This is a genomic window from Gelidibacter maritimus (genome assembly GCF_014062315.1).
Taxonomy (GTDB): domain Bacteria; phylum Bacteroidota; class Bacteroidia; order Flavobacteriales; family Flavobacteriaceae; genus Gelidibacter; species Gelidibacter maritimus.
Genome location: NZ_JACGLT010000023.1, coordinates 1 through 49,740, shown reverse-complemented (window position 1 = coordinate 49,740; position 49,740 = coordinate 1). Strand labels below are relative to the sequence as shown.

Below are 49,740 nucleotides of genomic sequence, written 5' to 3'. Positions count from 1 at the left end.
TAGTGTGCCAAGAATCAACCACGGCAATAAAAGGTTGAATGCTGTAAATAAGATGATGGTAGGTCCATCAGAGTCGTTGTATAGGCGATGGCTCTAAACCACCTAAAGGTGCTGCAATTAACAGTTGTGGTGCTGAGCGTTTAGGAGAATCTAGTCCAAAGAGATTAGCAGGTACGAATAAAGGAGTTGAACGAAAGTGAACCATCGAAGAGGTGTCGAGAAGTTGCTATCCCCAGTCAAAAGCTACGAAGTATGATACGGAGTGAAAAGTAATGTTAGCAATAACATTAATTACAGAGGAAACCTATTTATTTTCTGTAAGGCTGGCGTCATTCAGATGGCAAGAACTTTATTCAGGCTTATTTACGGAACTTGGGAAACTGCATACAAATGGCAAGGGAAATGCACAATAAGAACAACTTAGAGGCAGAATACCGAAGTTGTATGCAGAGACAGATTAACCCGTAGTAGTGATGAAGTTTCTGTAATGGAAATGGAGCAAAGGGGTTAAGTTGTACAGTTGCATTTTACAAATCAACTTACAAAAGTGAGGATGAATTTATGGAATGAAACAAAATCAATACCGATAAGCCGCCAAATGGTTTGGGAGGCCTATCAAAAAGTGCGTTCCAACAAAGGGAGTGCTGGAGTGGATGCGATAGATATGCAAGAATTTGATGCCGATCGCAGAAGACACCTTTACAAACTTTGGAATCGTATGGCATCAGGGAGTTATTTTCCACCACCTGTCAAAGAAGTAGAGATATCCAAGAAAGACGGTTCTATCCGTAAATTAGGCATACCTACCATTAGCGACAGAGTTGGCCAAATGGTGGTCAAAATGTTTGTTGAACCAAGATTAGAGGCAGTATTCAGTCCCAATTCTTTCGGCTATCGACCAAAGAGAAATGCCCATCAGGCATTATCAAAGGTAAGAGAAAACTGTTGGAAACAAAACTGGGTCATTGACTTGGACATCAAAGGTTTCTTCGATAATATTGACCATAACAAACTGATGCTTGCCGTAGAGAAACACGTGCCCGAAAACTGGGTAAAACTCTATATCAAACGATGGCTGGAAGCACCCGTTATTACAATATCTGGAAAACGAATCCAAAAGCAAGGAAAAGGAACGCCACAGGGCGGAGTGATCAGCCCTTTACTGGCAAACCTCTTTCTACATTATGCTTTTGACAAATGGTTGGAACGGACAGATAAAAATGTAGTCTTCACACGTTATGCCGATGACGTGATACTACACTGTAATACAAAAGCCCACGCAGAAAAAGTACTTAATCTAGTGCATCAAAGAATGGCTTCGGTAGGATTGGAATTACATCCACAAAAGACAAAAATTGTCTATTGCCGAGACTACAGAAGAAAAGAAAAATACCCAACAATCAAATTTGATTTCCTGGGATATTCTTTTCAGCCCAGGACTGCCTTCTCTAAGAAAAAGAGGAAGCTGTTTTTAGGGTATGATTGTGCCATAAGTATTGGTTCAAGAAAACGAATCGCTGACAAGCTAGAAGAGCTCGGCGTAAACAAACTTACTTTTAAAAGCATCGTAGGAGTAGCCCAATATCTTAATCCAATAATCAGGGGATGGGTGCGGTACTATGGTAAATTTAAGATGTATGAACTTACAAAAGTCTTTCGGTTACTCAGTAAAAGATTGGTTTGGTGGGCAAGGAAAAGGTATAAGCGATATAAAACCAGTATTTCGAAAGGGTACCAATGGTTAGCAGAGGTTAGGAAACAATATCCAACACTGTTTTATCATTGGAACTTCAATCAAATAAATTGTATTGCTTAGATTTGTACAACAAGAGCCGTGTGAGGGGAGACTTTCAAGCACGGTTCTGTGAGAGGCTTAGGGTGAAACTCCCTTTGCCTACTCGATGCCGAGACCGTTAGCGGCAGTTGAAGTAAAGAATGGCAAAATATGTTTAACCGAAAAATGAAATAGCGTGACAGATTCAGGAATAGATATAATTGTTATGATTTTCCTTTGTATCGTTGGCTTGTTCATTTACTTTCTTCCAACTATCATAGCATCAGGCAGAAACTCAACAGCTACTTTTTTGATTTTCTTGGTAAATCTATTTGGTGGCTGGACAGTAGCTCTATGGATTTTCGTTTTTATATGGGCGTTTTGTGCTAAAAAGAAATAATGAACTGAATATGGAACCGATATCAATTGCTTTGTGGCTACTTATTATTGTTGGTATCTTATTTATATTTAGCAATATACGAGATAGAAGATTACTAAATTCTGTCACAAAACGAAATAGAGGAACAAAGTCAGAAAGAGACTTAGTGTTAAAACTTTTGAAATACGGAATACCAAAACAAACCATTTTTCACGATTTATATGTGAAAAAGAGCAATGGTAATTTTACTCAAATTGACTTAGTTGTTGCAACGAAAGTCGGAATTATTGTCTTTGAAATTAAAGATTATAGTGGTTGGATTTTTGGAACAGGATACAAACCACGATGGACTAAAGTATTAGCATACGGCAAACAAAAATATCGATTCTATAACCCTATAATACAGAACGAAAAACATATCAATGATTTAAGCAAACAACTCAAAGAAAACGTACCGTTTTATTCAATTATAGTATTCTATGGAGATTGCGAATTGAAGGACATCAGTTTTGTACCTAATGGAACGTTCATTGTAAAATCGAAAAGAGTTTTGGAGGTAATGAGAATCATTATGAAGAAAAACGAACCTGCTGAATACACGGACAAACACAAAGTAGTTAGGATATTAAAAGAATCGGTAGAAAATGGAGAAAGTAAATTGAATCAAAATCAACACATTGAAAATATTAAAGATATGATGGGTAAGGATAGGATATTTGATTAATGGAACAGAATGAGTTAAAAACCAGCCGCTAACAGCGTATATAACTTATGGCGAGGGAAGTGGTAAATTCAAGTTTAGTGCATTTAAGTAAGTTTGTTGCAAGCCGACAAGAAAGTGCTTTGAAAACCGCCACAAGTCATATGTGTGCCGAGAGTAACGACCGGCTGAAAGTCGTTACGTAACTGTTTATAAGATGGTGGAACCGACCCACCGGTGTTGTCCTACAGGGGAGAGCATCAAACCACCATAAGGTGCTTTGGTAAAGAGCCAAGGTATTGAGCGTTATGGAAAAGGCTACGCCAAGAGCTGGTCAGGTATGAATAATGGAGATGAATGCAAATGAACCTCTGATGAAGTGTCGAGAAAGTGCAACCCTCTGTCAAAAGTGTTTGAAGTATGACAAACATTATAAGTCCAGCGGTCACCTGTTTATTGGCTGGGCGGTCCCGCCCGTGCGGGATCATTTAGGAGGCATGACCATTATTTGGGCTTATTTACGGAACTCGGGAACCTGAGCCAAAATGCAAAGTGAAATGTACAATAGCGCAAACTAGAGGCAGAATAGCGATGTTTGGAACAGGGGCGGACTCATCCGTAGTAGTGATGAAGTTTCTGTAATGGAAATGGAGCAAAGGGATGAGCTAATTTGATATACAGCCTGCCAACTTGAAAAAGGATGAGCTATTTTTGTATACCACTTTAGAAGAGCCGTATGATGGGAGACTATCACGTACGGTTCTGTGAGAGGCTTGGGGTGAAACTCCCCTGGTCTACTCGACGTGTGCTGTGAGTGGAGCATAGGCTTCACGTAACTATTTATAAGATGGTGGATCCGACCCACCGGAATCTGCTTATAGGAGCCGGTTCCAAACCACTTTTCTGATGCATCCAAAGTAATTTGTTTGTGTGAAGCGAGAGAAGAAAAGGCAGACTTGATCTGTCAGGTATTGATAAAAGAGATGAGCGAAAGCGAACCTACCGATGATGCGTCGAGAAGACAATACATGTTGCCAAAACCGAGAAAAGTCGAGTTCTCAGGGACAAGGATAGCGGAAACCTATTTACTGGCTATTCGGCAACCGTCGTATAGGGGGCATGACTTTTATCTGGGCTTATGGATGGAACGCAGGAAGCCTTACATTAATGCAAAAGGGAAAAATCAAGTAGAGCAACTGCAAGATGATTACCAATGTAGTGTAAGGTGGCGGACTAACCCGTAGTAGTGATGAAGCTCCTGTAATGGGAGTGGAGCAAAGGGGTTAGCTAATTTAAAATACGATTTGCCAACTTGAAAGAGGATGAGCTTATATTTGTAGATTAAATTAGAAGAGCCGTATGATGGGAGACTATCACGTACGGTTCTGTGAGAGGGGAAGGGTGAAACTCCCTTTTCCTACTCGACACGCAGCCGTTGTGCCGCATACTAGAAAAAAACTGCAATGATGTAAATAAATGAAAAAAACTCCTGATAGAAAATATAGGCTTCAATCTGCAAAGGATTGGATAAAAACATATTCAGGGAATAATATTGTTAAGGGATATTCAAAAAAGTACTCCGTTGACAAAATTTGTGCAGTTAAAGAATTAAGATTGCTAGGATTTAAAATTTCGGATGAATATGAAAGACAGTTGCGTCAATCTATGGAATCACTTAAACAGCAAAGACTTGCATTTAAGAAAAAGCGAGAGAATGAATTAAATGCCTTTTGTGAAATTGAAAGTGATGAGCATTTTGCAATGATTATTGGGTATACAAGCGGAGGATATCCTTATGGAGTAACCCACGAAGAAATGGAACAAAAAGATATTGAAAAGGAATTTGACTAATTATGCCAGCAGGACAAGCACATACTACTTGGTTTCCAGAATTAAAGGATATTCTTAAGAATAAGTGGAATTCAAATTATTCCATTGAACAGCATTTTAGTTTAGTTACCGATTTGAATGAGAAATTACGCCAGATTCGGAAAGAATTGAACATTCAACCCCCTATGATGTGGTGTCCGAATTGCCAAAAACGACATCGCTCAAGATTTAATGATGTTTCAATAACAGGAATGTATTATGCCCTTAAAAGATTTGAATATTGTGATACTGATGAATTTAATAAGTTGTTAAGAGATTGGAAACAATATTCAAAATCAGAAAATGTTGATATATATGGCAATAAAAAGACTGATAAAAGGGAATTGTAAAATGGAGTTTTAAAAGGTCTACTTTATGACTGGAATAATAGTGATAGCGGAGAACAATATGACAAAACGGATTATGAACTTGACTTAAAGACATTGATCTTAAAAAGAGGAAAGGAATTAGAACAAAAACCAATTGAAATAAAAAAAGCTGTAGTCGAAAAACCGAAATGGTGGCGAATATGGTAAGCGAAATAAAGCCAGTTGCACTACAGAATGGGGGAGCTTTTTAATTTAGTGGGGTTTAAAGCGTCACGTGCAGATAAGAGGACATAATATGGTTATATGACTTCGGTGTAATTTGACTTTTTAGGCTATTATTTTAAATATTAATTATAGGAGAATACATCGAAAAGGAATATGTTTGGCGAATCCAAAAAGAGAACCAGCTCAATATTATGAATAAAACTTCCGCAATTTCACTTTTAATTATTTTGTCAGCTATATCGTCCTTCGGACAGAGTTACACTCGAATCAACCAAGTAGCAGTCCAACAAAATTACACCTACATTAATCAAAATAATAACGCAGGGCTTAATAATATAGCTTATTCTATTAGTTCATTCAGAAATGCATTGGCTGACGAAAAAATAAAATTGAGAGAAATAGAAAAAGCCAAATCACAATTACGGATTATAAAAAATCTATACAGCGAGCGAACAACCTTCCCTGAAACCATTATTGATGGTTGGTATTTAGTAAAAGTTACTGACAATTTTAATTACTGCTCAGATGCAAAGGTGCTTGTCAACGAGAATGAAATCAAACAAATAGTAATTGAAAATTATGCAGAATTGTCCTTAGCATTCACCCCTATAACAGGTATAAAAAACGCAAAAAGCACAGTAAATATAAATCTCAAAAACGGAACCACCGATACGGTAGAAATTTATTTTCTTTATGATTTAGATCAACCGAATACAACTTCTGAACCATTGCAAGCTGGTTATGTCACTTTTTGGTCGGATCTAAAGAATGCAAAAACTATTGAAATCTGGTTTAAGAAACAGAAACAAGGAAAAATAGAAAAACAACTTGAGGAGGCAGAGTGTTTTACAGAAGGAGGATTAACTTTGAAGCTTAAGCCTGGTAGTTATGACTTCAAAGCAGAATCTCGGGGTGCAAAAAGTTGGAGTGGAACAATTGAAATTAGAGAAAATGAGTGTTATACATATTCCTTAAATAAAAAAAATAAGGATTAAAATGTTGTACAAAACAAAGTGCTGATTAAAGTCAAAAACACCTAAATTACCAACTCCTCATGCTTTACAGGCTCACTAATTCCAGGCACATTCCCCAAGTAATCCTTGCCTCTTAGTTTGCCCACGGGATAAGCATCCAATTCCTCTTCCGGATATTCTTGGATGAGGTCCTTAATAAATTTTTGGTCTTTATCTACTTCCAATTTGACCAACCAGTCATCTGCTAATTCTTCATGTAAGATTAGAGGCATCCGCGTCTCTTTGAGTTTTGGGTTGTTATGAATTTTTGCCAAAAGTTTATTTCCCGTGGTGGTCACAATGGAGAAGGTGACCAGTTTCCCATTTGTTTCAGGATTGTGCCATTCATTAAAAAGTCCGGCTAAAATAATTGGTGATTGGTCTTTCTTGAAGATATAAAAAGGATACGTCTTTTTCTCAAAATGATGGTGTTCATAAAAACCATCAATATAAATAAGGCAGCGACTTTCATTGGCCGCTTTTCTAAAGGAATTCAATTTAAATATCGTTTCTCCTCTCGCATTTAAAGTGTTGTTCCATTGCTTCTTCATAGCCGCTTCATCCTTCACCCAATCGGGCACTAGCCCCCAAGTGGCCACTTCGGGATAATCAGGAGAACGATCGGTATAAATGAGTAGTTCAGGGTGCGCAAATCCAGAGCTGTGATAAAGAGGTAAATCGGTCAGAGGAATTAGTGTTTCCATAATTTCATCAACGGCTTGTGCATCACCCTTTGTTTTGGCACGTTTCAGTTGGGTTTCTACGGTCGCTTTGATATCGTAACACATGATTTTTTATTTTAAAGTTAATAGTATTGCGAATTGCCTGCAACTATTTTAACCTACCTTAACAACATGATAATCCAAATTTAAAACACCTATTTATTCCTAGGATCCCCCAGTATCCCCATCTTCCGACTCCAAACTACATTCATGCTATAAAAATCAAACCGATCCGTTATTCTTCCATAACACGCATAAACGCCCAAACCATTAATGGGAAATTTCTCCACCACATCCGTAAAATGCACCGCATCAAAATAGTCACCATTCTGGTCTATAAAAGTGCTTAATCGCATGAGCTTTCCAGCTGAGGTTTTGTTGAATCGTGTGGTCACCAAACTGCCATAGATCAAAACCTCCCGGCCCACATAATCTTTCATCCGGCTCGCCAAAACCCCGTTGGCCATGTCCTCAGCGACAAGATTAAAATAATTACATAACGGGAAGCCCAACAGCTCCATTTCATCGTAGGCATTCTCAATCCAATTGCTATTGAGCTTGGGCAACTCAAAAGTCTTATGCTGGATCTTAAACAGTTTCGCCTGCTGGCTTTTGGCGCCATCGGCATTCAGTTTAAAAATAGCCTGCCAAAGCAATTCGGTTTTGGTCTGCTTCGTAAAGCGGAAGGCGTCTATCCGAATTAAAATGGTCAGCTGTTCAATGCTAATCGTCACCCGATCTATAAAATCATCCAAGGAACTGAATGCGCCATGCCATTGACGTTCCGTTAAAAGCCGTTGCACGGTATAACTCTCTAAGTTCTTCAGATACCCAAATCCCAAATAAATGGACGTGCCAATCAATCTATTTGGATGTTCACTATTATTGATGCACGGCGCACAAATTGTTGCGCCTTGTTTCTGTGCTTCGTGTAAATAATGTTCCACACTATAAAAACCACCACCGTTGTTAAGCACGGCAGTCATAAATTCCAATGGATAATAGCATTTCAGATATAGACTCTGATAGCTCTCCACGGCATAGGAAGCAGAATGTCCTTTAGCAAAAGCATAACCCGCAAAACTCTTAATCTGATTCCAGACTTCAAAAATCAATGCATCTGCAAATCCTTTCCTCCTGCAGTTCAATATAAACTTTTCCTCTACCGCAGCAAATTCCTTGCGCGATCGAAATTTACCGCTCATCCCACGCCTCAAAACATCCGCCTCGCCAAGTGACAAATCGGCAAACTGATTGGCCACTTTTAAAACATCTTCCTGATACACCATCACGCCATAAGTCTCAGGCATAATTTGCAACAGAATAGGATGGGCATTTTTTCGCTGTTCAGGATACCGGTGCCGCTTGATAAATTCCTCTTTCATCCCAGATCCTGAAACGCCTGGTCTAATTATGGAACTTGCAGCCACCAGTTCAATATAATCTTGGGTCTGTAACTGCTGCATCAAACCGCGCATGGCCGGCGATTCTACATAATACGCACCAATGGCGCCTCCCGATTTTAAAAGATCATTGATATTCTTATCGTTTTTAAAGCCTCAACCTTGGTGATGTCAATAGGAGGGACCTCCGGACGGTTCTCTTTAATTATATCCAAAGCATCTTTAATCTTGGCCAATCCCCGCTGACCTAAAATATCAAACTTAAAAACCCCAACATCCTCTGCAATGATCATATCAAATTGAACCGTAGGGAATCCTTTGGGCGGCATATCGGTGGCCGAATAATAATGCACGGGCCGATCCAAAATAAGCACACCCGCTGAGTGAACGCTCACATAATTTGGAAACCCTTCAATTAATTTCCCGTATTTCAAAACCAACTGCGAAATCTCATCCAATTGCGAAAGTGCATAATTCCCTTTACTCAATTTATCAATCTCCTCTTTTGGCAGTCCAAAGACCTTACCCAGTTCTCTAACCACGGCTCTATATTTAAAGGTATTATAAGTGGCCATTAACGCGGTATGCGGAAATCGTCTAAATATATAAGCCGTTACATCATCTCTGTCTTTCCAGGAGAAATCAATATCAAAATCAGGAGGGGAAGCCCTAAACGGATTGATAAAACGTTCAAAATACAAATCTAACTCAATAGGATCCACATCGGTGATGCCAATGATATAGGCCACAATACTATTGGCACCACTGCCACGCCCCACGTGAAAATATCCTTGGCTGTTGGCATAGGAGATAATGTCATAGTTGATCAGAAAAAAAGCTACAAAATCCAATGATTTGATAGTGTCCAATTCCGTTCTTAGTCGCTTTAAAACCTTTTCATCTGGATTGGAATAGCGCTTATGCAAATTCTCCTGGCATAGTTTTTCCAATAGACGATAATCGTTTTCAGCCGAATCAGTATAAAGCCGTAAATTTTGTGAAACACGGTCTTCGCCAAAACCAAAATCAATCTGACAGCTCTCTAAAATCCTGTTTGTATTCGCAATAATATTAGGGAAATCTGCAAAAGCGGCATGGATCCCATCCAGAGAAATCATTTTCTCGGTAGACTTACATTCTTCCGATTTGTCAAGTTTGCTCAACAGCGTATTCTGATCAATAGCGCGTAACAACCGATGGGCATTAAAATCCTTTTTACATCGGATGGTGACGGTCTGCAGAACCACCAATTTGCTTTCAAAGTTTTTCAATTTAGAAAATCGGAGTTTCCGTAATTCCTCAATAGAAACCCCAATGAATTCATTATCCAAAAAATCAGTTTTATCCAACTGCAGCACCTGCTCAAATGGATATATAATATAACTATGCTCAAAAGTAGGAGCCTGTTGAGGTAGTTTGATTTTGTTTTCAGAATGATGGGACAAAAAGGCATTCAGTTCTTTAAAGCCTTCATTGTTCTTGGCAAGACCCACATACAATTGGTGGTTGCCATTTCTAAAGTCAATCCCGACCACGGGATTAATCTGAAATTCCTTCGCCTTCCGGATAAAATTTAAGCATGCCGAAGTATTATTGATATCCGTCAAAGCTAAAGCCTGGACACCATGTGTTTTGGCAAGTTCTAAAAGCTCAATTTCAGAAAACGTGCCGTATCGCAACGAATAATATGTGTGACAGTTAAGATACATTACTGATTTCTGTGGGCTAATAATGTTGGTGGTTCTCCGTTGAACGGATTTTGAAATCTGCCAATGGAATTCGCGCCCATTGAGGAAGCTCGCATAATACTGGCCTCGCCAAACCGCCCTCTAATATGGTCCATAGCATTGTAAAGACTGAGCATTTCTTCGGTATCATCAAATAAATTGATTTGATAATGGCCGCTGACAATATCCTAGATCTTCACCCCAACAAGTCTGACCAACAACCGCCGTTGGTACAATTGGTCGAACAATTCCAATACCTTCGGAATGATAATATGGTCCGCACTAGAGTAGGGGATTTTTACCTGCTTGCTATATGTATTAAAATCCGAATACCGAATCTTCACACTGATCACCCCAGCTATTTTATTGCCACGTCGTAATTGAAACGCCAAGTTTTCGGCCATGGCAAAAATGGTCGTCCGCAACTTCTTAACGTCGATAGTATCTCTATTAAAAGTCCTTTCTGTGGAAATCGACTTGCGCTCATGAAAGGGCACCAACGGCGGATTGTCAATACCGTTGGCTCTTTTCCAAATAGTGGCACCATTGACGCCCAAAGCACTGGTCATCATTTCTAAGGGCATCTGTTGTACCACCCTAACTTTATCAACACCTAAATTCCGTAATACCTGATAAGTCTTTTCGCCTACAGAAGGTATTTTACGAATGGATAAAGGCCCAAGAAACGATTTCTCAAAACCCGCATCAATCTTCAGTTGGTTATTGGGTTTAGCCTCGCCCGTAGCCACTTTCGAAACGATTTTATTGACTGACAAGCCAAATGAAATCGGCAACCCCGTATGTTTAATAATATTCTGTCTAAGTTCAGAAGCATATTTATAACACCCATGAAACTTATCCATGCCGGTCAAATCGGCATAAAATTCATCCACACTCGCCTTCTCAAACACAGGTACTTTTTCCTTAATAATCTCTGTAACCAAATGTGAGTATTTGGTATAAATAGACGCATCGCCACGGATCACTACAGCTTCGGGACATAAACTCCGCGCCACCTTCATGGACATCCCCGAGTGCACGCCAAAACGTCGCGTTTCATAACTGCACGCCGCCACAACGCCTCGATCTCCCGTACCACCTACTAATAACGGTCTGTTATTAAGTCGGCTATCCAGCAAACGCTCACACGAAACAAAGAAGGTATCTAAATCCAGATGCAATATGTTCTTTTCCATACTGTAAAGTTACTTCAAATTGTAGTGAAGTGTTGCTATTTATTGTAGCATGTGAATAACTTGCTACAAAACGCAAAGCGGAAGAAATGTAAGAACGTGCTGCTAAGCATTGTCGGACACAAATATGTTTAATAATTGACCTCTTAAACAAGTCATAGTAAATCAAAATCAATTACCATTTGCAATCATACTTCAAACTATCAATAAGCTATATTTGATTGTAAAAAAACTTATTTTACTACCAAATCAATATAAATTGCTATTTTTAACATTAAATGATAACCCAATTAAGCTTCCCAGAATAGGGTTGTGCATTTAAGTTATTCACCCCTAAAAATCAATAAAGTCAATTTCTAAAATTCTATTTCACAATTGAAGATGTAATAAATTTACGATCCTTTACACGTTGTCAATTTCCACTAATGAGATAGGGTTTAAATAGAATGACTGCATTTAAAAAAGTAAGATATTTAAATAATGGCAAACAGCACCCACGCACATTTAAGATATAATATATTGGACTATTGCTTTCGCAATAAGTCCTACAGTTTTGAAGAATTACTCGAGTTTGTAAATGATGGCATTGCTGAGCTTTATCCTGGAGAAGGCATTTCCACAAGAACCTTGCGAGATGACCTTAAAGTGTTTAGAGATAAAGAGAATGGTTTTGCCGCGCCTTTACCAGAAAAAATCAGGGTTCTAAAATATACAAATCCTAAGTTTTCAATTGCTCAGCGTCCATTATTGGAATATGAACAATACTTAATAGACGCAGCACAGCAATTAATGTCGCGTTTTGAGAATCATCCTAAATATAACAAATTAGCAGAAGCTTTAATTAGGTTTCAAGATGAAGAAGAGCAAGAAACAGATACTTCTAAAATCTTGTTTTACGACCATAATGAGGAATATAGAGGGATTAAGCACTTAAAGCCATTATATCTTGCAATTAAGAAAAATCAAGTGCTACAAATAACTTTCAAAGGTTTCCAAGATAATGTCGAAACGACTTTCGAATTCCACCCACATATCTTAAAACAGTACAATAGAAGATGGTTTGTTTACGGATTAAATAATACCAGAAACATTAAGGAATGGAGTATTCCATTGGATGAAAGATTAATTAATATAAATATTCTGGAAGAATGTGATTATTTAAACTCAAGCACAGATTGGAATAGCTTTTTTAGAACCATGGTAGGTGTGGTAAGGGCTAAAGATGCTGAGGTAGAAAAAGTAGTCTTAAGGTTTCATAATGGCAGAGACAACTATTTTAAAACAAAGCCGTTTCAACCGGATTACGAGGAGTTTTTTGAAGAGGATAAAAAAGATCAGGTGTGGTTTGAGACCATCATCAATAATGAGTTGGTACAGCAAATCTTATCCTATGGAAAAGATGTTGAGGTTCTAGCCCCTGAAAGCTTAAAAAAGCAAATGTTTGAGCACAGTGAAACAATGTATAACTACTACTCTTAATAAGTGTGCAAATACTTCGCGCAATTACATTGTTAATTTGCAGAAGTTAAATTAATTGAAATTTATGAGAGAAGATAATTATATGGAAAAAGGAGATGTGATAAAGTTAACCGAGCAATTTTGGCAACCAATAGGTATTCTACGAGGAGTTTTACCAGTTGAACAACATCACATATTTTTATTTCTTTTGTCAGCGTATTATGATGGTATAATTGAGAAAGGGATGTTTGAAAGAGAGGTTAACTATGAAGAATTATTTTATTTTTTAGAGGATGACAATAGATACTGCGAACTGTTAGAGATTTATAAACCGGTAATAAATGGTATACCAGAATGGCCTTTATTAGATATAATTGAAGAGTTTTCAAAAATAGGTAATGATATTCCGGAACTAGTATTTAATAAAGTTTTTGATAACCTACTATTTAAGTTAGCCAGTAATCAAGGGAAATATTCTGGGGAATTTCTACTACCCAACGAAGTAAGTAGCTTAGTTATGGAATTAGTTGATATTCCAAATAGAGCTAAAGTATTCAACCCATTTGCAGGACTAGCTTCTTTTGCAACACATCTAAATAATGCACAAAGTTATTACGGGCAAGAAATTGTTGAAGCTACTTGGGCATTAGGTAAGTTGAGATTGTTGAGATTAGAGAAATCAAGTAATATTAATGTCGATTACAGAGTTGAAGATTCTATAAATAATTGGCCAGAATCCAATGATTTTGACTTAGTAATTTCTAATCCCCCATTTAATTATAAAGTTAATTCTTTGAAAGCGTATCAATTTGGCAAGAAAAAAATGACTGCCGAAGCCTACGTTATAAATAAAGGTTTAGAGTCTATCAATTCTCATGGTCAAGTCGCTTGCGTGATTTCTCCAGGACTACTTTTTAGTGATGGTGAAGAGAGAAATTTAAGACAATATTTAGTTGAAGAAGGATTGATCGAAACTATTGTGTCTTTACCAGGTGGGATTTTACAACATACTGCAATCCCAATATGTATACTCATTTTAGCTCGAAAGAGAAATAGCAGAAATGTTATAAAATTTATTGATGCTACAAGTTTTATTATCAAGGAAGATAAAGCAAAAATGAGATTGGATAATGAAAAGTTATTAGCTTATATAAAGGAAGGGAATAACACTGAATTTATCAAAGAAGTGAATATAGAGACTATTAGAGATAATGACTTTAATCTTAGTGTTAATAGATATTTTATAAAGCCTGTTGAAGGCAAAAAACTGTCTCAATTTGCTTCTTTTGATCCGGGATATACCTTTGATGATAGCCACTTGGCTAAATTTGTTCAAATCAAAGATCTAAAGGATGATGTTTTCGATAGTGAATTAAATATCGATACACTTGAAGAAAAGATGGCCCAGGAGGATAAGACAATATTTGTAGATACCCCCAGCATTTTGATGGCAACGGTTGGAAATTTCATCAAACCCACTTACTTTTCGTATAAGGAAGAAGAACCAATTGCTTTGGGTTCTGGAATAATTGCCATAGGAATTAATAAAAAGGAGATCAATCCATTATTCTTAATAAACGAATTTTCGGCCGATTATATTCAAAATCAGTTAAACAGTTATCGCGTAGGTTCAATCGCTTCGTATATTAAAAATGAGGATTTACAAAATCTTGTATTCAAATTACCTTCTATAAATGAGCAAAATGCAAAAATTGAAGGCATCTTCGCATTGTCTCAAAAGGTAAAAGCTTTAGAATTAGAAAAAGATAATCTAATTTACAGACGAAAAATTGAAGAAACTGATAGTTCTACATCTTTAAGTCATGTTTTAGGTAAGCCTTTACTGAGTATTGGGTCTTCTTTAGAAATTATTCAAGATGTCATGTGGAAACTGGATCCGAATTGGAAAGATATCGTAATTAATGAAAGCAGGCAATTTAGAATGGCTGATGCATTCGAATCTATCATTAAAAATATTGATTATATTCAAGAATTAGTAGATGATAATACCGCATTAGTTAACGTTTCTGCATTTCCATTAACTGAATTGCAGTTTTTAGAATTTCTTATTGAATTCGTTAGTAATGAGCAAATAAGCTTGCCTAGAGATGTGACATTGGAATTGGAAATTCATGATGATATAAAGCAAATTACAGATGATAAAATTATTGTAAGAGGTAATAAGCAAAAGCTCAGAATTGTGCTATTAAACCTTATAGATAATATTAAAAGACATGCGTTTGTAGAAGATTCTAAAATTCACGATATAAATATAGAAGTTCTACCTTTCATTGCCAATGAAGATGAAGCAAAGGATTTTAATTATGAAATAAATTCAAAACAAGCTTATATTGAAATTAAAGTTTCAAACACAGGCAAATCTTTTCCGATCGATTTAAATTTGGAGGATTATATTCGAAAAAATTTTTCAGTAGGTTCAACTAAGAACAAAGGATTAGGGGGATACGAAATTAATGAAATTTTGAAAGTCCATAATTACGGAAAAAGAGCCTTGAATATTTTGAGGTTAGACGAAGATCAAGAGTTTTCTTCGACGGTTTCCTTTATTATACCTATAATTTAATTATGAATAAAACATTTACCATACTTTGGATAGACGATGAGCATGATCATGAAGCTTTAGAGCCCTTTATTATTCAAGCTGAATCAAAAGGAATATTTTTAGAAGGCTACAACAATTTTAAGAAAGGCTTTGAGGTTTTAGAAAATGATTTATTAAGATTTGATGGAGTGCTTTTAGATGCATTGTTCTTTTTTGACGAAAACTCTGAAACTCCAAATACAAAAGGGTTAGGTGCTGCACTTGGAAAACTTAATGAGTTAAAGAATAAAAAATTATTGCCATATTTCATTTTATCTGGTCAATCAAGCTTTACGGATAAGCAAAATGATATTCTAGAAGCTAACGATCTCAAATGTTATAACAAAAAAAAGATTTCAGATGTAAAGAAGTTACTTGATAATATAATTAGTGAGTCAGAAGGTTTGGATGTCAATCAGTTAAAACATAGATACCCAAAACAGTTTGAAATGTGTTCTGATAACTATCTCGGTAAAAAACATTTTGATAGATTACACCATTTGGTGTTAGGATTAGAAAATCCAGCTCAAATTATAATAGCTCAAGATTCTCTAAACGGCATAAGAAAAATTATAGAAGCCGTTTTCATAAAGCTAAATGAAATTGGTTGTATTCCAGATGAAATTATTCACGACCAAGGTTGGATTAATGGATCGGGAAAATTTTTATCGGGTAGACATAGAGATTATTTACATAAACATGAAGTGATACATCCTGTGGTCGCTTTTAACATATTTAAAATCTTAAACGTCACACAAGATGGTTCACATAATGAAGGCAAATCACTAGGCGTTGATGCTTACATGGCATCAAATAAAAATACGTTTTTATACCAAAGTGTTGTTTTGCTTTTATTGGACACGCTAGATTACATGAAAACATTCATTGACAACAATGCTGACAAAGCATTAAATCAATTAAAATGGGAAGCTAAACCTTCCACAAACTCATTATCTAACGAATGGATTCGGGGAGAGATTTCAAGAATAGCAGATAATAATTATGGAACCTTTCAACCTGAAGATGGAGGGAATACAATCTCAATTTTACCAGAAATTATAGCACAATATTCCTTAACAGCAGATCAAATTATTGAAGTAACCACTAAGCCAAGTCGTTGTGGAACCAAAACATTCATAGATGAAATTAGGTTATCCAGATAACTATGCAACTATCCCGCACACTCCAGCCCTACATTTGTTTCACAATCATTAAAAGAAAGAGCTATGGGTAAGAATACCAACGCGAATTGTCCAACTTGTTAAAAGATTATACTGGAAATTTAATTATGACACTAATTTTTAAGACTGGGACTAATGAAAAGTTGTCTGTGAATTATAAAAACATCCCAAGAACATAAAAAAAACGATAATAGCTTTTACCATCGCTGACAAACACAATAAACCTAAATTTACCTTTTAAATATATTCCTTATGCTATTAAAACTAATTGAGGACGACCAACAGCACAATCATAAAGACATCGCTGAGTTTTTAAGAAATTTCATTAATCTTCCACAAGATGATTATCTTGAAGATTTTGTGGACCAAAGCGCATTAAGCTTATATGATTTTGTCAGAATTGCAATAATCGTCAAAGACAATTTATTTTTTTTGAATGAAACAATACCAAAAGCGAAATTAACGCTCGATTACTGCATTATGCTAGCCACAGTGGCGCTAACACTGGAGGAAAAGGAATGGGATTTAAATGAGCAGGAAATACACATTGTAGCTTCTTTAAAGGAAGCTTATTTACATACTAAAAACATTGAAAATACCTTTAACTAATATACTTGATACTTAAATATGATCACCGGAGAAACTAAAAGTAAAATAGATAGAATTTGGAACGACTTCTGGACAGGAGGAATATCCAACCCACTAACCGTAGTAGAGCAGTTTACCTATCTAATATTTATCAAACAATTGGATGATAAACAGATTCTAATGGAAAAGCAGGCAAACCTTTTAGGGGTGCCTATTGAAAAACCTATTTATACCAAAGAACAAAGCCCATTGCGTTGGTCAAATTTTAAAAATAAAGACCCAGAAACAATGTTTGATTTGTTTACCAAACAACAACGGGAGTTAGAGGATATTACAGCATTTGATTTCATGAAAACTATCGGTGCCGAAGGAGGAGAATTTGCCAAGTTTATGAAAGGCGCCATTTTTATGATCCAGTCGCCTAAATTGTTGGATAAAGTAGTACAACAGATTGACCAGTTACCTTTAGATAACAGAGATACCAAAGGAGATCTTTACGAGTATATGCTTTCCAAAATTGCCGAAGCAGGTACCAACGGACAGTTCCGTACGCCACGCCATATTATTAATATGATGGTGGAAATGACCCAACCTAAAAAAGATGATATTATTTGCGACCCAGCTTGTGGAACTGCGGGATTCTTAGTGAGTGCAGGAGAGTATATTTATCATAACCACAACGACTGGTTTCAAGACAAAACTTTTAGAGAACATTTTAACACTAAGATGTTTAACGGTATTGAGTTTGACCCGTCTATGTTGCGTATTGCCGCTATGAATATGCAATTGCACGGAATGGAAACCCCAGTGCTAATTGGTAAAGATGCATTGAGCGAAGCGAATGCTGATATTGAAAATGAATACACCTTAATTCTAGCCAATCCGCCCTTTAAAGGTAGTTTGGATTATGATGAGGTAGAAAGCAGCTTACTGCAAACCACCAAAACCAAGAAAACAGAATTGCTGTTTTTGAGCCTGATGCTACGTACGCTTAAAGTAGGAGGGCGTGCAGCAGTTATTGTGCCAGATGGTGTTTTGTTTGGTAGCTCTAGAGCGCACAAAAGTATTAGAGAAGAGTTGGTAAACAACCAAAAACTGGAAGCAGTAATTTCCATGCCTTCTGGGGTGTTTAAACCCTATGCAGGGGTAAGTACAGCCGTATTGTTTTTTACCAAAACCAATTCTGGAGGAACAGATACCGTATGGTTTTACGATATGAAAGCCGATGGTTATAGTTTAGACGATAAGCGTGCGGAGATTAAGGACAATGACATTCCAGATATTGTAAAACGTTTTAAAAACTTAGAAGCAGAAACTGAAAGAGCTCGTACTGACTCAAGTTTTTTGGTGCCTTTTAAAGAGATTAAAGAAAACGATTGGGATTTGTCTATTAATCGTTATAAAGAAGTTGTTTATGAAGAAATTGAATATGATGAACCAAATATGATAATTGGTTTGATAAAGGAGATTGATAAATCAAGAAAAGATGCGTTGTTGAATTTGGAAAAAATGATGAATTAATGAAGTATGTTACGTTAAAAGAACTTTCAAATGAAGGAATGTTTAAAGATGGGGACTGGATTGAAAGTAAAGATCAAGATAAGGAAGGGAATGTAAGATTATTGCAATTAGCAGATATTGGAGTTGGAGAATTTCTTGATAAGTCATCAAAATTTATTAATAATGATACATTTGAGACATTAAAATGTACAGAAATTAAGAATGGTGATATTCTGATTGCTAGAATGCCCGATCCTATTGGAAGAGCTTGTTTATTTCCTATAGAGAGTTCGGATCTCAGATATATTACAGCTGTTGATGTTGCAATATTAAGAGTTAATAATAATGTTGATAACAGGTATGTGTGCTATATTTTGAATAGCCCTTCTATGCTCTCTGAAAGTTTGAGACAATGTACTGGAGCTACTAGAAAAAGAATTTCAAGGAGTAAATTGGCACAATTCCAAATCCCTCTTCCACCCCTAGAAACCCAAAAAAAAATAGCTGCAATTCTAGACGAAGCAGACAAACTTCGCCAACTAGACAAACAACTCATCGAAAAATATGATGCCCTTACCCAAAGTCTCTTTTTGGATATGTTTGGGGATCCTGTGACGAATCCGAAGGGATGGGATACAATAAATTTAGGTAGTGTTTGTGGTGTAGGATCAAGTAGAAGAGTATTTGTTGATGAACTAGTTGAAGACGGTATTCCTTTTTATAGAGGAACAGAGGTAGGTAAATTGGGAGAAGGCAAATCTATAATTCCTACTTTATTTATTACAAGATACCATTACGAAAGTTTGAAAGCAGAGAGAGGGATTCCTAAACAAGGAGATTTATTGATGCCTTCTATCTGCCCGGATGGTAGGATTTGGGTTGTTGATAATGACAAAGAATTTTATTTTAAAGATGGCAGGGTTTTATGGGTTGAGGTAGATTCAAAAACAATGAATAGTATTTATCTAAGGTATCACTTGAAAGGTTCATTCTTTGCTAATTACAATAATATTGCATCAGGCACCACGTTTGCTGAGTTAAAGATTGTAGCGTTAAAGAAAATGACTGTGTTTTATCCTGATATAAAACTACAAAACCAATTCGCAGAACGTGTACAAGCCATAGAAGCTCAAAAAGAACTAGCCCAACAAAGCCTACAAAAAAGCGAAGACTTATTTAACAGCTTATTGCAAAAAGCTTTTAAAGGAGAGTTGGTAAAATAAAGGCATATGAGAACAGTTAAATTAATTTTAATATTAGGCTTAATCATTTTTTTTAATTCATGCAAAGAGAAAACCTCAAGGTCAAATAGCTACTATAACGACTCAGAAAGTAATTATTACTATGAAGACCAAGAAGCATATCCGGACGACACCTATTGCTCAGATGTGGATTATTACAACCCAGATACCGGAACCAGAAGTAGTTATACTTTAAATGTGGAAGTTGAGGACAATGAAGTGACAGTAATACGTTTTTCAAGTGGCTGGCTAGACAGTAGTGAGTTTTCTTCTGAAGCTTTAGATGATGACGGGTATTGTTCGATTACCCTTTATGACGGTAGAAGGTTTGATATTCAAATTACCGGCTCTGAATGTTCCTTCAGTGATGGATATAGAATTGAAAGTGACATTGAAGATGAAATAGCTGCCGTTACCTGCCCGAAATGTGGTTTTTCAAAAGAAGAATATGACACCTATTGCAGTTCCTGTGAAAACTTAATAGAAAACACGTGCTCGAGATGTGGAGGTTTTGAATACTACGTTTATGGAGGTTTATGTAGCAGTTGCAAAAACGATGATAATGAGGATTGGTAGGTTGTCGTAAATTTTAGGCGGGAATGTGTTGAGATTCCAAGTTTACAAGAATTTGTGGAGAAAGTTATTGATATTTAGTTTAATATGGGTTGATTTATAGCGTTTTCTTACTATTTTAAATGTTTTTTTAAGTCATGAATATAAAAAGCAATTTTGAATTTATAAAGTATGATTTCCCTGAACTGTATCGTGAAGCGGTTGAGGCAGAGAAATACGTCTTTAAAGCACCCAAATATGCTGCGCTACAATCCAGAGTGGTTTTAGAGTTAACATTAAACTGGCTATACGATAACGACGCAGATTACGAAAGACCTTATGATACTAAATTAGCAGCTTTATTGTATCATGATGATTTCAAAAATGATATAAAAGAAAGCTTACTTAATGAGCTTACCTTAGTTAGAAAAGTAGGAAATAATGCGGCGCATGGTACAAGAGTCAATACCAAGGAAGCGCTCATTTGTCTTAGAAGTATCTTCAGGCTTCTCTCCTTTGTGGGGATTAACTATAACGAAGAAAACCCAGATATTCCGCCATTCAATGAGGCGCTAATTCCTACAGGCGAACTTAATGACAAAACCTTAAAAGAGCTTCAAGAAAAATCGGAAGCTGTTGAGAAATTATTAGAAGAGAAGAAGAAACAACTTGAAAGAACACTCGAGCTTCAAAAAGAAAACGATCTTCTACGACAACAAGTTCAAAAGCATGAAAACTTACTAAAAGAGCGAAAAGAAGAGCGTAAGGTTGAGGTCGATTTTGAAGAGAGCATCCCAGAACTTACCTCTGAAATTGAAACTCGTAAACTATATATTGATCTGTTGCTTAAAGAAGCAGGTTGGGATAATCTTAAACTTCATAAAGATTTAGAGTACAAAGTTACCGGTATGCCAGTAGTCGTAAATCCTTCAGGAGTAGGTTATGTAGATTATGTGCTTTGGGATGACAATGGTATGCCGTTAGCAGTTGTAGAGGCGAAGAAGACGCTTCACGATCCTAAAAAAGGAAAGCATCAAGCCTATTTATATGCTGATTGTTTAGAACAAATGACAGGGCAAAGACCCATCATTTTTTATACCAACGGTTTTGAAACCCATGTATGGGATGATACATTCTATCCCGAGCGCCAAGTGAGTGGTTTTTACACAAAAGATGAGTTACATTATCTTATTGAGCGCAGAACTACAAGAACGGACATCAGGGAATACCAAATTAATAGAGATATAGTTGGAAGACCTTATCAATTAGAAGGCATAAAGCGAGTAGCCGACGCATTGGTAACCACGCATCAAAATGAATTAAAAGGAAAGAATAGAAAAGCATTGCTAGTCATGGCTACCGGAAGTGGGAAAACCAGAATCTCAGCGGCCATAGTCGATATGTTGACTAAGAGTAATTGGGCTAAACGTGTATTGTTTTTAGCAGATAGGAATGCTTTGGTTACCCAGGCTAAAAATGCGTACAAGGAGCATTTACCCCATTTAAGTGCCATCGATTTAACCAAAGAAAAGGAGGATAATGGAACACGAATTGTGTTTTCCACCTATCCAACCATAATGAATCGAATAGATGGTCTGAAAAATGAAGATGGAAGGTATTATGGTCCGGGGCATTTTGATCTGATCATCATTGATGAAGCACACAGATCGGTATATCAAAAATACCGTGCAATTTTCGAATATTTCGATGCGATTTTAATTGGTTTAACCGCCACCCCTAAAAAAGAAATAGACCACAATACGTATTCATTATTCAATATTGAAGACGATAACCCAACATATGCATATGAGTTAAATCAGGCGGTTCAAGATAAGTTTTTAGTGCCTCCAAAAGCAATTAACGTACCTGTCAAATTTGTGCATGAGGGAATTAAATATAATGAGCTATCTGAGGAAGATAAATTAAAGTTTGAAGAAACTTTTATGGACGGTGCGTCAGGAGATGAAGAGGACATAGAAATAAGTAAATCAGCCATAAATTCATTTTTGTTCAATAATAAAACAATTGATGATGTTCTGGATTATTTAATGAATAACGGTGTCAAGGTTGAAGGAGGAGATAAGTTAGGTAAAACAATCATTTTTGCTAAAAATCATAAGCACGCTGTTTTTATTGAAAAGCGCTTCAATAAAAATTACCCAGAATATTCAGGTAAGTTTTTGCGTGTAATTGATAATTATGAAACTAAGGCACAGGATTTACTGGAAAAATTCTGCGAAGATAAAGTGGAATTAGAGCCTCAAATCGCGGTATCTGTAGATATGATGGATACCGGTGTTGATGCGCCTAGAGTGGTTAATCTGGTATTCTTTAAGCAGGTAAAATCTTATGCCAAATTTTGGCAGATGATTGGAAGAGGTACACGTCTCCGACCAAACCTATTTGGTCCTGAAATGGATAAGGAGTTCTTTATGATTTTTGATATTTGCGATAACTTCAGTTTTTTTAATGAATTCCCAGACGGTGTCAAAGGAACCGCTGCGAAAACAATATCTCAAAAGATATTTGAAGCTAAATTAAATATTTTAATGGCTATCCGCGACAATACTGAATCTACAGCAGAAGAGGATGCATTAGCGGAAAACTACACCAATCAGTTGCATGAGGTAATCCATACTCTTGATCAAGAACGATTTGAGGTAAGAAAACACTGGACACTTGTAACTGAATTTAATACCCGAGAAAGATGGGACAATTTAAGTGTAGGCGATATTCACGATTTATGTACTAATCTTTCTGGTTTAGCCCCGTATAATGCAGGCGACGATGAACGTAGTAAGCGTTTTGATTTGTTAGCTCTTAATTTTCAATTAGTCATTCTTTCAGGAGATAAAAGAGGGGAAGAAGCTTACGTCAAGCAAATTTATAATATAGCCAATAACCTCTATAAGAAAAGAAATGTCCCAAAAGTTCAAGAGAAACTCAATCTTATTAAGCAAGTGCAGGAAGTTGAGTTCTGGAAAAACACCAATGTTAATGTTGTCGAGAACATAAGAGTAGAATTAAGAGACTTGCTTAAGTTCATCGAAAAACAAGATGTAAAAACAGTTTATACGGATTTCTCTGATGAGATTCAATACCATAAAGTAGCTGAGGTTGATATAATGCCAACTTATGCCAAGTTAAAAAGCTATAAAGATAGAGTTGAGGCATTTATACGTAAAAATAAATCTCATTTAGTTATAGACAAACTTCATAAAAATATTCCTATCACTCCTAAAGAATTGGAGTTGCTAGAATCGTTTTTATTTAATGACGAATTAGGCACCAAAGAGGAATACGAAAATGAATACGGTGCTCAGCCTTTAGGTAAATTCATTAGAAGTATTGTTGGTTTAGATGTTGAAACAGTGAATAGGCTATTTTCACATTTTATTGAAGATAAAAACCTAAAACCAGTTCAAATCACCTTCATACAAACCTTGATTAACTATCTAAACCGTAATGGAACCTTAGATAAAAAACTATTGACGCAACCTCCTTTTAATGAAGCTAGTGATGCTGGTATCATTGGTTTATTTGATGATCATAAGGTTAGAGAAATAGTTTCGATTATTGATGATGTCAATAAAAATATTGGTTAGTCTTTAGGCGTAGCTATCTTATTTAAAGTTCGTATTCAATCTTAAACTGTGCAGATTCTCTGCATAGTCTGGTCGTATTATTGCAGTATTAATCTTTAATTCTGTGTTTATGACTGCATATCAAAACTTTTGGGACGCTGAGATAGAAATACTTCTTCAGCAATTAGACGCGCCACATTCTTTGGAAGAGAATATTGTGGATACTTTAAAAAACTCTAGAAGAACAGGAATCTTCCCCAATCAAATTATCAATGCCTTACGTATTGGACTTTCTTTCAAAGAAGGTAATCAAAATATGGCTTTTGTTGCTTCTATGCAAAGTGGTAAATCTGGAACAATATATTTTTTATGTAATTATGTACTGCCGGCGATAGGATTAATTAAAGATCTTGAATCGATCCTATTCGTTACTAGTATGCGTGACACTGATCTTTATGAGCAGAATTGTCGCGTATTAGAGCGTGAGTTTTATGATTGTGTCATAGGGGATTTGAAGCCGTCTGTCCTTAAGGTCATGAAGATGAGCGATTTCTTTAACCATCCAAATCCACACAAAGTTGTGAATGAATATGACGTGCAGTTAATCATTCGTGATGAAGATCAGTATGGCTCAGGGATGGAATCTTCATTTGAATTGGCTTTCTTTTCCGAATTGAGATATCGAATTCCGGATATAAAATTATTGGCTGTCAGCGCAACCCCTTATGATATTCTCGATGCTCAATTTACTGGTGCTACTGATGTAGATGTTATAGTAGGTGTCCGTCCACCAGAATATTATGGCATTTCTGAAATGCTAGCAGATAATGTTATTGAAGACATCCCAAGTGGTTTCAAACCACTACAAGTACAAGATGTGAATGGAGAGGAAGTGTATACAGTTCATCCAAAAACTGAGGAGTATGTTCATCATTTAAATTCTTTTGATTGTGGATTAGGGATAATAAGAGAATCCAATACAACCAGGGCTGTTGAATTGAGACGACTTCTAAAGAAACAATTCAAGCAGCAATGCATGACATTGTTAATTGGTTCCGATCCAGCGTGTGATTTTAGTATTAATGAAGGTATCAAAGAGGTTTCCGATCTTATTTTAAAAAGAGGGCAACGCGTAGTACTCATCATCGTGCAAGCCTTAACCGCTGGTAAAGATTTGGGAATTATTAAAGAAAAAGTACGCTTTGGGATTGAGCCAAGAGATAAACAATTGGCAAATGGCGCTCAAGGAATAACAGGACGTTTCTGTGGATATCATAATAATCGAAATTTCAAATTAATGGCGAGTAAGCCGCTGTTAGAGCATTATGCGCAGTTTGAACAAGACTGGGAGATTTTCGCAGATGAAGACTGGCGTAATAAATTATTCAATAGTAATGTTAAAAGTTTGAGTACGCACACTAAGTTTGTGGAAACGCAATCTGAAGGAGCCTTCACTCCAGTAGAACATATAGAAACATTAAGTTATGAACAGTTGCTCAGCGAAACTGGACGTGAGAGCTTGTCTTTTATTGATGATGAAGCGTACCATCGGTTATTGGATTATTTTGAACCGATATTCTTTAATGTTTCTACTAAAGGAACACGATTTCAGCAGAAAGGAGTAACTGTGCGTATTGCATCTGGGTACAACCAAGAAAGTAATCGTGTTTATCGCAACTGGAATTGCAGTTTAACTTCAGATTTTGGAAATATATTCTTTAAAAAGAATCCATACCAGTACGGTGTTTTAATCAGTAATTATCCCATAAATGATGAGCGCAACACATTGGGATTTACAGGAATTAAGATCATTCAATCCGGTAAGAAGGCATGGCGCAATCAGGTGACTAATGTCCAAAATAATTCTATGTATGGAGGTGCTGAATCAGCATAATGACAGCTATGCCAGTAGTTTATAGATGTGTTCGTCGGTGGAAAAACGTAGTTTAACTAAAAATAATGAGAAAAAGAGTTTCATAATGACATCTTGTCAATTTAAGAAAGCTTTAACAGTTTGGAACGCTCATTGTCTAATTATTACACATAAAAAAAGTCCCAACATTCGACCGGAAGGACTTTTTTAAAATTCAAAGTGAGTAGTATAATGAAAAGGATACTACCCCGTTTTTTGCGGTGCAAATATAGCGCGTTATATCTTCCCTGCAAAATTTCCAGATTCCTTTCACGGTTTAAGTAGCAACGACCGTAATCGTTGTTACATCAATTAATCTAAAATACAAATGAAGAATTTTCATTTAGTACACGATGATGGTGTGTACAAAATTAAGAAAGAGAATGCGCAACGCGCTTCGAAAGTTATCGATTCAACCAAAGTTGACGCTATTAAACAAGCAGCCGATTTTGTGAAATCACAAGGTGGTGGTTCCTTAAAAATTCACAAAAATTCAGGAGGTTTTCAAGAGGAGCGAACGTATCCACGATCTAAAGACCCTAAACAATCAAAAGGATAGGTTATGGAGAGAGATTATGACGAATTAGTAAAAAGAGTCAAAGCGAGATACAATCCCGCGGAGATTGATGAATCAACGCTTTTAAATGAATCTCTTAGGATGGAGCTAAAGGCTTTGTCAGGATCTAAAGTTTTGGAGTATGTGAAACGTTCGATGCAAGGTGTTGAACCAGCTTATACCCAGAATACTATGGTAGCAGGGGATAAAGTTAAAGCGCAACTTAAGAAAAATAATCCCAACTTGGATTATGAGTATCAAGGATCAGTTATGTGTAATACTCATATTAAGGGCTATAGTGATATCGATCTTGTTCAACTATGTAATCGCTTTTATTTTCACGACTCAAAATCTATTTTTACTGAAGAATATAAGAGAATCAGTCTTACTGATTCCCAGCGTCGTTCATTATTAGAAGTAATAGAAGGATCAACTTATAATGGGGATGCTAATCATGATTTAAGAGAAATAAGATTAGAGGCAGAAAAAGTGTTGTCAGCGGTGTACAATAATGTAGATAGTTCTAAAGATAAATCAATCGAGGTTAATCTAACAAGTCCAAAACGAAAAGTTGATGTTGTAACAGCGTCCTGGTATAAATCCGTTAATTCAGTTAAATCTGGAAATGAAGCAGAAAAGGGTATAAAAATCTATGATAAAAGGTTGAACGACACTTTGCCGGTTGATTATCCATTTTTAAAAATAAAGATGCTGAATGAGAAAGATAAAACTGTGAATGGCCGTTTAAAGAAAATGATTAGATTTTTAAAGACGATAAAAGCGGATTCAGATATTAACATCAACATTAGCAGCTTCGATATTTCATCAGTATGTTACAATATTAATTCTCTTTCATATTATGACAAGCCCTATTATGAGCTTGTATATGTGTTGAAGGTAGAATTAGAAAAAATTGTAGCCGATGATTTTTATCGAAATAGCATAAAATCAATCGATGGAACTGAATGTGTTTTTAGAGATAAACCAGAAAAGTATGGTCAACTGGTTTTACTCTTAAATGAGTTGAACTCTATTAAGAAAGACTTGGTAGATAATAACAAAATAACACGTTTCTTATAATTATGAAAAAAAGAATTTTCATTGGTAGCTCTAGCGAAGAGTTAGGTACTGCCAAAATAGTTAAATCAATTTTAGATAACGACTTTGAAGTAATTATTTGGAATGAATCTGTTTGGGATAAGTCTGTTTTTAAGATTAATAATAATTTTTTATCAGATTTACTTACTGCTACCTTAAAATTTGATTTTGGTATTTTGATAGGGTCACCGGATGACAGATTAATTTATAGAGGTGAAGAAAAGCTTACTGCTAGAGATAATATTCTATTTGAATTAGGTTTATTTACTGGACGTTTAGGTTTAGAAAAGTGTGCATTTTTGATTGAAGAATCGGTAAAAGTTCCGTCTGATTTAGGTGGTATTAATTTAGTTGTGTTTAACAATAAAACACTCGCTGATAAGATTGATAGTATTAAAGAGATGTTTTTGCATGCTACCAATATAGAACTTAATTTTTTCCCGTCAAGTACATTAGCATATGCCTATTACGAGAATTTTGTAAAGTACGTGTGTGAGCATTATGTGCAAAATAATGGTTTTATTTATAATAATAACAATTATTCAGATTGTAAGTTAAAGATAATAGTTCCATATAAATTGCCGAATGATTTAAATTTGGCCTTTAAAAAAATCCAAAATGATATTGGAGTGGACAAGCTATCTTTTAGCTCCAATGGAAGACCTCGCAACGTTCATGTAGATGCTAAAGTTGAAAACGGTAAATTGATGCTTTTAGATTTCCCTACCACTCTTACCGGCATTGATTATGCAATAGGAAATCATCTTCCAAATGATTTTAAAAATCAGACTGAAGATTATAATCTTATTATAGAGCGGGAAATCAATAAATTCATAGATACTTTGAAAAAAATACTTCTAAAGAATGGTTTCGATGACTTTGTGGAAATAGTGAGATCTTAGTGTTTAAATGCGGACTATTTAAAAATAATCCGCATTTTAAATTTAAGCGCAATTGTCTTAATCTGAATTGGTTGTTTGGGTTATCAAGTAATAAGGAGTTCATCAGTCATTCCATTTTGCTCCATAAAAACATATCTGCAAACTACCTCGTTGTTCCCACGTCATTGCGAGCATAGCGAAGCAATCTCAAACTTAAATAATCGTTTCAGTCATAATATATATTCAATTTTCATGTGATCTATAGGATAGTAATCATTTATCACGATAAGTAATTGTTTTTCACACTATATTTGTAAATGAAATTCACATCAAATCAACATGAATAATTATTTTTCACAACAAGTAACTGTATTTCATAGTAGGAACACTCCAGAAGCTGGTACATTGGCCGGCTATGCCCTTTTAATAGAGTTTTTACAGCAAGAAACAAATAAAGTAGCGCCGTTACCTAATAGATTGGCAATAGTAACAAATAAACATCAGCGGTACAATACGGAGCAATGGCAAGTCTTTACCACGCGACATCAACCAAATGCTGATATTATAAGCCACATCATATTTGCACTCAAGTATGAGGGCGTCGATCTGTTTATTTTAAAGCAGGTATTTCTTAATTTAAGTGAGGACACTATTAAAGAATACATTCTATCAGAGCCTACAGGGCAATATGCAAGACGGATATGGTTTTTGTATGAATGGTTATTCGAAAAAAAAATAGATGTGCCCGACCTGAAAATAGGCTCCTATGTGGAAGTTATAAATCCAAAACTACAATACCCAGGGCCAACCATAAATTCAACCCGGCACCGCGTAAAAAACAACTTGCCTGGCACCCGCGAGTTTTGTCCGATGATCCAAAGAACAGATAAAATTGAAGCCTACCAAGAAAAGGATTTTTCGAATAAAATGCTATTTGATTTAAAAGGAAAGGATAGGGATTTAATTAGAAGAACAGCAGCGTTTTTATTGCTAAAAGATTCCAAAGCATCTTTCGCCATTGAAGGGGAAAAACCTGAAAACCTAAGAGCAAGAAACTGGGGTAAAGCTATTGGTCAAGCCGGAAAGAAGGAATTAACACTTCAAGAGTTAGAGCGTTTACAGCACATTGTAATTGGCCAGAACAAACTCAAACAAATGGGTTTAAGAACCGAAGAAGGGTTTATTGGAGAACATGACCGGGAAACATTTGCGCCTATTCCAGATCATATTTCAGCACGAACAAAAGACTTGCCAAGCCTTATCAATGGTCTTCTCGAAACCAATAAAATGCTAAACAACAGTCAATACGACCCAGTTTTAATGGCAACGAGTATCGCTTTTGGATTTGTGTTTATCCATCCGTTTTCTGATGGAAATGGCCGATTGCACAGGTATTTGATGCATCATATTTTGATCAGAAAAAATTATACCAGCAGAGATATGATCTTTCCATTATCAGCCGCAATTTTAAATAATATCAGTAGGTATCAGGAGATGTTGGAAGCATTTTCAGAACCACGACTCGCATGGATTGATTGGGTGCCAACGACAGATTATAATGTGGAAATATTAAATGAAACCATTGATCTGTATCGCTATGCGGATCTTACCCTCCAAGCCGAATTTTTATATGCATGTGTTGAAGAAACTATTGAGGAAATAATACCTAACGAAATAAAATTCCTCGAGCAACATGACCACATGGTCGAATTTATCAATAGAGTAGTGACCCTTCCAGATTCCAACATCGATTTATTAATTAAATTCCTAATTCAGAATAATGGCAAATTATCTCAAGCTAAAAAAGCAAAGTTCTTTGATGAAGTCCCGCAAGCAATAATAACTGAAATTGAAAAAGAGTTTGCTGAACTCTTTTAATCCAAAAATCCCTGCGAAAGCAGGGATTTCCCATTAAGTCCCTGCGAAGGCAGGAACTCGAAGATTCAGTGGAGCTAATCTCCAATTCCTCCTAGAACGCTCGTTTCTAACGAGTGCCCGCAACAATTGGCATTAGATAAAATTTAACCTTAAATATTATTGAATAACAATCAGGACAACCCGTAATTTTAGAAAGGGCAGGTAATAAGGAGTTCGTCAGTCGCTCCGTCATTGCGAATAAAGCGAAGCAATCTCTACGGTGTTCCATAAAAAATCTGTGCAAGGCAATTTCGTAGCCCAATGTCACCCCGAGCGCAGATGAAGTAACCGGTCTTAATTCCTTTTCAAGTTTATATTACCTTTATAACGAATCACATCAAATCGTATCAATAATTTTTTAGTGCTGGTTTTCATATCCAACAGATCAAATGGGGGTTATAAATAGTCGGCATAATTTCGAAGAGCCGAAAATTAAAATAATTTCTATTCATGCCATTTTCAGATAATTAAAATTTTCCGAGACTAAATGTATGTAGTTAAGATTGCTAAATTTTTAAGTAAGAAAATAAAACGGATTTAAAGCAATGACCTTGTTATGTTCAGAATAATCGGGTAGAGATAATACAAAATAAATAAATAAAGAAAAAACTGTTTTCGTTAGCTTCAGATTTCAAGAAGGCATAAGCTCTTTTCATTTGAGTCTTAACGGTATTTATGGATATTCCTTTTAATTCGGCAATTTCAGCATAGCTATGGCCCTGTACAACAAAAGCAATAAAAATGTCTTTTCTGCTAACTGGAAGTCTGTTAACTAGCTCCCATAATCTTCGATCGGTACTGGGCCTTTCGGCAATATTTGGAACTTCTTCAGCATGATTATATAAAATAAAATCTAGGGGTTGTTGTTTGAGCGATTTTTTAACAGCTATCAAACTTAAATTTTTTACTGCACGAATAGCATAAGCTTGAAAGGATGTATTTATAGATAAGGTTCTTCTTTTTTGCCAATATGAAATGAAAAAGTCCTGCACTACGTCTTTTGCTACATCGTTGTCTTTAACTATCGTGTAGGACACTAAACACAATAAAGAATGATGGGTAATAAATAGTTCTTCTATTTCTGAAGTATTTTGGTCTAATTTTTTTGATTTCATAACATGCAAGTAGTCTATAAATTAGAAGGTATGATGGTTTTATAATTGTCGCTATTATAGTCTTCCTTTAGATTAAATAATCAGATGCAACTCTGAAAATAATTGCATTTAAACTGAAGAATTGTGATGTAAACTACACTCCTCTATAGGATACGTCTAATTTCAATTCTGGTTTTATTGGAAGCTCTTCTACTCTTAAATTATGAATTTGTTGTTATTAAACAATCTTTCTCATTTCATCTTTCACACATGCACCCGTTTAGAAAAATAGCGGAGTACTATTTTAGAACGGAGATATTCGACAAAATCCTATAAGGTTTTAGTAAAATTTAATAAAAAATTAACGCCATATTTTTTTAAATGTAATAAAAGTTTATTGCAAAAGAAAATCAATTTTTAATTTAAAAGTGAAAAAAGCTGTCACCCTAAAACGTGTTATTTATAACTAATAGGATAGAAGACCTAATGAACCTAGTTCGGCATTCTTAAAAAACGACAGAATATTGAACTCATAAGTTAAAATTTTAAATAAATCGTAGTCATTTTATCAATAGAAATTTTAAATCCGTCACTATGAAAAATTCCATGTTATTAATGTTTTTATTAGCTCCTATGGTAGTTCTGTCTCAAATGATAGGTGCACCTGATCGAAAACCAACAGAAGGCGAAGGTCCCTATGATCAGTTAATTATTCGCGGTGTAACTTTAATAGATGGAACAGGTGGTCCTCCTACAGGACCAGTGGATATAATTATTGAAAAAAATAAAATTACTGATATTGTTTCTGTAGGTGTTCCCAAAATTCAAATAAATGATTCAAAAAGACCGAAATTAAGAACTGGCAACACCAAAGAAATTGATGCTTTTGGTAAATATATTATGCCTGGCATTGTGGATTTGCATGTCCATACTGGAGGTGTACCAAAGGCTCCTGAAGCAGAATACGTGTATAAATTGTGGCTTGCTCATGGCATTACCACGGTTAGAGGTGTACCTACTGGAGAGCTCGAATGGTCCTTAAATGAGCGATCAAGAAGTGCGAAAAATCAAATCGCTGCTCCGCGAATCATCTCATTTCACCGTCCTGGAAGTGGAAAAGAATGGGAGGGGAGAAAGTTGTTGACACCTGTCGATGCGCGAGAATGGGTGCAGTATGCTAAGAAAAAGGGGGTAGATGGACTGAAATTGGGTTCCTATCGTCCGCAAATAATGAAAGCTTTACTTGATGAAGCTAACAGTTTAGGTATGGGAAGCACTGCGCATCTTGCGCAAAGCGGTGTGGCTCAAATGAATGCTGTGGACGCTGCTAGATTAGGATTAACCAGTATGACACATTTCTATGGTCTATTTGAATCTATGTATGAAAACAATGATGTACAGCCTTGGCCTATTGACATTAATTACGGAGATGAGCAACACAGATTTGGCCAAGTGGCTAGGCAATGGAACTTAGTAAAGCCTGGAGGTGAAAAATGGAATGCACTTCTCGACGAATTTTTAGAATTGGATTTTTATATTAATCCTACAATGACTATTTACTCTGCTGGACGAGATGTAATGGCAGCACGAAATGCTGATTGGCATGCTAAATATACACTGCCTTCCCAAATGGATTTTTTCGAACCAAGTCGGTTGAACCATGGTGCTTACTGGTTTGATTGGACCACTGAAGATGAGGTTGCGTGGAAAAGATACTATCAGGTTTGGATGCAGTTCTTAAATGATTATAAAAATAGAGGTGGTAAAGTGACAGTGGGCTCAGACTCTGGGTTTATATATCAATTATATGGTTTTGGTACCATTTTAGAACTTGAAATGTTGCAGGAGGCTGGTTTTCATCCTCTTGAAGTCATCCGAGCAGCGACTATGCACGGTGCAGAAGAGATTTTTAAACCATTAAATCGAGAGATTGAATTTGGAGTTATCCGACCAGGATTACTAGCCGATATCGTAATTCTCGATGAAAATCCATTACAAAACCTTAAAGTACTTTACGGAACAGGGGCGGTAAGATTGAATGACGATAACGGAAAACCTGAAAGAGTAGGTGGTGTCTTGTATACTATAAAAGATGGTATTATTTATGACGCTAAAAAATTATTGAAGGATGTTGAGCTTATGGTTAATAAGCAAAAGAACGAGCGGGCAAAAAATTGATATATATAATTATGGATGTCGCGAGAGGTACGAATCGAACGATTGCCTTGCTATAAAAAAACGATGAACCGTTAATTTGAAAATTTAAAAACAGTGTGAATACATCACTTTTTGATATCGAAATTTCAAGATTGTTTTGAAAATTGTCACCCTAATTTAACTTTTCCATAACATAGTAATAGAAGAATCTATTTATGACATCAGAATCAAGATTAAAAAAGGCCTTAGAGGCAATTGCTGCAACGGGAAAATTAAATCCCGAGTCATTAACTCATTTGACTGAAGTGGAAAGAAAACTTGTAGAAACAATTTTTCAACAAAATTCAGTTATCGAGAGTTTGCGGTTTATTGAGGGGTTAGATACTGATAAAGAGTGGAAACTGCTAAATGAACAATTAAATAAAACTGAAACTTTAGGGTCCGAGGCCCGGATAAAACCGATATGGAAATCCATAATGCGCTACGCCGCACTATTTGTTGGACTTTTTGCTGTGGGTTACGCTGTTTTTAATAAAGATAATATTGAGGTTGATCACCAGGTTTCGCACATGGATGGTGTTCAATTATTGATAGAGAATGGTGAAGCCATGATTCTGGAGCAAGTTGCCAAAGAAGACATTGTGGTCTCAGGTAAAACTATTGCGCATCAAGACGGAAGTAGTATAAACTATGACGCCAATTCCGATGAGAATCAAATTGTCTTCCATCAAATTATAATTCCTCATGGAAAAATGTTTAATGTAAAATTATCCGATGGCACGGTTGTTCATTTGAATTCAGGAAGTAGAATGAAATATCCCACTTCCTTTTTAGAGGGTCGTGCAAGGGAGGTGTTTATTGAAGGACAAGCATATTTTGATGTCTCCCCAGATAAACAAAGGCCATTTATCGTCAATGCAGATGATGTCTCCATAGAGGTGCTCGGGACGGAGTTTGTCGTATCGACCTACTCTGAAGATCCCGAGATTAACACGGTTTTGGTAGAAGGATCAATAACTATGGCCAACTCTTTTCTTCCGAAAGACGTTATAACCCTGACTCCCGGAACTAAAGGATCTTGGAATAAGGATAACCATAAAACAAGCTTGGAAAATGTGAACGTACAGGATTACATAGGTTGGATGAGTGGAGAATTGGTTTTTAGAAATTCACCTTTTTCCAACATGCAAAAAAAACTTGAACGGAAATATAATGTCGAAATCGTAAACAACAATTCGGCCTTGTCTAAAAAAGTTTTCAATGCAAGTTTTAGTAAGGATATTGAGAGTATTGAAGATGTTTTAAAATATATATCCGAAATATATCCATTCCAATACGAAATTTCTGATCGTCATGTATTAATATTTTAATCACTACTTAGTCTACGCCTATGGAAAATTATGAAAAGCAAAGGTTTATTAGAAAACATTCAAGGAATTTTAAAAATTTCAACAAATATTTATTCAAAGCTTTATAACTGCATCAAAAACCAATTAAAATCAATTAAATTATGAAAAAAAATAGAAGAAGCAGCTCGTTCTTTCCGATTTTCCGAATTGATCTGAAATTAAAATTTAGTGCACTTTTTGTGCTGTTGTCGTTAGTTCAAATTAAGGCGAATCCAGTTTCTGATGAGGAGAGTCAAAAAATCACTATAGATATAGAACAAGCGAGTCTGTTGAAAGTATTTGAGGAAATTGAATCAATCTCTGATTATCGATTTTTATTCGAAAGCAAACAAATCAATTATGAACGGAAAATTACGTTAAAACTAAGAAATAAAGAAATCCATGAAGTGCTGGATGCCATTTTTAATAATTCTGGAATACATTACAGAGTCAAAGGACGACAAGTGATTCTTATTAAAGAAAATAATAACAAGGAAAATGTACAATCTATAAATTCTAAGCTGAAACCAGAAGACAATCAGCTTCAACAACAGGTTACAGGAATTGTTTCAGACGCGAGCGGCTTGCCAATGATCGGCGCAAATGTTATAGAAAAAGGGACAGCTAATGGTGTACAGACAGATTTTGATGGTAAATTTTCAATCACCGTTCCAGAAAATGCAGTTCTTGTCTTTTCCTACGTCGGATTTAAATCAAAAGAAATTAATGTTGGTACCCAAACCAATATTAATATAACCTTAGAAGAGGATGCGGCCCTGCTGGATGAAGTTGTTGTTACTGCATTAGGGATTTCCAGAGAGAAAAAATCTCTTGGATATGCTACTCAAGAGGTAAGTGGAGACGATGTCAATAGGGTACCTACAGATAACGTTGTAAATGCTCTTTCGGGAAAAGTATCAGGAGTGCAAATTAAGAACAATACCAACTTAGGAGGTTCAAGCAATGTTATAATTAGAGGAAGTACGTCTCTAACAGGTGATAATCAAGCCTTATTTGTTATTGATGGGGTCCCAGTTAGTAACTCTAATTTCAACACTTCAGATCAGCAAAATGCTGGTGGTGGTTTTGATTATGGAAACTTAGCTTCTGATATCAATCCTGAGGACATAGCGTCAATTAACGTTCTAAAGGGTGCCGCAGCTACGGCATTGTATGGATCAAGGGCAACAAACGGAGCTGTAATCATTACAACAAAATCTGGAGCAGGTGCAAAGGATAAAACAACAATCACCATAAATTCCGGTATCACCATAGGATTTATTGATAAATCGACATGGCCAAAATTTCAACATGAATACGGCACGGGATATGGATCTATCTATGGTCCTAATGGAAATGAGTATTTCAACAAACAAGATGTTAATGGCGATGGAACACTTGACTTAGTTTCACCTTCTACCGCCTATGGTTCTTACGGGGCACCATTCGATTCAAATTTGATGGTATACCAATGGGATTCCTTCTATCCAGAATCTCCTTATTATTTACAGCCTACGCCTTGGGAAGCTCCAAAAGACAAGCTTATTACCTTCTTTGATACACCTGTGACTTTCGTTAATAGTGTTTCGGTTTCTGGAAGTGGTCAAAAGGCCAATTACAGAATTTCATATACTAATTTTGAACAAGAGGGAATTGTACCAAATAGTAAGCTTTCAAGAAATAATATAGCTATAAGTACAGGCTTTGATTTTAATGAAAGATTAAAAGCAACTGGTAGTGCAAACTATATAAAGACAGATGCGTTAGGTCGAAATCGAACAGGAAATGAATCTGCTTTCGGTAATGGAGGCAACGTGGTGGCAGCTATGCGTAAATACTGGCCAATGAACGTTGGAATTCAGGAATTAAAAGACGCCTATTTTAATACTGGCACTAACATCACTCCATTTATGGGAGGTACAATTGATAATCCTTACTGGGTATTATATGAAAACTACCAAAACGATACCAGAAGTAGAATATTTGGAAATGTTTCACTTAATTATAAAATAAATGATTGGATTAACCTTGAAGGTCGCGCCTCATTAGATACCTATTCATTTCTGCAAGAGGAACGAGCAAATACCGGAACTCGGGGAAGGGAAGGGAAGTATGAGCGAAAAAATATAAATTTCAGTGAAATGAATTATGACTTAATGTTAAATTTCAACAAACACGTTACTGAAAAACTAAACATTAGTGGGGTTATAGGGACAAATATTAGAAGGAACGAATTTAGTTCCATAAGTTCTGTAACTAATGGAGGCTTGGTTCTTGCTGGACTATATTCTCTATCAAATTCTGTAAATTTACCAGCTGCTCCTATTGAGGTACTTGAAAAGGTGGGAGTCGATGGATTTTACGGTCTTGTTTCATTTGGTTATAACAACTTATTGTATTTAGATCTTACAGGAAGATTTGATCATTCGTCTACCTTGCCCCAAGAAAATAGTACTTATTTCTATCCTTCAGTATCCACAAGTTTTATATTCTCAAATCTTATTGAGAGTGATGTGTTGACTTTTGGTAAATTAAGATTGAATTATGCAGAGGTGGGAAGCTCCGCACCACCAAATAGTTTAAAGGACGTTTTGGAAAAACCGACACCATTCGGTTCAATTCCTTTATATGGCATGAACAGTACTAAAAATAATTCTGAATTGTTACCAGAAAGTACATCAAGTAGCGAATTAGGGTTGGAACTGCGTTTTTTTAAAAGCAGATTGAAAATGGACATGTCGGTTTATAAAACCAATACTAAAGATCAAATTATACCTGTCGCTATATCCACAACTACAGGGTATTCCAGAAAATTTGTTAATGCTGGTGAAATACAAAATAAGGGGGTGGAGATTGCTTTATCTGGCTCGATAATAAAAACGGACGATTTTAGTTGGGATGTGGGTGTCAATTGGGCAACTAATAAGAGTGAGGTACTTTCTCTATTTGAAGGCGCTTCTAACTTACAGTTAGGAAGCCTCTCTGGAGTGACAATTAATGCCACCCTCGGAGAACCGTACGGAACAATTCAGGGAACTGATTATATTTATCTTGATGGTAAGCGGGTAATTAATCAAAGCAATGGGGAATATATGCGGACAACCACTTCAAATAATGTGATTGGAAATGTAACTCCAGACTGGAATGGTGGATTTACTAATTCAATGAAGTACAAGAATTTTAGTCTTAACTTCTTGATCGACATGCAGAAGGGGGGCGATCTTTATTCACGCGATATTGCAGTGGGCAATAGATCTGGCCTATATAACTATTCTGTTGGTTTAAATGATTTGGGCAACCCAATGCGGAATTCTTTGGCAAATGGAGGTGGAATTATACTCGACGGTGTAACGCCTGATGGACAGCCAAACACCGTCCGTACAGCAATGGATACATATAATAACGCTACCGGAAGTGTTAAAGCACCTTCAGCACATTTTATTTATGATGCTTCTTATATTAAATTGAGAGAGGTGTCATTAACGTATTCCTTTCCAAAATTAAGTTTTCTTGATAAAGTAAAAGTAGAGGCTATGAAATTAAGCTTAGTAGGCTCAAATCTTTGGATTATTCACAAAAACTTACCATTCTCAGATCCTGAAGCCAATTTAAGTTCTGGAAATGTCCAAGGATATCAAGAAGGGGTATTGCCTTCAACTCAAAATTTGGGTTTCAATCTTCAAATACAATTCTAATATAAATCGAATATCATGAAAAAATATATTCTTATATCCATCATTTTTATTTTCGTCGGCTGCTCTGGTAACTTGGAAGATCTAAACGTCGATGAAAAAAATGCGACCTCAGCCCCAGCTGAAACGTTTTTTAACTATGCTTTAAAAAATATGTCCAATTTAGAAAGCGATCTCACCTACGGTGCTAACGGCAGTCCATACACGCTTTCGAGGCTATGGTCACAACAAATATCATCTGTGACCTACAACGAGGGTACTACATATTATTCAAATTTTAATTGGACCAATGTCTATTTGGAAGTTCTAATTAATTTACAAGAAAGTAGGAAAGTAATTGAGAGTACGGTCCAAACTCCAATGAATGCCGTTGCACTTAAAAATAAGCTGTCTATCCTAGAAATATTAAGGGTGTATTCCTATAGTAAGCTTGTAGAGTCTTTTGGGAATATCCCTTATTCAGAAGCTCTCGATGTGAATAATATATCACCTACCTATGATGATGCAGAGACCATTTATCTTGACTTGTTGTCAGATTTAAATACCGCATTGGATAATATCGATGAGTCAGGGGCCAGCTGGAACGATGATCTGATGTATGACGGCAATACCGAGCTTTGGAAAAAGTTTGGAAGATCATTACAGTTACTGATGGCTATGCGTATTGTTGATAGTAACCCACAGGTTGCAGAAACTAATATTATTGCTGCGCTTCCTGGAGTATTCACGTCAAATGCAGATAATGCTACGGTTGAACATTTAGATGCTCAACCAAATACAACCGCTCTCTATCTGGATTTGGCCGTCGGAAATAGAAAAGATTTTGTGGGGGCTAAACCATTTATTGATTATATGAATAGTTTGGAAGATCCACGTAGAAGCGTCTTTTTTAAATCTGTAAATGGTGATTATATAGGTGCTGAGTCTGGGATGGTCGTAAATTATGACAGCTATTCTGAGATGGGGACATTATTCTACCAACCTAACACGGCAGTCATTTTTATTGATTATTCTACGGTAGAATTCTTACTTGCTGAGGCGGCCGAACGGAATATAGCTGGAGTTGCCGATGCCGAATTACATTATAATAACGCAATTAAAGCCTCTTTTGAGTATTACGGGGTTTCAGGCGTGGACGATTACTTAGCACAACCAGAGGTTGCGTATTCTACAGCTCCAGGAAATTGGAAAGAAAAAATAGGAATGCAAAAATGGGTGGCATTATATAACCAAGGCTTAGAAGCATGGACAGAATATAGAAGGTTGGATTATCCAAAACTTTCGGCGCCTGCAGGGGCATATGTTGATACGGTTCCAGTTCGTCTTATTTATCCTATATCTGAACAAACATTAAATAGAAGTAATTACGAAGCTGCTGCAGCAGATATAGGTGGCGACTTGTTGACAACAAAGCTTTTTTGGGACAAATATTAATTTCAATCCAGAATCGCGGAGCATCTCACTGAGAGTACTTTTTATAACGGTACGAAGATTTTAAATAAATATTCTTATTAGCAATTGAGCGGTTTTAGAGGATATCCTCTAATGCCGCTGATAGCTAAGTTTTTGTGAAATATATTTCAATTTTATAGGGTTTTTATAGCGTCATTTTAAATCAATGGCACTTTACAATATCTAACTTAACTACAAAACATTAATCAATCTCATGAAAAAAATTTATCAATATACGGTCGTACTGTTCTTATTTTGTTTTTCATTAAATGCACAACATCTCAATACAAGTATGGATACTATGGTGGTAACTTCTGGACATGTAACCATTAAAGGCTCTCCAATTAAATATAAGGCCACAGCAGGTAAACAGCCTGTTTGGGATGACCAAGGAAAAATTATTGCAGGTCTTTACTACACCTATTATGAAAGATCCGACGTAAAAAATCGGTCGAAAAGACCAATCTTTTTTTCCTTTAATGGCGGGCCAGGGGCAGCCTCCGTTTGGATGCATTTGGGCTATACAGGGCCGTACAAGTTAAAACTTGATGACGAAGGCTATCCAGTACAACCGTACGGGGTTGAAGAAAATCCGAATTCAATATTGGATGTGGCCGATATCGTTTATATCGAACCTGTTAATACTGGCTTTTCTAGAGCTGTTAATAGTATGAGTGATGAGGAGATTGCTAAAACGTTCTTCGGTGTGAATGCCGATATAAAGTATTTAGCAGAATGGATTAACACTTTTGTTACAAGAAAAAATCGCTGGGAATCACCTAAATATCTAATAGGTGAAAGTTACGGAACACCTCGCGTGTCAGGTCTTTCTTTAGAACTGCAAAATCGTCATTGGATGTACTTGAATGGTGTGATTTTGGTATCTCCTACCGATATAGGTATTGAGCGCGGTACAGCAATTGAGCCAGCAAATCTCATCCCGTATTATGCCGCCGCGGCATGGTTTCATAAAAAACTTCCTACCGATTTACAATCGAAAGATTTGACTGAGGTTTTAACTGAGGTAGAAGATTATACCGCAAATAAATTAATTCCCATCATGGCTAAAGGAGGCTTTCTCGAAAAGGCTGAAAAACAAAAAACGGCTGTCGAATTATCTCGATATACCGGCTTATCTGAAAAAGTTATAATGGAACATGATCTAAGAGTGCCAAAAGCATTTTTCTGGAAAGACTTGTTAAGGGATGAAGGTTTTACCATTGGAAGACTCGATTCCAGATACCTTGGAATAGACAAGATGAATGCTGGTGATCGGCCTGATTATTCACCAGAGATGAAATCGTGGGAACATTCTTTTGCCCCTGCTATTAATTATTATTTTAAAAACCATCTTAATTATAACACAGATTTAAGATATTTTATTGGTGGACAGACACGTCCTTGGGATAGATCCAACAATAATACGGGCGAGAATCTACGTCAGGCAATGGCACAGAATCCATACTTGCATGTGATGGTACAAGCTGGATATTATGACGGAGCAACGGATTATTATAACTCCAAGTATAATTTATGGCAAATGGATACCAGTGGGAAATTACGTGATCGCATGAGTTGGAAAGGTTATAGAAGTGGACATATGATGTACTTGAGATCTGAAGATATAATCACTTCGAATGAACACATTAGAGAATTCATAAAAGCATCTATTCCAAAGGAAAATCAACCGGCGGAATACATCCGAAAATAATGTTAAAAATAGGGACTATAAAATTATATAATAAGTACACATGGCTTGGAAAACAATTTAAAATCAACAAAAAATGAAGATGAATAAAATTTATACAATTGCGATTATTTTGACGCTGTGGAGCCTAAACTTGAGCGCTCAACAGTTGAACACATCGATGGATTCTACAGTAACTACCAATGGTGAGGTGACTATAAAAGGAGTTTCTGTGAAATATTCAGCAACTACGGGAAAACAACCTGTATGGGACGAGAAGGGTAAAATTATTGCCGGGTTGTATTTTACTTATTACCAGAGATTGGGTGTAAATAATAGAGCAAAAAGACCGCTTATATTTTCGTTAAACGGTGGACCGGGTTCAGCCTCAGTGTGGATGCATATAGCCTACACAGGGCCAAAAATACTAAAAATTGATGATGAAGGATATCCTGTACAACCTTATGGCATTAAAGACAATGTGCATTCTATTCTTGACGTGGCAGATATCGTTTATATAAATCCTGTAAATACAGGCTATTCGAGAGCTATAGACACTATGGATGATGCCGAGAAGAGAAAAACATTTTTCGGTGTTAATGCTGATATAAAATATTTGGCAAGCTGGATCAATACCTTTGTAACACGTCAAAATCGGTGGGAATCACCTAAGTATCTTATCGGTGAGAGCTATGGAGCACCAAGAGTTTCAGGGCTTTCTTTGGAACTTCAAAATCGCCATTGGATGTATCTTAACGGAGTGATTTTAGTGTCTCCTACAGGTCTAGGTATAGAGCGGGGCACTGCCGTAGAAGCGGCCAACCTTCTTCCATATTATGCAGCCACAGCTTGGCACCACAGTAAATTACCTTCAGACTTACAGTCTAAAGATTTAACAGACATCCTGACGGAAGTGGAAGAGTATACAGTAAATGAACTAATTCCAATTATGGCTAAGGGAGGTTTTTTGCCTGATGCAGAAAAAAAGAAAGCTGCTGCTCGCATCGCTAGATATTCAGGCTTATCGGAAAAAGTAGTAATGGAACACGATTTAAGAATTCCGAAAGGCTTTTACTGGAAAGAGCTGTTAAGAGATGAAGGTTTTAATATTGGAAGACTGGATTCGAGATATCTAGGCATTGACAAAATGGTAGCGGGTGGCTCACCTGATTATTCTGCTGAACTAACATCTTGGCTTCATTCGTTTACACCTGCAATCAATTATTATATAAAAAATCACTTGAAATATGAAACTGACTTAAAGTACAATATGTTCGGACCAGTCCATCCTTGGGATAGAAGCAACAATAATACTGGTTTTGAGCTACGCCAAGCCATGGCACAAAACCCATACTTACATCTATTGGTGCAAGCGGGTTATTATGACGGAGGTACAGATTATTTCAATTCAAAGTACAATCAATGGCAAATGGATACGAGTGGCAAACTACGTGAACGAATGACATGGAAAGGCTACAGAAGCGGTCATATGATGTACTTACGAAGTGAAGACTTAGCGACTTCCAATGAACATATCAGGGAATTTCTCGTAAAATCAACACCCAAAGATGGTCAACCAGCAGAATACAAAAGATAAACTAAAATAATAACTTTTAGCTGATTCTAAATTTTCTAAAAATTTAATTACAAATTCATATGAATAGTTTAAAAAATAAATTACTAATCCCAATTTGCTTTCTATTGAGTATAAGTCTGCAAGCGCAGATTGAAAAAGCACCCGACAGACAAGAAGGTGAAGGTCCATGGTCACAATTGATTATTAGAGGTGCAACATTAATAAATGGAACTTTAGCGCCTCCTATGGGGCCAGTAGATATTGTTGTAGAAAAAAATCGCATTGTAGACGTTCGAGTGGTAGGATATCCCGGAGTACCAATTAAAGAAAGTAGAAGACCAATTTTAAAGTCAGGCGGAAAAGAACTGAATGCTGAAGGTATGTACATTATGCCCGGCTTTGTCGATAGTCACGCCCATATTGGGGGTAAAAATCAAGGAACTCCTGCCGAATATGTATATAAGCTATGGATGGGCCATGGGATCACGACAATTGTTGACCCAAGTAGTGGAAATGGAATAGCATGGACCTTGAAGGAGAAAAAACGAAGTGAGAGGAATGAAATAACGGCTCCAAGAATCCAAGCTTATACCTCCTTTGGTCAGGGAAGCAAGACTCCTATTGCCACTGACCAGCAGGCAAGAGAATGGGTGCGGAACAATGCAAAATTAGGTGCGGATGGTATTAAGTTTTTTGGAGCAACACCTGTAGTAATGGCTGCAGCTTTGGAAGAAAACAAAAAATTGGGTTTACGCTCAAAAATGCATCATTCCCAAACATATGTCGGGAGTTGGAATGTTTTGAATAGTGCAAGATCAGGGCTGACTTCAATGGAGCATTGGTATGGCTTGCCTGAAGCATTGTTTTTTGATAGAACTGTCCAAGACTACTCCTTGGATTACAATTACCAAAATGAACAAGATCGATTTGGTGAAGCAGGACAGTTGTGGAAACAAGCTGCACAACCCAATAGCAAAAAATGGAATGAGGTGATGGACGAGCTCTTGTCTCTTGATTTTACTTTAACTCCAACATTTGTGATTTATGAAGCGAATAGAGATTTAACCCGAGCTCGCCTTGTTGAATGGCATCAAGAATATACGCTTCCGAGCTTATGGGAGTTTTATGCACCAAGTCGTGAGTCTCATGGATCTTATTGGCTCAATTGGGGAACTGAACAGGAAATTGAATGGAAAGCCAATTATAAACTTTGGATGAATTTTGTTAATGACTATAAAAATAGAGGTGGAAGGGTAACCGTAGGTACTGATGCTGGATTTATATATGAACTTTATGGGTTTTCCTATCCAAGAGAAATGGAGCTTTTACGTGAAGCAGGCTTCCATCCATTGGAAGTTATAAAAGCAGCTACTTTAAATGGGGCGGAAGCCTTGGGGATGGAAAAGGATATTGGCTCTGTAGAAGTTGGTAAATTGGCCGATTTTGTCATTGTAGAAGAAAATCCTTTGGAGAATTTCCAAACTCTTTATGGAACGGGTGCAATTAAAATAACAGAAGACAACAAAGTGATTCGCGTAGGAGGTGTGAAATATACCATTAAAGATGGGATTATTTATGACGCCAAGAAACTGTTATCTGATGTTAAGGAAATGGTAAGAGAAGATAAAGACAGTAAAGGATATAAAATAACCCAACCAGGTCTTCCCATGAATTGATAATTGTTCGTCTTTAGCAAACTATAACACCTAATACTGATATATGTTCGAAAATTTTCAGCAAAAAAGATAAAAGGTTTGTAAGTATGGTTAAAACGGTACTGATGGCACTTAGCTCATAACTGAATCAAAAATAGTATCATGCAGAAGATAATTAATTTGGAAAATACAAGGATTGCCTTTGCTAATAAATCCAGCAAACAGCTACGCAAATCAAGAATTCTTTTCAAAATAATTAGTAATGATGGTCTTGTGAGAATTGCAAAACCTGTGACTAATTTTTTATTGCGGATACATTTTCCTTTGGAACCCATATTGAAGAATACTGTTTTTAATCACTTTTGCGGAGGTGAGACAATACAAGAATGTAAAACAACAGTTAATAATTTATTCAAAAATGGAGGAGTTTATTCTATTTTAGATTATTCAGTTGAAGGTAAGAATGAAGAATATTTCTTCGATGACACTTTAGAAACTTTATTAAGGATTATTGATTTTGCGAAGCATTCGGCTGCGGTTCCCTTCTTGGTTTTTAAACCAACAGGCATGGGAAGACCGGAAATCTATGAAAAAGTATCATCAAATGTGGAGTTGACAGAGAATGAACTTGTAGAGTGGGAGACCATAAAAAAACGCTATGATATTATTTGCCGTAATACGGCGGCTACTGGCCACTTGAAAGTCATGATTGATGCTGAAGAATCTTGGATGCAAAGGGCTGTAGACGAGTTAGTTGAAGGGATGATGATGAAATACAATAAGGACCGTGCGGTGGTATTTACCACACTTCAGATGTATAGGTGGGATAGGCTTTCATACTTAAAACACTTACATGATCATGGTACACAACACGGAATTAAGATCGGCGTCAAACTTGTTAGGGGTGCATATATGGAAATGGAACGCGAGCGCGCAATGCAAAATGATTATGAAAGTCCCATATGCCAAGACAAGGCTAGTACAGATTTAAACTTCAACAATGCTGTTTTTTATTCATTAAAGAATTTAGATGTTTTTGAATTATATATTGGCACTCATAATGAATTAAGTTGTCAAGTTCTTATGAAAGATATGGTTGAAAAGGGAATACAAACCAATGATAACCGTATTTGGTTTGGACAGCTCTATGGCATGAGTGACCACATTAGCTTTAATTTGGCGGAAAATGGCTATAATACTTCGAAATATTTGCCCTTCGGAGCAGTAAGAGACGTGATTCCATATTTGCTCAGAAGAGCTGAAGAAAACACTTCAATTGGTAACCAAACAACCCGAGAACTTTCTTTATTAGACAAAGAAATTAAAAGGAGAAGCACAAAAAAAACTCTTTAAACACAAAATACATTCCAAACCAACCTCGTCCATCATAATAAAAAGAGCAGGTATTAAGGAGTTCGTCAGTCGTTCCATAAATCCCTGCGCAGGCAGGGATCTCGTATTTAGTAGCTTATTTCCATTGATCAATTTAAAATCTCCTCAAACTTAATTTATTCTATTTTAAGAAAGAGGGCAGGTAATAAGGAGTTCGTCAGTCGCTCCATTTAGTTCCATAAAACATCTGTGCAAGGCAATTTCGTATCCCAATGTCACCCTGAGCGCAGTCGAAGGGCTTTAAATTCAATACTAATTTTTTAATGATAGCCTTGCACAAACCATAAATAGCGCCACTGCGGCGACACGTCCTCGTTGGCACTATTTATTTGTTTTATTTCACACATTCACTCCTTCCTCACCCGCAGCTACTTTTGTGTCCTTACCTGCGAAAAGCAGGTACCCAATATGGTGCCTGCAAAAGCAGGCGACATATTAAAAGGGCACATCCGCTGCTTCATGTGATGCGAGCCTGCGGGTCGCTTCGGGCTGATCGGGCTGTCACGATTCTTGCAATAACCCATTTGCCTGCAGTCGCTTCATATCAGGCCCTCGTGCCTCATGCCCTCATTCAGCCACTTCGGCAACCCGCGCAAACGTAGCTCATTTATTCCACTCCACGAGCATCGCTTCCCTATTCCGCAATACAATTCGTAAACCTCAACAAAGCCCCTATACAGGTCTGAAAATTGTTTGATCCACGACATTTGGGGCATCCACGTATTGCTCCATTTCAGCGCTGCCACGTTACGTTTCACGCAATCGCTACCCTTGCCTTTCGTATCCGTCCGGGCAACTACATTAGCTATTGGTCTTCATATTTCGTAGTGAATTCAATATCCTTGCCTTCTGCCCTTGCTTGAAGCACTATTTGTTGCATATGTTCTGGAAGGTTGTCCAAGGGCAATATCAGTCCATCGACCATTACCATGTTGTTAAAAGGGCTGTTCTCCTGCATGGCACCGGTAGAAAATTCAGGGCTATAATACCATAGATCGAACATATCCTTTATGATCCGGGCCTTGCTCGAGACCGTAGCCCCCTTGGTCCCGAAGTATTCGTTCATCTCTTTGGAACTTATATACGGCTCGAAGGATCTGTCGAACAAAAAATTTATCGACCCTATGGCATGGACCACAGCTGCCGCCCATATCTCTAATTTTCCCCTTGTGAACGGGACGTCTCTTTTTCTACCCATCTTTTTGATGAGTTTTTCACAGAGTACGAAGTATTCATCATTGAGTTTCTGCGCACAGAAGGCCCCCGTTATTTCCAATAATTGTTTTTCCTTTTCCTTTACCTGTTCTTTGGTCATATGCTGTTCTGTTTTTGGTATCCGGGCAGGAGTTCTTCGAGTTTTTGTATGCTATGATCTGGGATCCGCCCGAGGGTCTCCTTTAGCCATTCCCGGGGATTGACGCCCTGCATCTTGCAGCTACCGAAGAAAGAATAGAGCATGGCGGCATTTTGTGCCGCTTTATGTGATCCACAGAAAAGGAAGTTCTTTCTGCCTATGGCCATGGGGCGGATGGCATTTTCGATCAGGTTATTGTCAAGTTCGATGCGTCCATCCTCAAATATGGCCTCCAGTTTTGGGTATTGATTGATGAAGTAGGTCATCGCCTTGCCGATGGGACTTTGCGGCAGCACTCTGAATTGTTGCCCTTCGATCCACGTTTTGATCTGTACCAATAGCGGCTTGATCCTTATGTCTCGTTGTCTTTTTCGGGCTTCAAGATCATCTTGGGCCTCCTCTTTGATCTTACGTTCTTCCAAATAGATATCCCTAAAGATGGCCAATGCTTTTTCCGCTTGTTTTTTATCACTGTCCAGCGCGTCGTGGAACTTGCGCCTGGCATGTACCAGACATCCGGCAAGTGCGATCTTGGGGTCGGTACCTATTTTATCGTACACGGTATAGCCATCGCATTGCAGATACCCACTATAGCCCGCAAGCAATTCTTTGGGGCCGTGCTGTCCACGGCCTTTTCGGTAATTGAAAAGCACCAATTTTTGAACGGGATCGTGATAGACCCATTGATATCCCTGATGTGTACTGCCTTTTTTATCGGAATCCAACACCTTGATCGGACTCTCATCGGCCTGGATATAATCGGAGGCCAGTATTTTTTGTTTCAGTGTATTGTAGAGCGGTTCCAGCAGCTGGCAACAACTGGCCATCCAGTCGCTCATGGTGCTCTGTGCGGGTTCCCATCCAAAGTCCCGTTTGAACATTTGGATCTGCCGGTAGAACGGAAGGTGATCGATATATTTGCCCACCAGGATGTGTGCCAGTAAACAGGCCTCGGCTATCGATTTGTCGATGGGACGGGTAGGAAGTGCCGCGATCAGTACGCCCTCTCCATCCGCTTTGGCATACTTGGGCCGGATCGTCCTTCTTTTGATAAGGCTTGCGGGAGTGTATTCCAAGGTTTCGGTGACCTCTTCCCCGATCTTCTTCAGTCCCGTGGTATCCTCTTCGGGCTCGATGGTGATTTCCCTGACCGGCAGATGTTCGGGCAGTGCATTGCGCCCATTGTGTTTTTTCTTGTCCCTGGAATAGGTAATGGTCTCTTGCGGGGTCTCTTCTACGGTTTCTGGGGAATCATCCCCTGAAAAGAGCGATAACTGGTCGACCACAGCTTGGGATATGAAACTCTCGGATTTGAATCCACTTATGAGTTTGTAGAGCTGTGCCAGTTGATGTTCCAAGGAAACTATTCTGGCCGTGGAGGCCTTCTCCTTTTTTTGAAGGTCCCGGTTCTCGACAAGCAGCTCTTGATAGGTCATAGCAGGGCTAAGATAAAAATTGCCCTGTTAAAAAACAACCTAATATCACGTTTTTTTGTAACGTTTTCTCCTGGTTATATTGGTAATGGAGATCCCATCGATGAGCAGGACCAATTGAGCGTAATCCAGCCGTAGACTGCCGACTGATCCATCGTAATCGGGAAGTTCAAAAGTACCGGATTCCAGCCTTTTGTAGTACAGCATAAACCCTCCCGATTGCCAGTGCAACAACTTTGCCTTGTTGCGGACCTTGTTGATAAAGATATATACCGTACCGTCATCGGGGCTCTGGTCCAGATCGTTGATGACAAGTCCACTCAGGCTATCGAAGCTTTTTCGCATATCGGTGGGGAGGCTGTAGAGTTGGAACCGGTGCGAAGTACCAAGTGCGAACATCTATACTGGGATTTCGATCTCGATCCCGTTTTTGCAACGGATCAAAATGGTTCTGCC

At 36.9% G+C, this 49,740-nt stretch carries 34 protein-coding genes and 2 pseudogenes; 29 read left to right on the top strand and 7 right to left on the bottom strand.

Annotation, left to right across the window (positions count from 1 at the left end; genetic code table 11):
- The first annotated feature begins 272 nt into the window (after positions 1-272).
- The 7 genes from H3Z82_RS18345 (at position 273) to H3Z82_RS18315 (ending at position 6,271) form a co-directional block, all read left to right on the top strand.
- Complete coding sequence (locus tag H3Z82_RS18345; RefSeq protein WP_182202246.1) at positions 273-413, top strand: hypothetical protein; 141 nt, start codon at positions 273-275, stop codon at positions 411-413.
- A gap of 140 nt (positions 414-553) precedes the next feature.
- Positions 554-1,816, top strand: a complete 1,263-nt coding sequence (gene ltrA, locus H3Z82_RS18340; RefSeq protein WP_182202247.1) for a group II intron reverse transcriptase/maturase — start codon at positions 554-556, stop codon at positions 1,814-1,816.
- Positions 1,817-2,000: 184 nt separating this feature from the next.
- The gene (locus tag H3Z82_RS19850) at positions 2,001-2,174 is read left to right on the top strand and encodes a superinfection immunity protein (RefSeq protein WP_394368121.1); all 174 of its coding nucleotides are present in this window, start codon (positions 2,001-2,003) and stop codon (positions 2,172-2,174) included.
- 10 nt (positions 2,175-2,184) lie between these two features.
- Positions 2,185-2,877 (top strand): nuclease-related domain-containing protein, encoded by a 693-nt coding sequence (locus H3Z82_RS18330; RefSeq protein WP_182206947.1) that lies wholly within the window; start codon positions 2,185-2,187, stop codon positions 2,875-2,877.
- Positions 2,878-4,329: 1,452 nt separating this feature from the next.
- A complete protein-coding gene (locus H3Z82_RS18325) occupies positions 4,330-4,704 on the top strand; it encodes a hypothetical protein (RefSeq protein WP_182206946.1) in 375 nt (124 codons plus the stop codon).
- A 2-nt stretch (positions 4,705-4,706) separates the two neighbouring features.
- Complete coding sequence (locus tag H3Z82_RS18320; RefSeq protein WP_062129131.1) at positions 4,707-5,072, top strand: hypothetical protein; 366 nt, start codon at positions 4,707-4,709, stop codon at positions 5,070-5,072.
- Between the two features lie 395 nt (positions 5,073-5,467).
- Positions 5,468-6,271 carry a hypothetical protein gene (locus H3Z82_RS18315; RefSeq protein ID WP_182206945.1) on the top strand — a complete coding sequence of 268 codons (804 nt, stop codon included), beginning with the start codon at positions 5,468-5,470 and terminating at the stop codon, positions 6,269-6,271.
- A gap of 41 nt (positions 6,272-6,312) precedes the next feature.
- Here the strand turns inward: H3Z82_RS18315 and H3Z82_RS18310 are convergent, their stop codons facing one another.
- From H3Z82_RS18310 to H3Z82_RS18300, 3 genes and pseudogenes are all read right to left on the bottom strand, one after another.
- Positions 6,313-7,077, bottom strand: a complete 765-nt coding sequence (locus H3Z82_RS18310; protein WP_182206944.1) for an SOS response-associated peptidase — start codon at positions 7,075-7,077, stop codon at positions 6,313-6,315.
- Between the two features lie 89 nt (positions 7,078-7,166).
- A pseudogene (locus H3Z82_RS18305) lies at positions 7,167-10,123 on the bottom strand (DNA polymerase III subunit alpha).
- Positions 10,123-11,337, bottom strand: a pseudogene (locus H3Z82_RS18300) (DNA polymerase Y family protein). The pseudogenes H3Z82_RS18305 and H3Z82_RS18300 overlap by 1 nt, the downstream one beginning before the upstream one ends.
- Positions 11,338-11,814: 477 nt before the next feature.
- Between H3Z82_RS18300 and H3Z82_RS18295 the strand changes: the two are divergent.
- The 13 genes from H3Z82_RS18295 to H3Z82_RS18235 all read left to right on the top strand — a co-directional run bounded on the left by H3Z82_RS18295 (position 11,815) and on the right by H3Z82_RS18235 (position 30,365).
- The gene (locus H3Z82_RS18295; RefSeq protein ID WP_182206943.1) at positions 11,815-12,813 is read left to right on the top strand and encodes a helix-turn-helix transcriptional regulator; all 999 of its coding nucleotides are present in this window, start codon (positions 11,815-11,817) and stop codon (positions 12,811-12,813) included.
- 64 nt (positions 12,814-12,877) lie between these two features.
- On the top strand, positions 12,878-15,376 hold the full coding sequence (locus tag H3Z82_RS18290) for an N-6 DNA methylase (RefSeq protein ID WP_182206942.1): 2,499 nt from the start codon (positions 12,878-12,880) through the stop codon (positions 15,374-15,376).
- Positions 15,377-15,378: 2 nt separating this feature from the next.
- A complete protein-coding gene (locus H3Z82_RS18285; protein ID WP_182206941.1) occupies positions 15,379-16,557 on the top strand; it encodes a hypothetical protein in 1,179 nt (392 codons plus the stop codon).
- A gap of 270 nt (positions 16,558-16,827) precedes the next feature.
- Complete coding sequence (locus H3Z82_RS18280; RefSeq protein WP_182206940.1) at positions 16,828-17,184, top strand: hypothetical protein; 357 nt, start codon at positions 16,828-16,830, stop codon at positions 17,182-17,184.
- A gap of 18 nt (positions 17,185-17,202) precedes the next feature.
- Positions 17,203-18,684, top strand: a complete 1,482-nt coding sequence (locus tag H3Z82_RS18275; RefSeq protein WP_182206939.1) for a type I restriction-modification system subunit M — start codon at positions 17,203-17,205, stop codon at positions 18,682-18,684.
- Entirely contained in the window at positions 18,684-19,886 is a 1,203-nt protein-coding gene (locus H3Z82_RS18270) for a restriction endonuclease subunit S (protein WP_182206938.1), read from the top strand. The genes H3Z82_RS18275 and H3Z82_RS18270 overlap by 1 nt, the downstream gene beginning before the upstream one ends.
- Positions 19,887-19,892: 6 nt before the next feature.
- Positions 19,893-20,480 carry a hypothetical protein gene (locus H3Z82_RS18265; RefSeq protein WP_182206937.1) on the top strand — a complete coding sequence of 196 codons (588 nt, stop codon included), beginning with the start codon at positions 19,893-19,895 and terminating at the stop codon, positions 20,478-20,480.
- 134 nt (positions 20,481-20,614) lie between these two features.
- Positions 20,615-24,061: a DEAD/DEAH box helicase family protein gene (locus H3Z82_RS18260; protein WP_220459211.1), complete on the top strand. Its 3,447-nt coding sequence runs from the start codon at positions 20,615-20,617 to the stop codon at positions 24,059-24,061.
- 109 nt (positions 24,062-24,170) lie between these two features.
- Positions 24,171-25,934, top strand: a complete 1,764-nt coding sequence (locus tag H3Z82_RS18255) for a hypothetical protein (protein ID WP_182206936.1) — start codon at positions 24,171-24,173, stop codon at positions 25,932-25,934.
- A 346-nt stretch (positions 25,935-26,280) separates the two neighbouring features.
- Positions 26,281-26,511: a DUF2188 domain-containing protein gene (locus tag H3Z82_RS18250; protein ID WP_182206935.1), complete on the top strand. Its 231-nt coding sequence runs from the start codon at positions 26,281-26,283 to the stop codon at positions 26,509-26,511.
- A 3-nt stretch (positions 26,512-26,514) separates the two neighbouring features.
- Positions 26,515-27,588 (top strand): hypothetical protein, encoded by a 1,074-nt coding sequence (locus H3Z82_RS18245; RefSeq protein WP_182206934.1) that lies wholly within the window; start codon positions 26,515-26,517, stop codon positions 27,586-27,588.
- Positions 27,589-27,590: 2 nt separating this feature from the next.
- Positions 27,591-28,508 (top strand): CBASS system CD-NTase-associated NAD(+) hydrolase Cap12, encoded by a 918-nt coding sequence (gene cap12, locus H3Z82_RS18240; RefSeq protein WP_220459210.1) that lies wholly within the window; start codon positions 27,591-27,593, stop codon positions 28,506-28,508.
- 318 nt (positions 28,509-28,826) lie between these two features.
- Positions 28,827-30,365: a Fic family protein gene (locus H3Z82_RS18235; RefSeq protein ID WP_182206933.1), complete on the top strand. Its 1,539-nt coding sequence runs from the start codon at positions 28,827-28,829 to the stop codon at positions 30,363-30,365.
- 599 nt (positions 30,366-30,964) lie between these two features.
- Here H3Z82_RS18235 and H3Z82_RS18230 read toward each other — a convergent pair.
- Positions 30,965-31,519, bottom strand: a complete 555-nt coding sequence (locus H3Z82_RS18230; RefSeq protein WP_182206932.1) for a sigma-70 family RNA polymerase sigma factor — start codon at positions 31,517-31,519, stop codon at positions 30,965-30,967.
- A 573-nt stretch (positions 31,520-32,092) separates the two neighbouring features.
- On the opposite strand from H3Z82_RS18230, the gene H3Z82_RS18225 reads away from it, so the two are divergent.
- The 8 genes from H3Z82_RS18225 (at position 32,093) to H3Z82_RS18190 (ending at position 46,458) form a co-directional block, all read left to right on the top strand.
- Positions 32,093-33,676 carry an amidohydrolase family protein gene (locus H3Z82_RS18225; RefSeq protein ID WP_182206931.1) on the top strand — a complete coding sequence of 528 codons (1,584 nt, stop codon included), beginning with the start codon at positions 32,093-32,095 and terminating at the stop codon, positions 33,674-33,676.
- Positions 33,677-33,870: 194 nt separating this feature from the next.
- Positions 33,871-35,025, top strand: a complete 1,155-nt coding sequence (locus tag H3Z82_RS18220) for a FecR family protein (protein WP_182206930.1) — start codon at positions 33,871-33,873, stop codon at positions 35,023-35,025.
- Positions 35,026-35,165: 140 nt separating this feature from the next.
- The gene (locus H3Z82_RS18215; RefSeq protein WP_182206929.1) at positions 35,166-38,738 is read left to right on the top strand and encodes a SusC/RagA family TonB-linked outer membrane protein; all 3,573 of its coding nucleotides are present in this window, start codon (positions 35,166-35,168) and stop codon (positions 38,736-38,738) included.
- A 15-nt stretch (positions 38,739-38,753) separates the two neighbouring features.
- Complete coding sequence (locus tag H3Z82_RS18210; RefSeq protein ID WP_182206928.1) at positions 38,754-40,169, top strand: SusD/RagB family nutrient-binding outer membrane lipoprotein; 1,416 nt, start codon at positions 38,754-38,756, stop codon at positions 40,167-40,169.
- 232 nt (positions 40,170-40,401) lie between these two features.
- The gene (locus H3Z82_RS18205) at positions 40,402-41,898 is read left to right on the top strand and encodes a S10 family peptidase (RefSeq protein ID WP_182206927.1); all 1,497 of its coding nucleotides are present in this window, start codon (positions 40,402-40,404) and stop codon (positions 41,896-41,898) included.
- 79 nt (positions 41,899-41,977) lie between these two features.
- Positions 41,978-43,471: a S10 family peptidase gene (locus H3Z82_RS18200; protein WP_182206949.1), complete on the top strand. Its 1,494-nt coding sequence runs from the start codon at positions 41,978-41,980 to the stop codon at positions 43,469-43,471.
- Positions 43,472-43,530: 59 nt separating this feature from the next.
- Complete coding sequence (locus H3Z82_RS18195; protein ID WP_182206926.1) at positions 43,531-45,126, top strand: amidohydrolase family protein; 1,596 nt, start codon at positions 43,531-43,533, stop codon at positions 45,124-45,126.
- 141 nt (positions 45,127-45,267) lie between these two features.
- Complete coding sequence (locus H3Z82_RS18190; protein WP_182206925.1) at positions 45,268-46,458, top strand: proline dehydrogenase family protein; 1,191 nt, start codon at positions 45,268-45,270, stop codon at positions 46,456-46,458.
- Between the two features lie 844 nt (positions 46,459-47,302).
- On the opposite strand, the gene H3Z82_RS18185 is transcribed toward H3Z82_RS18190, so the two are convergent.
- From H3Z82_RS18185 to tnpB, 3 genes are read right to left on the bottom strand one after another with little or no spacing between them, the layout of a single operon-like run.
- Positions 47,303-47,812: a DUF6398 domain-containing protein gene (locus H3Z82_RS18185; RefSeq protein WP_182206924.1), complete on the bottom strand. Its 510-nt coding sequence runs from the start codon at positions 47,810-47,812 to the stop codon at positions 47,303-47,305.
- Positions 47,809-49,287: an IS66 family transposase gene (gene tnpC, locus H3Z82_RS18180; RefSeq protein ID WP_182205184.1), complete on the bottom strand. Its 1,479-nt coding sequence runs from the start codon at positions 49,285-49,287 to the stop codon at positions 47,809-47,811. The genes H3Z82_RS18185 and tnpC overlap by 4 nt, the downstream gene beginning before the upstream one ends.
- A 45-nt stretch (positions 49,288-49,332) precedes the next feature.
- Positions 49,333-49,608 carry an IS66 family insertion sequence element accessory protein TnpB gene (gene tnpB / locus H3Z82_RS19845; RefSeq protein ID WP_394368104.1) on the bottom strand — a complete coding sequence of 92 codons (276 nt, stop codon included), beginning with the start codon at positions 49,606-49,608 and terminating at the stop codon, positions 49,333-49,335.
- Between tnpB and H3Z82_RS19670 the strand changes: the two genes are divergently transcribed.
- The coding region (locus H3Z82_RS19670) for a hypothetical protein (RefSeq protein ID WP_235982424.1) at positions 49,504-49,740 on the top strand (237 nt) is incomplete at its 3' end. The genes tnpB and H3Z82_RS19670 overlap by 105 nt on opposite strands.

What these genes read in the sequence shown, in the direction of transcription:
- H3Z82_RS18345 (WP_182202246.1), top strand. Translation starts at nt 273, where the DNA reads ATGTTAGCAATAACATTAATTACAGAGGAAACCTATTTATTTTCTGTA.
- ltrA (WP_182202247.1), top strand. Translation starts at nt 554, where the DNA reads ATGAATTTATGGAATGAAACAAAATCAATACCGATAAGCCGCCAAATG.
- H3Z82_RS19850 (WP_394368121.1), top strand. Translation starts at nt 2,001, where the DNA reads ATGATTTTCCTTTGTATCGTTGGCTTGTTCATTTACTTTCTTCCAACT.
- H3Z82_RS18330 (WP_182206947.1), top strand. Translation starts at nt 2,185, where the DNA reads ATGGAACCGATATCAATTGCTTTGTGGCTACTTATTATTGTTGGTATC.
- H3Z82_RS18325 (WP_182206946.1), top strand. Translation starts at nt 4,330, where the DNA reads ATGAAAAAAACTCCTGATAGAAAATATAGGCTTCAATCTGCAAAGGAT.
- H3Z82_RS18320 (WP_062129131.1), top strand. Translation starts at nt 4,707, where the DNA reads ATGCCAGCAGGACAAGCACATACTACTTGGTTTCCAGAATTAAAGGAT.
- H3Z82_RS18315 (WP_182206945.1), top strand. Translation starts at nt 5,468, where the DNA reads ATGAATAAAACTTCCGCAATTTCACTTTTAATTATTTTGTCAGCTATA.
- H3Z82_RS18310 (WP_182206944.1), bottom strand. Translation starts at nt 7,077, where the DNA reads ATGTGTTACGATATCAAAGCGACCGTAGAAACCCAACTGAAACGTGCC.
- H3Z82_RS18295 (WP_182206943.1), top strand. Translation starts at nt 11,815, where the DNA reads ATGGCAAACAGCACCCACGCACATTTAAGATATAATATATTGGACTAT.
- H3Z82_RS18290 (WP_182206942.1), top strand. Translation starts at nt 12,878, where the DNA reads ATGAGAGAAGATAATTATATGGAAAAAGGAGATGTGATAAAGTTAACC.
- H3Z82_RS18285 (WP_182206941.1), top strand. Translation starts at nt 15,379, where the DNA reads ATGAATAAAACATTTACCATACTTTGGATAGACGATGAGCATGATCAT.
- H3Z82_RS18280 (WP_182206940.1), top strand. Translation starts at nt 16,828, where the DNA reads ATGCTATTAAAACTAATTGAGGACGACCAACAGCACAATCATAAAGAC.
- H3Z82_RS18275 (WP_182206939.1), top strand. Translation starts at nt 17,203, where the DNA reads ATGATCACCGGAGAAACTAAAAGTAAAATAGATAGAATTTGGAACGAC.
- H3Z82_RS18270 (WP_182206938.1), top strand. Translation starts at nt 18,684, where the DNA reads ATGAAGTATGTTACGTTAAAAGAACTTTCAAATGAAGGAATGTTTAAA.
- H3Z82_RS18265 (WP_182206937.1), top strand. Translation starts at nt 19,893, where the DNA reads ATGAGAACAGTTAAATTAATTTTAATATTAGGCTTAATCATTTTTTTT.
- H3Z82_RS18260 (WP_220459211.1), top strand. Translation starts at nt 20,615, where the DNA reads ATGAATATAAAAAGCAATTTTGAATTTATAAAGTATGATTTCCCTGAA.
- H3Z82_RS18255 (WP_182206936.1), top strand. Translation starts at nt 24,171, where the DNA reads ATGACTGCATATCAAAACTTTTGGGACGCTGAGATAGAAATACTTCTT.
- H3Z82_RS18250 (WP_182206935.1), top strand. Translation starts at nt 26,281, where the DNA reads ATGAAGAATTTTCATTTAGTACACGATGATGGTGTGTACAAAATTAAG.
- H3Z82_RS18245 (WP_182206934.1), top strand. Translation starts at nt 26,515, where the DNA reads ATGGAGAGAGATTATGACGAATTAGTAAAAAGAGTCAAAGCGAGATAC.
- cap12 (WP_220459210.1), top strand. Translation starts at nt 27,591, where the DNA reads ATGAAAAAAAGAATTTTCATTGGTAGCTCTAGCGAAGAGTTAGGTACT.
- H3Z82_RS18235 (WP_182206933.1), top strand. Translation starts at nt 28,827, where the DNA reads ATGAATAATTATTTTTCACAACAAGTAACTGTATTTCATAGTAGGAAC.
- H3Z82_RS18230 (WP_182206932.1), bottom strand. Translation starts at nt 31,519, where the DNA reads ATGAAATCAAAAAAATTAGACCAAAATACTTCAGAAATAGAAGAACTA.
- H3Z82_RS18225 (WP_182206931.1), top strand. Translation starts at nt 32,093, where the DNA reads ATGAAAAATTCCATGTTATTAATGTTTTTATTAGCTCCTATGGTAGTT.
- H3Z82_RS18220 (WP_182206930.1), top strand. Translation starts at nt 33,871, where the DNA reads ATGACATCAGAATCAAGATTAAAAAAGGCCTTAGAGGCAATTGCTGCA.
- H3Z82_RS18215 (WP_182206929.1), top strand. Translation starts at nt 35,166, where the DNA reads ATGAAAAAAAATAGAAGAAGCAGCTCGTTCTTTCCGATTTTCCGAATT.
- H3Z82_RS18210 (WP_182206928.1), top strand. Translation starts at nt 38,754, where the DNA reads ATGAAAAAATATATTCTTATATCCATCATTTTTATTTTCGTCGGCTGC.
- H3Z82_RS18205 (WP_182206927.1), top strand. Translation starts at nt 40,402, where the DNA reads ATGAAAAAAATTTATCAATATACGGTCGTACTGTTCTTATTTTGTTTT.
- H3Z82_RS18200 (WP_182206949.1), top strand. Translation starts at nt 41,978, where the DNA reads ATGAATAAAATTTATACAATTGCGATTATTTTGACGCTGTGGAGCCTA.
- H3Z82_RS18195 (WP_182206926.1), top strand. Translation starts at nt 43,531, where the DNA reads ATGAATAGTTTAAAAAATAAATTACTAATCCCAATTTGCTTTCTATTG.
- H3Z82_RS18190 (WP_182206925.1), top strand. Translation starts at nt 45,268, where the DNA reads ATGCAGAAGATAATTAATTTGGAAAATACAAGGATTGCCTTTGCTAAT.
- H3Z82_RS18185 (WP_182206924.1), bottom strand. Translation starts at nt 47,812, where the DNA reads ATGACCAAAGAACAGGTAAAGGAAAAGGAAAAACAATTATTGGAAATA.
- tnpC (WP_182205184.1), bottom strand. Translation starts at nt 49,287, where the DNA reads ATGACCTATCAAGAGCTGCTTGTCGAGAACCGGGACCTTCAAAAAAAG.